60 protein-coding genes, 2 tRNA genes and 1 pseudogene (2 of these 63 running past the window's edge) are annotated in these 55,783 nt (G+C 46.4%); 31 read left to right on the forward strand and 32 right to left on the reverse strand.

Going from position 1 to position 55,783, the window contains the following annotated elements:
- From JFQ59_RS05635 to JFQ59_RS05665, 7 genes are all read right to left on the reverse strand, one after another.
- Positions 1–240: the 5' portion of a 50S ribosomal protein L30e gene (locus JFQ59_RS05635; RefSeq protein WP_202319444.1), read on the reverse strand. Its footprint begins 24 nt before the window's first position; the window shows 240 of its 264 coding nt (coding positions 1–240); the start codon lies at positions 238–240; its stop codon lies beyond the left edge, outside the window.
- Positions 237–1,385 carry a DNA-directed RNA polymerase subunit A'' gene (gene rpoA2, locus JFQ59_RS05640; protein ID WP_202319445.1) on the reverse strand — a complete coding sequence of 383 codons (1,149 nt, stop codon included), beginning with the start codon at positions 1,383–1,385 and terminating at the stop codon, positions 237–239. The genes JFQ59_RS05635 and rpoA2 overlap by 4 nt, the downstream gene beginning before the upstream one ends.
- Positions 1,382–3,985, reverse strand: a complete 2,604-nt coding sequence (locus JFQ59_RS05645) for a DNA-directed RNA polymerase subunit A' (protein WP_202319446.1) — start codon at positions 3,983–3,985, stop codon at positions 1,382–1,384. The genes rpoA2 and JFQ59_RS05645 overlap by 4 nt, the downstream gene beginning before the upstream one ends.
- Positions 3,986–3,995: 10 nt before the next feature.
- Positions 3,996–5,810, reverse strand: a complete 1,815-nt coding sequence (gene rpoB, locus JFQ59_RS05650) for a DNA-directed RNA polymerase subunit B (protein WP_202319447.1) — start codon at positions 5,808–5,810, stop codon at positions 3,996–3,998.
- Between the two features lies 1 nt (position 5,811).
- The gene (locus JFQ59_RS05655; protein WP_202319448.1) at positions 5,812–7,350 is read right to left on the reverse strand and encodes a DNA-directed RNA polymerase subunit B''; all 1,539 of its coding nucleotides are present in this window, start codon (positions 7,348–7,350) and stop codon (positions 5,812–5,814) included.
- A gap of 36 nt (positions 7,351–7,386) precedes the next feature.
- Positions 7,387–7,617 carry a DNA-directed RNA polymerase subunit H gene (locus tag JFQ59_RS05660; protein WP_202319449.1) on the reverse strand — a complete coding sequence of 77 codons (231 nt, stop codon included), beginning with the start codon at positions 7,615–7,617 and terminating at the stop codon, positions 7,387–7,389.
- A 23-nt stretch (positions 7,618–7,640) separates the two neighbouring features.
- Positions 7,641–7,714 (reverse strand) — tRNA-Lys (locus JFQ59_RS05665).
- Positions 7,715–7,880: 166 nt separating this feature from the next.
- Between JFQ59_RS05665 and JFQ59_RS05670 the strand changes: the two genes are divergently transcribed.
- From JFQ59_RS05670 to JFQ59_RS05680, 3 genes are all read left to right on the forward strand, one after another.
- Positions 7,881–8,858, forward strand: coding sequence for an ATP-binding cassette domain-containing protein (locus JFQ59_RS05670; protein WP_202319532.1), 978 nt, complete (start codon positions 7,881–7,883; stop codon positions 8,856–8,858).
- Positions 8,855–9,610 (forward strand): ABC transporter permease, encoded by a 756-nt coding sequence (locus JFQ59_RS05675; RefSeq protein ID WP_202319450.1) that lies wholly within the window; start codon positions 8,855–8,857, stop codon positions 9,608–9,610. Before JFQ59_RS05670 ends, JFQ59_RS05675 begins: the two co-directional genes overlap by 4 nt.
- 42 nt (positions 9,611–9,652) lie before the next feature.
- Positions 9,653–9,725, forward strand: a tRNA-Thr gene (locus JFQ59_RS05680).
- Between the two features lie 88 nt (positions 9,726–9,813).
- Here the strand turns inward: JFQ59_RS05680 and JFQ59_RS05685 are convergent.
- Together JFQ59_RS05685 and JFQ59_RS05690 are read right to left on the reverse strand one after the other, a co-directional pair.
- Positions 9,814–10,194, reverse strand: coding sequence for a helix-turn-helix domain-containing protein (locus tag JFQ59_RS05685; protein WP_202319451.1), 381 nt, complete (start codon positions 10,192–10,194; stop codon positions 9,814–9,816).
- Positions 10,195–10,309: 115 nt separating this feature from the next.
- A complete protein-coding gene (locus JFQ59_RS05690; RefSeq protein ID WP_202319452.1) occupies positions 10,310–10,915 on the reverse strand; it encodes a helix-turn-helix domain-containing protein in 606 nt (201 codons plus the stop codon).
- A gap of 51 nt (positions 10,916–10,966) precedes the next feature.
- On the opposite strand from JFQ59_RS05690, the gene cooS reads away from it, so the two are divergent.
- Positions 10,967–12,835, forward strand: a complete 1,869-nt coding sequence (cooS, locus tag JFQ59_RS05695) for an anaerobic carbon-monoxide dehydrogenase catalytic subunit (RefSeq protein ID WP_202319453.1) — start codon at positions 10,967–10,969, stop codon at positions 12,833–12,835.
- Positions 12,836–12,846: 11 nt separating this feature from the next.
- Here cooS and JFQ59_RS05700 read toward each other — a convergent pair whose 3' ends face one another.
- Positions 12,847–12,984, reverse strand: coding sequence for a hypothetical protein (locus JFQ59_RS05700; RefSeq protein ID WP_202319454.1), 138 nt, complete (start codon positions 12,982–12,984; stop codon positions 12,847–12,849).
- Between the two features lie 317 nt (positions 12,985–13,301).
- Between JFQ59_RS05700 and JFQ59_RS12785 the strand changes: the two are divergent.
- Positions 13,302–13,466 (forward strand): annotated as a pseudogene (locus tag JFQ59_RS12785) (HepT-like ribonuclease domain-containing protein); the annotation flags it as partial.
- On the opposite strand, the gene JFQ59_RS05710 reads toward JFQ59_RS12785, so the two are convergent.
- Positions 13,460–13,831: a hypothetical protein gene (locus JFQ59_RS05710; RefSeq protein ID WP_202319455.1), complete on the reverse strand. Its 372-nt coding sequence runs from the start codon at positions 13,829–13,831 to the stop codon at positions 13,460–13,462. The pseudogene JFQ59_RS12785 and the gene JFQ59_RS05710 sit on opposite strands and share 7 nt — an antisense overlap.
- Positions 13,832–14,331: 500 nt before the next feature.
- On the opposite strand from JFQ59_RS05710, the gene JFQ59_RS05715 reads away from it, so the two are divergent.
- Positions 14,332–15,222: an MBL fold metallo-hydrolase gene (locus JFQ59_RS05715; protein ID WP_202319456.1), complete on the forward strand. Its 891-nt coding sequence runs from the start codon at positions 14,332–14,334 to the stop codon at positions 15,220–15,222.
- Positions 15,209–16,210, forward strand: coding sequence for a (Fe-S)-binding protein (locus tag JFQ59_RS05720; protein ID WP_202319457.1), 1,002 nt, complete (start codon positions 15,209–15,211; stop codon positions 16,208–16,210). Before JFQ59_RS05715 ends, JFQ59_RS05720 begins: the two co-directional genes overlap by 14 nt.
- 105 nt (positions 16,211–16,315) lie before the next feature.
- On the opposite strand, the gene JFQ59_RS05725 is transcribed toward JFQ59_RS05720, so the two are convergent.
- Both JFQ59_RS05725 and JFQ59_RS05730 read right to left on the reverse strand, forming a co-directional pair.
- Positions 16,316–17,728, reverse strand: a complete 1,413-nt coding sequence (locus JFQ59_RS05725; protein ID WP_202319458.1) for a 4-hydroxyphenylacetate 3-hydroxylase N-terminal domain-containing protein — start codon at positions 17,726–17,728, stop codon at positions 16,316–16,318.
- 130 nt (positions 17,729–17,858) lie between these two features.
- Entirely contained in the window at positions 17,859–18,866 is a 1,008-nt protein-coding gene (locus JFQ59_RS05730) for an adenosylhomocysteinase (RefSeq protein WP_202319459.1), read from the reverse strand.
- A 119-nt stretch (positions 18,867–18,985) separates the two neighbouring features.
- Between JFQ59_RS05730 and JFQ59_RS05735 the strand changes: the two genes are divergently transcribed.
- From JFQ59_RS05735 to JFQ59_RS05760, 6 genes are all read left to right on the forward strand, one after another.
- Positions 18,986–20,494, forward strand: a complete 1,509-nt coding sequence (locus JFQ59_RS05735; RefSeq protein ID WP_230972327.1) for an ABC transporter ATP-binding protein — start codon at positions 18,986–18,988, stop codon at positions 20,492–20,494.
- Complete coding sequence (locus JFQ59_RS05740; protein ID WP_202319460.1) at positions 20,491–21,498, forward strand: ABC transporter permease; 1,008 nt, start codon at positions 20,491–20,493, stop codon at positions 21,496–21,498. Before JFQ59_RS05735 ends, JFQ59_RS05740 begins: the two co-directional genes overlap by 4 nt.
- Positions 21,495–22,442, forward strand: a complete 948-nt coding sequence (locus JFQ59_RS05745) for an ABC transporter permease (RefSeq protein WP_202319461.1) — start codon at positions 21,495–21,497, stop codon at positions 22,440–22,442. Before JFQ59_RS05740 ends, JFQ59_RS05745 begins: the two co-directional genes overlap by 4 nt.
- A gap of 31 nt (positions 22,443–22,473) precedes the next feature.
- Entirely contained in the window at positions 22,474–23,604 is a 1,131-nt protein-coding gene (locus JFQ59_RS05750; RefSeq protein WP_230972328.1) for a BMP family ABC transporter substrate-binding protein, read from the forward strand.
- A 71-nt stretch (positions 23,605–23,675) separates the two neighbouring features.
- Complete coding sequence (locus tag JFQ59_RS05755) at positions 23,676–24,509, forward strand: DMT family transporter (RefSeq protein ID WP_202319462.1); 834 nt, start codon at positions 23,676–23,678, stop codon at positions 24,507–24,509.
- A gap of 37 nt (positions 24,510–24,546) precedes the next feature.
- Positions 24,547–24,717 carry a hypothetical protein gene (locus JFQ59_RS05760; protein WP_202319463.1) on the forward strand — a complete coding sequence of 57 codons (171 nt, stop codon included), beginning with the start codon at positions 24,547–24,549 and terminating at the stop codon, positions 24,715–24,717.
- A gap of 5 nt (positions 24,718–24,722) precedes the next feature.
- On the opposite strand, the gene JFQ59_RS05765 is transcribed toward JFQ59_RS05760, so the two are convergent.
- Together JFQ59_RS05765 and fen are read right to left on the reverse strand one after the other, a co-directional pair.
- The gene (locus JFQ59_RS05765; protein ID WP_202319464.1) at positions 24,723–25,232 is read right to left on the reverse strand and encodes a MogA/MoaB family molybdenum cofactor biosynthesis protein; all 510 of its coding nucleotides are present in this window, start codon (positions 25,230–25,232) and stop codon (positions 24,723–24,725) included.
- Between the two features lies 1 nt (position 25,233).
- A complete protein-coding gene (gene fen, locus JFQ59_RS05770; protein WP_202319465.1) occupies positions 25,234–26,244 on the reverse strand; it encodes a flap endonuclease-1 in 1,011 nt (336 codons plus the stop codon).
- Positions 26,245–26,296: 52 nt separating this feature from the next.
- Here fen and JFQ59_RS05775 point away from each other — a divergent pair, with 52 nt between their 5' ends.
- Positions 26,297–27,550 carry a bifunctional L-myo-inositol-1-phosphate cytidylyltransferase/CDP-L-myo-inositol myo-inositolphosphotransferase gene (locus tag JFQ59_RS05775; RefSeq protein ID WP_202319466.1) on the forward strand — a complete coding sequence of 418 codons (1,254 nt, stop codon included), beginning with the start codon at positions 26,297–26,299 and terminating at the stop codon, positions 27,548–27,550.
- Here JFQ59_RS05775 and JFQ59_RS05780 read toward each other — a convergent pair.
- A complete protein-coding gene (locus tag JFQ59_RS05780; RefSeq protein ID WP_202319467.1) occupies positions 27,547–29,169 on the reverse strand; it encodes an AMP-binding protein in 1,623 nt (540 codons plus the stop codon). The genes JFQ59_RS05775 and JFQ59_RS05780 overlap by 4 nt on opposite strands.
- Positions 29,170–29,283: 114 nt before the next feature.
- Between JFQ59_RS05780 and JFQ59_RS05785 the strand changes: the two genes are divergently transcribed.
- On the forward strand, positions 29,284–29,682 hold the full coding sequence (locus tag JFQ59_RS05785) for a hypothetical protein (RefSeq protein ID WP_202319468.1): 399 nt from the start codon (positions 29,284–29,286) through the stop codon (positions 29,680–29,682).
- On the opposite strand, the gene JFQ59_RS05790 is transcribed toward JFQ59_RS05785, so the two are convergent.
- The 3 genes from JFQ59_RS05790 to JFQ59_RS05800 form a co-directional block, all read right to left on the reverse strand.
- Positions 29,661–30,542 carry a tetratricopeptide repeat protein gene (locus tag JFQ59_RS05790; RefSeq protein ID WP_202319469.1) on the reverse strand — a complete coding sequence of 294 codons (882 nt, stop codon included), beginning with the start codon at positions 30,540–30,542 and terminating at the stop codon, positions 29,661–29,663. The two genes, JFQ59_RS05785 and JFQ59_RS05790, sit on opposite strands and share 22 nt — an antisense overlap.
- Positions 30,543–30,583: 41 nt before the next feature.
- Complete coding sequence (locus JFQ59_RS05795; protein ID WP_202319470.1) at positions 30,584–31,729, reverse strand: acyl-CoA dehydrogenase family protein; 1,146 nt, start codon at positions 31,727–31,729, stop codon at positions 30,584–30,586.
- A gap of 71 nt (positions 31,730–31,800) precedes the next feature.
- A complete protein-coding gene (locus tag JFQ59_RS05800; protein ID WP_202319471.1) occupies positions 31,801–33,297 on the reverse strand; it encodes a Na+/H+ antiporter in 1,497 nt (498 codons plus the stop codon).
- Between the two features lie 112 nt (positions 33,298–33,409).
- On the opposite strand from JFQ59_RS05800, the gene JFQ59_RS05805 reads away from it, so the two are divergent.
- The 4 genes from JFQ59_RS05805 to JFQ59_RS05820 are packed head-to-tail and all read left to right on the forward strand — an operon-like array spanning position 33,410 to position 37,031.
- On the forward strand, positions 33,410–33,982 hold the full coding sequence (locus JFQ59_RS05805; protein WP_202319472.1) for a CBS domain-containing protein: 573 nt from the start codon (positions 33,410–33,412) through the stop codon (positions 33,980–33,982).
- Positions 33,983–33,994: 12 nt separating this feature from the next.
- On the forward strand, positions 33,995–34,873 hold the full coding sequence (locus JFQ59_RS05810; RefSeq protein WP_230972329.1) for a CBS domain-containing protein: 879 nt from the start codon (positions 33,995–33,997) through the stop codon (positions 34,871–34,873).
- Positions 34,870–36,015: an RNA ligase gene (locus JFQ59_RS05815; protein ID WP_202319473.1), complete on the forward strand. Its 1,146-nt coding sequence runs from the start codon at positions 34,870–34,872 to the stop codon at positions 36,013–36,015. The genes JFQ59_RS05810 and JFQ59_RS05815 overlap by 4 nt, the downstream gene beginning before the upstream one ends.
- A 5-nt stretch (positions 36,016–36,020) precedes the next feature.
- On the forward strand, positions 36,021–37,031 hold the full coding sequence (locus JFQ59_RS05820) for a DUF1464 family protein (RefSeq protein ID WP_202319474.1): 1,011 nt from the start codon (positions 36,021–36,023) through the stop codon (positions 37,029–37,031).
- A gap of 208 nt (positions 37,032–37,239) precedes the next feature.
- Here the strand turns inward: JFQ59_RS05820 and JFQ59_RS05825 are convergent, their stop codons facing one another.
- From JFQ59_RS05825 to JFQ59_RS05850, 6 genes are all read right to left on the reverse strand, one after another.
- Positions 37,240–38,022: a glutaredoxin domain-containing protein gene (locus JFQ59_RS05825; protein WP_202319475.1), complete on the reverse strand. Its 783-nt coding sequence runs from the start codon at positions 38,020–38,022 to the stop codon at positions 37,240–37,242.
- Positions 38,019–38,231: a hypothetical protein gene (locus JFQ59_RS05830; RefSeq protein ID WP_202319476.1), complete on the reverse strand. Its 213-nt coding sequence runs from the start codon at positions 38,229–38,231 to the stop codon at positions 38,019–38,021. The genes JFQ59_RS05825 and JFQ59_RS05830 overlap by 4 nt, the downstream gene beginning before the upstream one ends.
- Positions 38,228–38,629, reverse strand: coding sequence for a hypothetical protein (locus tag JFQ59_RS05835; protein WP_202319477.1), 402 nt, complete (start codon positions 38,627–38,629; stop codon positions 38,228–38,230). The genes JFQ59_RS05830 and JFQ59_RS05835 overlap by 4 nt, the downstream gene beginning before the upstream one ends.
- Positions 38,630–38,651: 22 nt before the next feature.
- The gene (locus JFQ59_RS05840) at positions 38,652–39,347 is read right to left on the reverse strand and encodes a hypothetical protein (protein ID WP_202319478.1); all 696 of its coding nucleotides are present in this window, start codon (positions 39,345–39,347) and stop codon (positions 38,652–38,654) included.
- Positions 39,348–39,480: 133 nt separating this feature from the next.
- Positions 39,481–40,047: a hypothetical protein gene (locus tag JFQ59_RS05845; protein ID WP_202319479.1), complete on the reverse strand. Its 567-nt coding sequence runs from the start codon at positions 40,045–40,047 to the stop codon at positions 39,481–39,483.
- Between the two features lie 39 nt (positions 40,048–40,086).
- Positions 40,087–41,100 carry a zinc dependent phospholipase C family protein gene (locus tag JFQ59_RS05850; protein ID WP_202319480.1) on the reverse strand — a complete coding sequence of 338 codons (1,014 nt, stop codon included), beginning with the start codon at positions 41,098–41,100 and terminating at the stop codon, positions 40,087–40,089.
- A 191-nt stretch (positions 41,101–41,291) separates the two neighbouring features.
- On the opposite strand from JFQ59_RS05850, the gene JFQ59_RS05855 reads away from it, so the two are divergent.
- The gene (locus JFQ59_RS05855; protein ID WP_202319481.1) at positions 41,292–42,020 is read left to right on the forward strand and encodes a helix-turn-helix transcriptional regulator; all 729 of its coding nucleotides are present in this window, start codon (positions 41,292–41,294) and stop codon (positions 42,018–42,020) included.
- Here JFQ59_RS05855 and JFQ59_RS05860 read toward each other — a convergent pair.
- Entirely contained in the window at positions 41,995–43,404 is a 1,410-nt protein-coding gene (locus JFQ59_RS05860) for an NAD(P)H-hydrate dehydratase (protein ID WP_202319482.1), read from the reverse strand. The two genes, JFQ59_RS05855 and JFQ59_RS05860, sit on opposite strands and share 26 nt — an antisense overlap.
- A gap of 49 nt (positions 43,405–43,453) precedes the next feature.
- On the opposite strand from JFQ59_RS05860, the gene JFQ59_RS05865 reads away from it, so the two are divergent.
- The 4 genes from JFQ59_RS05865 to mdh are packed head-to-tail and all read left to right on the forward strand — an operon-like array spanning position 43,454 to position 46,971.
- Positions 43,454–44,719, forward strand: a complete 1,266-nt coding sequence (locus JFQ59_RS05865; RefSeq protein ID WP_202319483.1) for a serine hydroxymethyltransferase — start codon at positions 43,454–43,456, stop codon at positions 44,717–44,719.
- On the forward strand, positions 44,716–45,669 hold the full coding sequence (locus tag JFQ59_RS05870; protein ID WP_202319484.1) for an NOL1/NOP2/sun family putative RNA methylase: 954 nt from the start codon (positions 44,716–44,718) through the stop codon (positions 45,667–45,669). Before JFQ59_RS05865 ends, JFQ59_RS05870 begins: the two co-directional genes overlap by 4 nt.
- Before the next feature lie 41 nt (positions 45,670–45,710).
- Positions 45,711–46,055 (forward strand): methyltransferase RsmF C-terminal domain-like protein, encoded by a 345-nt coding sequence (locus JFQ59_RS05875; protein ID WP_230972330.1) that lies wholly within the window; start codon positions 45,711–45,713, stop codon positions 46,053–46,055.
- Between the two features lie 31 nt (positions 46,056–46,086).
- Positions 46,087–46,971, forward strand: coding sequence for a malate dehydrogenase (gene mdh / locus JFQ59_RS05880; RefSeq protein WP_202319485.1), 885 nt, complete (start codon positions 46,087–46,089; stop codon positions 46,969–46,971).
- A gap of 6 nt (positions 46,972–46,977) precedes the next feature.
- Here the strand turns inward: mdh and JFQ59_RS05885 are convergent, their stop codons facing one another.
- The 6 genes from JFQ59_RS05885 to udg form a co-directional block, all read right to left on the reverse strand.
- A complete protein-coding gene (locus JFQ59_RS05885; RefSeq protein WP_202319486.1) occupies positions 46,978–47,319 on the reverse strand; it encodes a hypothetical protein in 342 nt (113 codons plus the stop codon).
- 144 nt (positions 47,320–47,463) lie between these two features.
- Positions 47,464–48,165 (reverse strand): UPF0280 family protein, encoded by a 702-nt coding sequence (locus tag JFQ59_RS05890; protein ID WP_202319487.1) that lies wholly within the window; start codon positions 48,163–48,165, stop codon positions 47,464–47,466.
- Between the two features lies 1 nt (position 48,166).
- Positions 48,167–49,105 (reverse strand): NAD(P)/FAD-dependent oxidoreductase, encoded by a 939-nt coding sequence (locus JFQ59_RS05895; protein ID WP_202319488.1) that lies wholly within the window; start codon positions 49,103–49,105, stop codon positions 48,167–48,169.
- Positions 49,102–50,340, reverse strand: coding sequence for an isocitrate dehydrogenase (NADP(+)) (icd, locus tag JFQ59_RS05900; RefSeq protein WP_202319489.1), 1,239 nt, complete (start codon positions 50,338–50,340; stop codon positions 49,102–49,104). The genes JFQ59_RS05895 and icd overlap by 4 nt, the downstream gene beginning before the upstream one ends.
- 62 nt (positions 50,341–50,402) lie before the next feature.
- Positions 50,403–51,281 carry a nucleoside recognition domain-containing protein gene (locus JFQ59_RS05905; RefSeq protein WP_202319490.1) on the reverse strand — a complete coding sequence of 293 codons (879 nt, stop codon included), beginning with the start codon at positions 51,279–51,281 and terminating at the stop codon, positions 50,403–50,405.
- On the reverse strand, positions 51,278–51,877 hold the full coding sequence (gene udg, locus JFQ59_RS05910) for a type-4 uracil-DNA glycosylase (protein ID WP_202319491.1): 600 nt from the start codon (positions 51,875–51,877) through the stop codon (positions 51,278–51,280). Before udg ends, JFQ59_RS05905 begins: the two co-directional genes overlap by 4 nt.
- A 135-nt stretch (positions 51,878–52,012) precedes the next feature.
- On the opposite strand from udg, the gene JFQ59_RS05915 reads away from it, so the two are divergent.
- The 7 genes from JFQ59_RS05915 to JFQ59_RS05945 all read left to right on the forward strand — a co-directional run.
- Positions 52,013–52,225, forward strand: a complete 213-nt coding sequence (locus JFQ59_RS05915; RefSeq protein ID WP_202319492.1) for a TIGR00304 family membrane protein — start codon at positions 52,013–52,015, stop codon at positions 52,223–52,225.
- 1 nt (position 52,226) lies between these two features.
- The gene (locus JFQ59_RS05920) at positions 52,227–52,511 is read left to right on the forward strand and encodes a TIGR00304 family membrane protein (protein WP_202319493.1); all 285 of its coding nucleotides are present in this window, start codon (positions 52,227–52,229) and stop codon (positions 52,509–52,511) included.
- Positions 52,512–52,582: 71 nt separating this feature from the next.
- Complete coding sequence (acs, locus tag JFQ59_RS05925) at positions 52,583–54,553, forward strand: acetate--CoA ligase (RefSeq protein WP_202319494.1); 1,971 nt, start codon at positions 52,583–52,585, stop codon at positions 54,551–54,553.
- A gap of 71 nt (positions 54,554–54,624) precedes the next feature.
- On the forward strand, positions 54,625–54,963 hold the full coding sequence (gene tatA, locus JFQ59_RS05930) for a twin-arginine translocase TatA/TatE family subunit (protein WP_230972331.1): 339 nt from the start codon (positions 54,625–54,627) through the stop codon (positions 54,961–54,963).
- 31 nt (positions 54,964–54,994) lie between these two features.
- Positions 54,995–55,510 (forward strand): 2-oxoacid:acceptor oxidoreductase family protein, encoded by a 516-nt coding sequence (locus JFQ59_RS05935; protein WP_202319495.1) that lies wholly within the window; start codon positions 54,995–54,997, stop codon positions 55,508–55,510.
- On the forward strand, positions 55,501–55,740 hold the full coding sequence (locus tag JFQ59_RS05940) for a 4Fe-4S binding protein (protein WP_202319496.1): 240 nt from the start codon (positions 55,501–55,503) through the stop codon (positions 55,738–55,740). The genes JFQ59_RS05935 and JFQ59_RS05940 overlap by 10 nt, the downstream gene beginning before the upstream one ends.
- On the forward strand, positions 55,737–55,783 hold the 5' end (the start) of the coding sequence (locus JFQ59_RS05945) for a pyruvate ferredoxin oxidoreductase (protein ID WP_330999851.1). The gene runs 1,036 nt beyond the window's last position; the window shows 47 of its 1,083 coding nt (coding positions 1–47); its start codon is at positions 55,737–55,739; the stop codon falls past the right edge of the window. Before JFQ59_RS05940 ends, JFQ59_RS05945 begins: the two co-directional genes overlap by 4 nt.

Genomic DNA, 55,783 nt, shown 5'->3' on the forward strand with positions numbered 1-55,783 from the left:
CATCGCTGCAACGCTGAACGGTTTACCACAGAATGCTCCAAGCTCCATGTTGTTCCCCTCGTAGACCATTACCTTCACATCATAGCTCTTTATGGCCTCAAGAACGTCTTCAGGGCAGTTTGATGCTACAATCACTGCCTTTGCCTCACCCATCTTCAACGCTTTCAGTGTGCTTTTACTACCCAAGCGATACCCGCCGGTTTTCAATACGGCCCTTATCAAAGATTCCACATCCGTCATTTTCTACCCCCCAGCTTTAACACAAGCTCTACATCACCTGTACCGAGTTTTATAGGCTGACCAACAATTATATTCTCCGTAATACCCCTCAAATAATCAACCTCACCCTTCACCGCAGCATCCAGCAGATTGTTTACCGTCATCTCGAATGCCGCTCTGGCCAGTATGCTCTGCTTTTCTCCCGCAACACCATGCCTTCCTATCTGCCTCAGCTCCCCATCTGCGGTCATAACATCAGCCACGAGCATTATGTGCCTCGCATCCACCTCCAAACCCTGTTCTTCCAGAGTGTCCAGAGCCTCCTTGATTATAGCATTCCTTGCTGCTTCAATCCCAAGTACCTCGTATATCTCGTATATGTTATTTGTGGTGGTCCTTGCGAAGTCGACCCCCTTTATTTTCATCATCTTCTTCAGGTTTGAACCTTCCGTATAGAGCACATACTCGTTGTCCTCTTTTCTGATGATGACCCTCTTTATCTCCTTCAGTCCCATGACGACGGTATCCTTGAGCTTGTCAAAGGCAACCATTAACGCCTTGTAGCTCGGTTCTGTGATCTGAATAATGAAATTACCGCTCTCATCTTCCTCCACCTCGATCTTCAGAGCCTTTGATATCTTGTTCTTCAGGTCATCCATAGACAGTCCTTTTCTCTCCAGAGCTTTCGAGTCCGGTTTCACTATTATCCTCAGTCTCCTGATGTCCACCTCGATGTCCGCAACATCCCTAACGTAAGTTGCCTCAATCCTGTTGGCCACTTCTCTGGCCTTTTCTCTGTCTTTTGCATACTCTGGCAGCAGTCTTATGGTCATCATCGGTGTTGACGGATTCTTTCGGACATCAAGGATTTCAATAAGCCTTGGCAGACCGAGTGTAACGTTGATTTCTGCAACACCAGCATAGTGGAACGTTCTCATTGTCATCTGCGTACCTGGTTCTCCTATGGATTGAGCAGCAACTATACCGGCAGCCTCACCCGGCTCCATCAGATTTGCGAGATAAGCCTTAAAGCATTTCTCCACCACCTTCTTGGCGTTGGTTTTATTCAATTTATTTCTTTTAAGCTCAGCTTTAATTTCCTCTTTTATAGCAGGAGGAAAAGGATACTCGTTAATTATCGAATCATAATCTACTTCTTTTTTCATTTCTTCACCTCCCCCACGACCTCACGGATGATTCTCCTGACATCAACAGCTTTGCCCCTGAAGCTCCTCATTGGATCTGTTCCATCCTCTCCATATCTGAACTGAACCAGAGCTCCTGAAGTCTGCTCCCTTACAGTCCCATCATACTCAACTTTTAGATCCTGAAGGGCGTTGATCATCCTTCTCTGCAGATAGCCAGACTGAGAGGTTCTGACAGCTGTATCAACAAGTCCTTCCCTGCCTCCAGCAGCATGGAAGAAAAACTCAACCGGACTCAGACCTTTCTTGTAACTGCTCCTGACAAAACCTCTTGCCTCCGCCCCCAGATCCCCGGGTTTGAAGTGACTGAGAGTTCTGTTTGTGTAGGTGTACCCTCTGCTTATTCTCTCTCCTCTAACAGACTGCTGACCGATACAGGCAGCCATCTGGGTCAGGTTAAGCATCGAACCTCTAGCACCACTTACAGCCATGATAACGGCCGCATTATCCATACCGAGATGTCTCTGAGCTATTTTACCTGCCCTATCTCTGGCTCTTCCAAGCACCTGCATTATCCTCATTTCCAGTGTCTCTTCGATACTTCTGCCGGGCATTGGCTCAAGATTGCCATCTCTGTACGCCTTTATCAGCCTGTTCACCTCGTTCTCTGCTTCTTTCAAAACCTCGTCAATCTGCATGGCAGCTTCTTTCGGTATATCCTCATCATCGATCCCAACCGTGAAACCAAGCTTGCTTATTATCCTTATTGCAAGCTGTGTCATATTATCTATGAACTTCTTTGCCTCGTCCTTTCCGTATTTCCTAGCGATTTCATCGATAATAATGCCTTTAAACGCACCTACAGCTTTTTCATCTATAGTACCCTTCAGAAGTTTACCCTTCTCGATTATCACGTAGGCATCGTACTCACAATTCTCCCTCTTACACTCCTCACAGCCCTGACATATCTCAGCTTTGAACTCAAGCGTGAGATCCGGTAGTATGAAGCTGAAAATCTCCTTACCTGTGTATTCATCCTTTACAGGAATTTCGGATATCTCCACTGCCCTGAGCAGCTCCATTGCTTCTTCCCGGCTGAACTTTTTCTCACCTCTTGTCAGAAGATACAATCCGCTGATATGGTCATGGATGCCGCCGATAATCGGTCCACCGAATCTGGGAGAAAGAATGTGTTCCTGAACCGCCATCAAAATCTTCGCTTCTGCCTGAGCCTCAAGGCTCTGAGGGACGTGCAGGTTCATCTCGTCACCGTCAAAATCAGCATTGTATGGAGGGCATACAGCCGGATTCAGGCGGAATGTCTTGTAGGGTAGGACTCTCACGTAGTGAGCCATTATACTCATCCTGTGGAGTGATGGTTGCCTGTTGAACAGAACGATGTCACCATCCATGAGTTGCCTCTCGACGATCCATCCCGGCTCGAGTTTTTCAGCAAGCTCTTCTTTATTGCTCTCTATCACCCTTATCCTCCTTCCATCAGGTCTTACTATGTAGTTCGCCTTCGGATGTTCACTTCTGAGAACAAACTCCCGTGCTATTTCGATATTGCTGGGAGTTACAAATAGAGGAACCGTGACCTCCTCAGCAATCTCCTTTGGTACTCCAACCTCATTTATACTCAGACATGGATCTGGGCTGATTACAGTTCTGGCGGAGAAATTGACCCTCTTACCGGAAAGTGAACCTCTGAAACGTCCTTCCTTTCCTTTCAAACGCTGAGCAAGAGTTTTCAGCGGTCTTCCGCTACGATGTCTTGCAGGCGGTATCCCGCTTACCTCGTTGTCAAGATACGTTGTAACATGATACTGCAGAAGTTCCCATAAATCCTCGAGAATCTGCTGAGGTGCACCGGCTTCCTTGTTCTCCATAAATCTCTGATTTATCCTGATTATGTCCACCAGTTTGTGGGTAAGATCATCTTCACTTCTCTGCCCGGTTTCCAGAATGATTGACGGTCTGACAGTTACAGGTGGAACAAGCAAAACTGTCAGAACGAACCACTCTGGACGTGAAGCCTTTGGATTCAGCCCGAACGCAGGTAAATCATCATCCGGAATCTTCTCAAGCCGCTCCCTCACGTCCTTAGGCGTAAGCCTGTGATCCTCCTCGTAGAAAAATGTTGGCTTGTCAAATTTAATTTCGAACTGCTCAGCCCCGCAGTGAGGACACTTTTTCGCAGCTTTGGTTAACCGGAAGACCTCTTTGATTATATCCTCATAACTCTGGTTTAGCTCCTTCCTTCTCTCAATCTCACTTATGAACTTGTCTCTCCTGCTGTCTTTAAGCAGAATTCTGCCACATTCTCTGCAGGTACCGCTGAGGAGTCTTGCTATCATCTTTGCATATCCGACATGAATTACAGGGGCAGCAAGCTCGACATGACCAAAATGCCCCGGACACTCTCCCGCCTTTCCACCACAGGTCTTGCACCTCAAACCGGGGTCTATAACCCCAAGTCTTGTGTCCATAAGTCCTCCGTCAATTGGAAAACCATCATCATCATACGTTTCAGGAGTGATGATCTTTACAACACTCATTCTCCTTATTTCCTGCGGGGAGAGAACCTCAAACTTTAAAGCAGCTACTCTTTTTGGGATCATTATATCACCTCTATGCTTTATCTCCGAGAACTATTCTGGGAGCAATCATCATTGACTTCAGCTCATCCAGAAGAAGTTTGAATGCATAGCTCATTTCAACTCGGTGGATGTTGCTATCGTCGTCACATACATAGCAGTAAGCGGTGTGCCTTCTGTAGTCATAAGTTGCGATATGGCCACAGTTTCCACAAACCCATACGTCAACCTTGTCTGATTCCTCCAAAAGCCTGTCCTTAAGGAGTAATGCAGCACCGTGTCCTATCAAAACGTCTCTTTCCATCTCTCCGAACCTCAAACCACCCTTTCTCGCTCTTCCCTCTGTCGGCTGTCTCGTAAGAACCTGCACAGGACCGCGGCTGCGAGCGTGGATTTTGCTTGAAACCATGTGGTACAGCTTCTGATAGTAGATGACACCCACGAATATATCAACTACATATCTCCTGCCCGTTATTCCATCGTACATGACCTCCTTACCCGTGTGGCTGAATCCGTATTTTTTAAGGGTTGCTCTCAAATCTTCCTCCCGTTCACCATGGAACAGGGTCCCATCAACCCTTCTACCTTCAAGGCATCCGACTTTACCGCCAATCATGTCCAGAACGTGACCGACGGTCATTCTAGACGGTATGGCATGTGGATTGATTATCATATCCGGAACGATCCCGGATTCGGTAAATGGCATATCCTCTTCAGGCACAATCAGACCCACAACACCTTTCTGTCCGTGTCTGGAGGCAAATTTATCCCCCAATTCGGGAATCCTGTAATCCCTTACCCTGACCTTAGCGAGCTTTGAACCGCCCTCAGATTGCATGAGAAAAACAGCATCGACAATGCCTTTTTCGTTGCTCCTCATTGTTATCGACGTTTCTCTCCTCTTCTGCGGAGAGATCCCAAGTTCCGTAGGCTCTTCAAGGAATCTGGGTGGAGATGTTTTACCGATTAGCACATCATCCGGTCCTACTTCAGTTTCCGGAAATACCAGACCATCTTCGTCAAGATGAGAATATGCATCAGCCCCCCTGAATCCCGAAACGTCCGCTCCTGGAATTTCGAATTTGTCTTCCTGACCACCGGGGTACCTCATCTCCTCCGATTCGTACGTTCTGTAAAAGAACGATCTACCGAGCCCCCTCTCAATACTCCCCTTGTTCATTATGAGAGCATCCTCGATGTTGTATCCCTCATAGCTCAAAACAGCCACAACGAAGTTCTGGCCTGCAGGTCTCTCATCAAATTTAATCTCCCTTTGGGTGTCTGTTGTAACAAGCGGGACCTGGGGATGCTGGAGCAGATGTCCTCTTGTGTCAGTTCTCCACGCTAGGTTTGAATACGGTATTCCGAGGCTCTGTTTTATCATCGCAGCCCCCATTGTATTTCTCGGTGATGCATTGTGCTCGGCATAAGGAATGCTTCCCGTACAGATCCCCACAATTAGGGATGGGTCGAGTTCAAGGTGTGTGTGCTCCGGAGTTAGCTCATGCTCGTAAACAGCAACGTAGGCATTTTCCTCTTCCTCAGCATCGAGAAACTCAATAAGTCCCTGTTTCACCAGATCATCTATTGTCAGCTCACCATTCCTTATTTTCTCAATATGTTCTGGAGTTACAAGAGGTTTTCCATCTTTAACAATAATCAGAGGTCTCCTCGCCCTCCCAGGGTCTGTATTTATCCTGACCTCATTCGAATCGGAGTAATAAACGACATTAACCTGATTTGAAATTTTTCCCTTCCTCCTCATTTCACGGATTTTCTCAGCCAGTTCTTCTCCATTATCGTGAAATCCTATTAGGGCCCCATTTACATAAACTCTGCATTTCCTCACACTACTCACCCCTTATCGGAACAACACCGAGTTTGAACAGCGTTCTCTTAATATCCTCCTCATCCGTTCCCACGCTTACCTCAGCATATTCTGCAAAATTTTTGACAAGACCACAGTTTGGACCTTCCGGCGTTTCGCTGGGACATATTCTGCCCCACTGTGTGGGATGCAGGTCTCTTGCCTCAAAGTGCGGCTGAGAGCGCGAAAGAGGAGATACAACCCTTCTGAGATGGGACAAAACAGATATGTAATTGTGCCTGTCGATAAGCTGAGACACTCCCGTTCTACCACCAACCCAGTTACCGGTAGCCATCGGATGCATTATTCTGTCGGTGAGTACATCGCTCCTTACCGCAGTTGACATCTTCAACGGTCTACCCCTTATTTTCGCCCTTTCGAGCTGGTATTTCACGTCTTTAATCAATCTTAAAAAGGCCACGCGGAAAATTTCCTCCATAAGATCTCCGGCAAGCTTCAGCCTCTTGTTGGCATAGTGATCCTTATCGTCCTCTCTTTTCAAGCCAAGATAAAGCTCAAAGACTGCCTCAGCCATTCTTGCGAGGAAGAATGCTTTTGCTTTTCTGGAATCCCTGTCAGTTCCCAGATGTGGCAGGAAGTACTGGTCGATAACTTGCTCGGCCCTCTGGTTTCTGTACTCCCTGCTCTGTCCGGGTGCAACTCTGCGGCCTATGTATTCAATGGCCTCCTCATAACTCCCAACGTCAGAATCTTCAACATTCTGAAGCATATACTTCATAATCTCCGGGTTCGTGCTTACCATCTCTACTATTTCCTGGTCTGTCTCCACACCAAGCGCCCTCATCAAAGTCACAAACTTTATGGGTTTTGGAAGCTGAGGGAACGTGACCTCAAGAATGTTGTTCCTGCCCCTTTCTACCACTATCAAAGCTCGATAACCAGCTCTCTGGGAGAAACACTTGGCCAGCTCGGTCATTTCACCATATTTCTCCTCTCTTTCAAGCAAAATCTTGTTCGGAGACAAATCCTCAAGTGTTACAAGTGCCCTTTCGGTTCCGTTTATTATAAAATACCCTCCCGAATCATACGGGTCCTCCCCCGCTATGCAGAGTTTCTCTTCATAGTCCAGTGTATGGGGGTTGTCAACTTTTCTTGCCTTTTCCAGTACCGAATCTATGAAAACAGGGTTCAGATTGCATATCTTCGACTTGACCATTACTGGAAGCATTCCTATCTGCACTATTTCGGTTTCAAGGGCCTTGCCTTCGTCGTAAACTGTAGTTTCAAGGTATATTGGGGCTGCATAACTGAGATTCCTTAACCTGGCATCTGCTGGCAGAAGCGGCATTACCGTACCTTCGGCCTCCTTAATCATCGGAGTTCCGACCCTTATCCTGCCAAGCTCAACGTACGTATCGGGTATGTCGAGTTCGATGATTCCCTGTTCATCGATTACTTTCTGCAAACCTTCATCCACGAATCTGTTAAACGAATCTATCTGATGTTTGACGAGTCTTTCATGAGTGAAGTACGCTCTCGCCAAAACACGAGTGTCGAGCATGTATTCTCACCTTTTGTTTATTTTCACAAATTTTCTTCATACAACCAATCTGTAAAAAACACTCTCACCTGCAGTTAAACTTTTCCGTGTGATCTTTACTATGTCTCCTACCTTCGCACCAATCTCCTTGACTATCGGGTCATCTGCCTTTATCTTTGGAAGCTGCTCTTTACGGACTCCCAGTACCTTTAGCAATTCCTCAGCCTCCTCCTCACTCAGAATTTCATGTTTTGGAACGAGCATGTGATCCTGCAATTTGAACTTCATAGCTATCCTCCTGAGTTTAGATACGGGCTCGACGGGATTTGAACCCGCGACCGACGGGTTAAAAGCCCGTCGCTCTGCCTGGCTGAGCTACGAGCCCTCACGTTATGAAAGGGTGGAGGATTTAAATCTTTTTCGTGGTTCGCAAATAAGTGGCAACCTCCTCCTTTACTCAACAAGCACCACTGTTTCGGAAATCAGATATATCATTTGGAAAACAGAAGAAGTCTGAAGCGTACAATAAGCATTGAGTCGGGGTGGTGCTCCTGTATGCGATCGAGGTGGAGAATCTTGTCAAAAAGTTTGGAGAGTTTGAAGCAGTCAGAGGTATTTCATTCAGAGTAAAAAAGGGCGAAATATTCGCTTTTTTAGGCCCCAACGGAGCGGGCAAAACCACAACCGTGCACATCCTGACCACGCTTCTAAAGCCAACAGATGGGATGGTCAGAGTTGCCGGTCTGGATGTAGTCAGGGATCCAAAAGAAGTTAGAAAAAGAATAGGTATTGTTTTTCAGGACCCTAGCATTGACAGAGATCTGACCGCCTACGAAAACATGATTGTGCATGGTGGTGTTTACGGGCTAAAAGGGAGAGCGCTGAAAGATAAAATTAAGATGCTCCTTGAGTTTGTCGAACTCTGGGATTTCAGGGACAAGCTTGTTAAGCACTTCAGCGGAGGAATGCAAAGAAGGCTGGAAATCGCACGCTCCCTGCTGCATGAACCGGAAATTCTCTTTCTAGATGAGCCCACACTTGGTCTTGATCCCCAAACAAGAGCCCATGTTTGGGAATACATTAAAGTGATGAGGAAGGAGAGCGGAATGACCATATTTCTAACAACTCACTACATGGAAGAGGCAGAAATGCTTGCGGATCGGATTGCCATAATCGATCAGGGAAAGATAATAGCAGAAGGAAGTGTGGATGAACTCAAGAGACTTGTCGGGAGTGACGTGGTTTACCTGAAAGTCAGGGGCAGGGTGGACTGTATTGAGGAAGCTGAGTTTGTCAGATCGTGCAGGGTACTTCCTGACGGGAGGATCAGTATTGACGTGGATAATGCTGCTGAAGCCATACCCCGAATTTTTGAGATTGCCGGGGAAAGGAAGATTACGATTCTCGAAATCACCTATCACAGACCCACCCTAAACGATGTTTTTCTCCATCTGACCGGTAGGGAGATAAGAGATGAGGGTGGAGAATTTTTCAAAAAGGCAATGGTCAGGGCGAGGATGAGAAGATGAGGGCCCTCTTTGTTATGATTTACCGACAGCTCAGGAGATTTACACGGGCAAAATCAAGAGTCGCAGGTATGATCATAAACCCGCTTGTTTGGTTCATTTTCTTTGGTGTTGGATGGAGTGGCGTTTTCAGAGATACGAGGATGTTTGGGGGGGTTGATTATCTCACATATCTTGCTCCAGGAATTTTCGCAATGACGGTATTCAACCAGAGCTTCATAAGCGGAATAAGTGTGATATGGGACAGGGAGTTCGGATTTCTGAAGGAAGTTCTTGTGGCTCCGGCATCCAGAAAGGAAACAATAGCCGGAAGAATTATCGGAGACTCCGTTGTTGCAACATTGCAGGGTTTCGTAATTCTGATTTTGACCATTTTTCTTGCAAAGATAAGGCTGGCGGGGGTTTTACCGGCACTGTTCATCGGATTTCTATTATCAATCGCATTTTCAAGTTTCGGAGTTAGTGTAGCAACAAGAATGAGAAGCATGGAGGGTTTTCAGATGATCATGGCCGTTCTGATGCTTCCACTGATATTTTTAAGCGGTGCGATATATCCGATAAGCGCAATGCCATGGTGGATGAAATTCATGGCATATATCAATCCCCTGACCTATGCAGTGGACGGTGCGAGAGTCTTTCTAACAGGAGTTAGAGGTATATTTCCCGTTATACACGACGTTATTCTTATTGCGCTCATATCCTCAGCTCTACTTGGTGTGGCCATGCTGCTTTTTGAAAGGAGCACCATAGAGTGAGCAAAAAATTAATTAACTCACTCAAATTAGAAGGACCATAGCGCCGCCGTGGCTCAGCTGGCAGAGCGGGTGACTTGTAATCACCAGGTCGCGGGTTCAAATCCCGCCGGCGGCTTGGTTTGCTCAAAATTTCACACACCTTCCGACCGGAAATGTTGCTGAATGGCTGTCTTTAATTTTAACTGAGGATATCTCCGCCAGTGTCAGTGGACAAGGGCAAGTGAAACTATCTGATCTTTTTCCAGCTCCTCGAGTTCATCTATCATTTTTTCGAACGATTTTAGCCATTCCTCGACAGACCTTCTTGCTATTCTCTTAAACTCTTCAAAATTCGTCGGAAAATAGAGATACTTGTATCCACCACCTTTCAAAATTCTGTATTCCCTCTTTACAAGTCCTTTATCCATCAGATTTCTCAAAGACTTATAAACCGTGCTCTCATCCTTGCCGAGCTCTTCGGCCAAGGTTTCCACATCGTAACCGGGATTTTTTAAAAGAAGCAGATAAATATCCATATCAAGACAGGAGATATCAAGAGCACATTTTAGAACACACTTCAAATCTGGACTGCATGTCATACTCATTTTTTACCACCCTGTTAAAGAATGAGGATTTTTGATTTATTAATTCTTCCCCCAAAAAGTCGAAGAGACGTAAAAATAGTAATAATAGTGACAAAATGCGTTTCAAAAGGTGATCTCACTTTTCCTTAAAGTACTTTTCCAGCACCTTTTTTTGTCCTCTCCTTAAAATTTCTGAAAGGGTGGATGGCGCAATGCTGAAGTACTCTGCAAGCTCCTCCAGTTTTACTTTTTTGGGGAAGTCGAAATACCCCCTCTCCAGAGCCACCTTCAGAATTTCCTCTTCTCTGTATGTAATCTCGCTCTTGTCGTTAGGTTTGCCCTTGTAGATAATATCGAAGGTTACCTCCGCTTCTTCAAGCTTTGAAAGCAGGCTTAAAAATGACTCATCGTCGCACACGATGTTCCAGACAAGTGTGCTATCTTTGATCTCGACATTGGTGATAATGCACCCAGATTCAAGAATGGGGTAGGATACAAAGCATGTGTGTTCCCTTATGAGAACTTTTGCTTCCTTTGCAGAGAGTGAAACACCCTCACAGTATGAGGGAAGATTGGAGAGAACATTTTGAACGTTTTCCGCCTTAACCCTGAGCAATCCCTTAACATTTGAATCGATTTTCGAAAGCCCCTCAACCCTCATCACCGCATTCTCCATGATTTCATTCAAAGCTCCAAGAGCACAGTTCTCTGGTAGAGTCGTTCTTATCTGTACTTCGAGCATACCGAAACTTTTAGGGGTTAGACACATATATCTTCCGAAAAATCTGTACATATGAAAATCGAAGGAAATGTTAGCTACCACGAGAGTGTAAACAGAATGTACGAGAAAGTTAAGCAGGACGGAGTGACCAACATAATTGACCGATTTAATGCACAGGAGAAGGGAAGATGCCCGTTTTGTGAGAAAGGTTTGAGCTGTCAGCTCTGCAGCATGGGTCCGTGCAGAATTGGGAAGGATAAGCCAACAGGGGCATGTGGAATTGATGCCGCAGGTATGGTTGTTAGAAACTTCACCCACAAGAACATGCTTGGAACCGAAGCTTACACGTATCATGCTATTGAGGCTGCCAGGACTTTGAAGGCAACGGCTGAGGGAAAAACCCCCTTCGAGATAAAGGATGCAGAAAAGCTGAGGTGGTTTGCCCAGCAGCTCGGAATTGAGGGGGAAGACGTCAAAGAGCTTGCAATTAAGGTTGCGGACTTCGTAATTGCCGATCTGAGCTCGATAGGGAGAAGTAAACTTGTTGAGGTTTTCGCTCCAGAGAAGAGGAAGGAAGTGTGGGAGAAGCTCGGAATATTCCCGAATGGTGTGTTCCAGGAGTTGCTGATCATGGGCTCGTCTGCGATGACCAACGTCGATACCAACTACGTCTCCCTCGCCAAAAAGAGTATGGCGATGAGCATAGCAACATGCATGGCGGCCCAGCTTGCCCTGGAGACGATACAGGACATCCTGTTCGGCACGCCCATGCCCCATGAGAGCTATGCGGATCTCGGAATTCTCGACCCGGAGTACGTCAACATTGCCGTTGACGGACACGAGCCCTTTGTTGGAATAGCTCTGATAAAACTGGCTGAAAAGGATGAGATTCAGGAGAGGGCGAGGGCCGCAGGGGCAAAGGGACTGAAGATAATAGGTTTCATCGAAACTGGGCAGGAGATCCTTCAGCGTGTTGACAGCCCTGTGTTTGCAGGAATCGTTGGAAACTGGATTGTGCAGGAGTATGCTCTGGCTACAGGCTGTGTGGATGTTTTTGCTGCAGACATGAACTGTGCCCTTCCATCACTGCCTGAATATCAGCGCTACGGTGTTAAGATCGTGCCCGTAAGCAGGCTCGTCAGAATGAGAGGCATAGACGAGGGGCTGGATTACGAACCGGAGAAGGTGGAAGAGATAGCGATGAGGCTTATCGACATGGCGATCGAGAACTTCAAGCAGAGGGACAGGAGCAAGGCGGTGAAGGTGGAGGAGAAAAAGAAAATAGTTGTCGGCTTCTCCACTGAGGCGATACTCAAAGCTCTTGGTGGAGATCTAAACGTCCTGCTCGATGCAATAAAGAAGGGAGATGTGAAGGGTGTTGTGGCCCTCGTGAGCTGCACAACTCTCAAGAACGGCCCGTACGACAGCAACACTGTAACGATAGCCAAAGAGCTGATCAAGAGAGACATACTGGTTCTTTCAATGGGCTGCGGTAATGCAGCACTGCAGGTAGCCGGCCTGACTTCGATGGAGGCTGTTGACATGGCGGGCGAGAAGCTCAGAGCTGTGTGCAAGGCACTGAACATCCCACCCGTGCTGAGCTTTGGAACGTGCACGGACACGGGAAGGGTGGCCTATCTGGTCAGGGTTATAGCCGATGCACTGGGTGTTGACATCCCGCAACTGCCGGTGGCTGTGACAGCGCCCGAGTACATGGAACAGAAGGCCACAATAGATGCAGTGTTTGCGGTGGCGTATGGCCTCGTCACCCATGTATCCCCTGCACCTCCAATCACAGGGAGCGAAGATGCCGTGAAACTGTACACCGAGGACGTGGAGAAGCTAACGGGCGGAAAGGTCGTGGTTGAGGACGACCCCGTGAAAGCTGCAGACATCCTTGAGAAGGTAATTCTCGAAAAGAGGGCGGCTCTGGGCATTTAATTCTTTATTTTTTAAAAATTGTTAAAAAGTTGCGTTTTCACAACTTCCACGATCCCGATGTGTTCTGAAAGTCTCTTCAGGAATTCCCGTGCCGGAACGATACCTTCGGGGGCGTACACACCCGTCTTGTCGATCCTCTCGGCGATCATCAGCGCTCAAAGTGTGCTGCTGGCAGTGCTGTTGCTTTAACTGCCGAGGGTTCTGCGATACATAGAGGGGAGCTCTTTTCTCTCACCTGCGTTGAAATTGGAAAAAATATAAATTTGCTTGAATTTGTATCATTGAGGCTCGAACTCTAAGATGTCTCAGGTAGAAAAGTGGACTGGTGAAATTCGAAACCATGATTCTCTGAAAAGAGACGGTAGGCTATTTCTTGATGATATCTTCGAGAGTATTGAAAAAATAGAAAGAATATGTACCGAACGTTGATGAAGAGAAATTCTATGAGGATACCTTTGTTCAGGATGCGGTGTTGGGAAGGCTGGAATTAATAGTTGAGGCTGCGAAAAACGTTCCAACCGAATTCAGGATCAGACATTCAGACGTACCCTGGAGACAAATCGCCAGCATGAGAGACGTTCTGATTCGCTTATTTTGGCGTAAATCTCAGAAGAGTTTGGGAAGTCATTGAGGAAGATTTACCAGAACGCACAAGAATCCTACAACTAATCCAATAATTACAGACAAGCTCTTAAGTAATGCCACATTTTCAAGTTCCTGTGGTAATCCAAGTAGTGCAATAAAGGATGCTGCGAACACCAAAACAAAACCAACAAGTACCAGAATCCCTGCCTCCTTAAGAGAGAGTGTCGTCTTACCCTTATACCTCACACCTAGCATAAGTCCGTATCCAGCAGTTAAGATATAACTTAGACCCATTGTAGAAATAGTAGTTGCAGCGTTAATATTGTAACTCATCACCAAAAAAATTGAGTACAAATAGTTTAGGGTACCACCAGCCGCAACTATGAGTAAGGCCTTCTCAAGAGCTTTCATTCGACCTATCACTCCATTACTACTGGACTTCCCATTATTAGCACTGCTGCAACTATTGGGGCACCTATTCCGCATGTCGCTGCCGCAGCGGCTAAAGTTGCTGTGATTACTATACCCTCGTAAGCTGCAGCAGTAGCCGTGATCGGTATGGACTCATGATGTTCGTAGTACAACTCAAAGGCCAAGTTTAGTTGTTGAAACGCTGGCATCACCGCCAAACCAACCATAGCCAGACAGAGCCCAACAGCAAGCCACTCATCACTTCCTCACTCCAGTCTTTAACCTCGTGCATCTCTAACCACCATGCTTACCACTCACAATCTGCATGCTATGCCCATTTAAGTCTTACGATATACAATCTCTATCAAAAAATTATGGTTAAGTTGAACATTGAAACTGTTAAGTACAGGCACATAATAATCATGACTCCGAGTTTCCTGACCATCAAAACACTGCACAGTAACCAAAAGAATTTAAAAAATAATAATTTTATTTCAGCTATGGAGGAAGTTCTGCCAGGAGTCTATCTTGTAGATACCCTGAAATACGTTGAAAGTGGCGTCATCTCTGCATACGTGGTTAACTTCGAAAAGGCAGCCATAATTGACCCGGGCACTGCCAAGGGTGCTCGGATAATACTGGATGAGATCAACCCGGAGTGGGCAGTGGAGTACATCTGTCCCACCCACATCCACATAGACCACGGTGGTGGTGCTGCAACTCTGGCAAAGGCCTTGGATGCGAAAGTGATCGTGCATCCAAAAGGTGCTAGACATATTATCAACCCGGAAAAATTGTGGAAAGCATCCAAAGCTGTTCTTGGTGAGGTTGCAGAGATCTACGGTAGACCGGAGCCCTTGGAGAGGGAAAAGGTGATTGCTGTTGAAGATGGCGAAGAGTTGGACCTTGGTGGAGAGGTCATTAAAATCCTCCACGCTCCGGGGCATGCTCCACACATGCTGGTTTACTACCTAAAGAAATTGAAGGCCCTCTTCCCGGCAGATGCTGTCGGAATGTACTTCGACGGTGTTGTTTTCCCACTAAGTCCACCAATATTCGATGCAAATGCAGCGTTAAACACACTGGAAAGACTTAAAAAGCTGAAAATAGACTATGTTGCCTTCACGCACTACGGTGTGGTTGAGGGAAAATGGCCTGTTGAAAAAGCATACGAAAAAATTACGCAGTGGATGGAACTTGCAAGAGAAACTATTTCTCAGGGAGGAGATGTTGAAGACTACGTAAGCAGGCTAAGAAAAGAAGACGAAGACGTGGAAAGACTCTTCCAGATTCTCTCGAAAAAACCAATAGCTATAAGCTTCATCTATACCTCTGCCAATGGAATGCTGGATGCAGCAAAGAGGGAGGTGGAATCAGATGAACAAACTTAAATTTGATCCTGACCTCTGTTTGAACTGCGACACATACAATTGCCTGACCAGATGCATAAACCTGAACTACGACTTCGATTCAGCAAAGGAGGAGAGGACTAAGATTGCTAAGGGAGAGCTCAGCAGGCTGCTGGAGGAGTGTTACACCTGCTACGGGTGTGAGGAGTACTGCCCCCACAACAACCATCCCTTCTACCGAATTGTCGAACTGCAGGAGCAGTATGGCGTCAAAAAACTCGGCGATGCTACCCTGAAAGCCCTGATAGAGAGGTACGACGTTAGCGGGGAATTCATACCTAAGAAGGTCGGCGGAAAATTCGTGCACATCTGTCTGTTTCCCGAAGCAAAGGAGATCGTTCAGAGCAAACTTTTTGACGGTTACGAGATCATCAGGGGGAGGCACGTTTTCTGCAATATGCTCTACCTGCACTACGGGCTTGTGTCTGTGATACTGGAAAGAGCTGAAAGAACCATATCCAATCTGGAAAAACTGGGGGCTGAGGAGATAGTCATGTACCACGATGAATGCTACGCCTTCTACGAGTCCTTTGCAAAGGCCTACGGTATCGACGTGCCTTTTAACTACATCCATTACTTTGACCATCTGTATCGAAGACTGGAAGAAATGAATGCCAGAGAGCTTGGAATAAAGGTGGCATATCAGCGCAACTGCTCCAACAGACTGATCCCGGAAACTGACAGGACACTGGACAAAATTTTTGAACTTATCGGCGTTGAGAGGGTTGACAGAGAGTACGACAGAGAAGGGGCGATGTGCTGCGGTGCAGCCTTTATACTGGCAGGAAAATCTGAGCTTGCTGAAGAACTCCAGAGGAAGAACATTCAGGACATGGTGAATTCGGGGGCAACGCATGTTGTTTTCAACTGCCCGATGTGCTACACCACCCTTGCGGATAAGGTGAGGGCCAAAGGGCTTGAACCGCTGATGGTTGTGGACCTCTGCAGGATGGCAATTGGAGAGGTGTAGACATCTCTCACTTTTTAAGAGAATGACTCCATCTGTCCACCCAAGTTTCACAAGATCTCCAAAAAAAAAAACACGGTAAAATCTCTTCCTGAATTGGTTCGGGATTCAGAGGTTCAAACACTCTCTTACAGCCTCCTCTTTATCCTTTATGTCCATGATAAACCTTAGTGTGATGAGAGCTGCTGCCGGAGAGCCACCACCATGGATAGCCCCTACAAGATGTGATGATGTTGCCCAGAACTCGATGAACTTCACGAGCTTCATTCTCTGTTCGACCGTAAATTTTTCACTCGCGGAAAGGTATTTTCCAACTTTATCTCCGATCTCCCCTTTCATGTCAAACTCTGATGGTGATGTCCCTATTATACCTCCAGATATGTCAATCAGGTTTACAAGCGATTTTGTAAACCCTTCAACACCTATTATCTTCCCGGCATTGGCCATTAGCTGATTCGGATGCCAGATGTCATATGCATTGTAACCTTTGACTGCTGCTCCTGCTGCTATTCCAAAAGCTGCCTCGCTTACAGCCACCATTTCGGCTATCCTCTGCTGTAAAACCGCAACCCCTTCAAGACCGTTCGCCTTAAGCATCAGACTGGCTGCCCCTGCCATCGAATCTATGAATCCTGCCTTGCATGCAGCACCGACACATCTGTGGGAGGATGCAAAGTAGTTAAGAACATCTCTTGTGGCCCTTAGATCTTCGAAAATGAATACCCTCTCCCACGGAATGAATACATTGTCGAATATAACCATGCAGGTTGTCCTGTCACCGTACCTGATGTTTCCCGGTTCGAACTCCCCGCCTTCCCTCTGCTTTGCCTGCACTCCCGTGTTCTGTATCACATACTTTATTCCTTCATCCTCGGGTGTTGCCGCAAAAACAATTGCAAACTCCTCCTCACCCTGTTTGAATGTTTGAGTGGGGAGTACAAAGTTAATGTCTGCCGCAAAGGCACCACTTTGTGCAATTTTAGCTCCACTGACAACAATCCCATCTTCTCTTTTCTCAACTACATGCATGAACTTTTCTCTTTGTTCGGCTGGTCTTTTACTCCTGTCTCCTTTGACATCAGTGAGAGCTGCAGTGCAGGCATAGTCCTTCTTCTGAATCTCCTTCAGCAACTTCAGGAATCTCTTGTGGTAATCTGTCCCCTCCCTTTCATCCAGCGCTTTCGTCGCAGGGTAGATTGCGTTAATGGCATCACAGCCCGTACAGCGATAGTTGCAGGTGGCGAGTTTTTTACTGAGCTCTCTCTGGTAATCATACCTCGCTATCAAATCCTCTGGAGTTTTATTAACGCAGTTCAGCCTGTTCACCTTCTCTCCAACTAGTTCTGAATAAGGTGAGTACTCCTCTCTGAGTTTTGCAAGCTCGAAGGTGTAGGCAAAGGCATTAACGGTTGGCCTTATATTCGGATGGTCAACGAAGTTCTCAACCTTTTTCCCAAGAACGTATATCTCCCTCTCATACCCCCTCAAACGCTCAATGTAGTCTTCCCCCGATATCAGCATCCAATCACCTCGTTTAATTCTGATAATCAGGGATCTTTAAAAGAATTGCTATTTTTAAATCATAAAAATAGGTATGTTTGAAATTTTGCGTTCATCCAGGCTTTTCATCTACCAGTTTTGTGGTGTGAAGTCAAACGCTTGTGAGCTCTCTCAGCACAGCCTCCTCAATATAGCCCGGTAGAGGTATAACCCCATTAAATTCCTCCCTTTTGAGGTGGTTGAGTGCCAGTATGGCCGCTGCAAATGTGCGATCCATCACCTCCATCGGCGTACCATTTCCGATTGCAAGATTCGCTGCATATCCGCTTGCTGCTATGTAGTACCTTTTACCTGCGAACTCATAGGCTGTGATGTCTCCATACTCTGCCACAACCTTTCCGGCCGGAGAAATCTCCCTCTCCGCCCCGAGATTCATGAGGATCGCACCATCTCTGATCGCCCTCAGCTCTTCTTCGCCGATACACTTGGGTGAACCGGTGCAGGTTACGATTATATCCGCATCCAGGTCTTCCGAAACCTCATACCCCCCGTACAGTGCCTCAATCCTTCTTCTGGCAGAACTATCCCACACACTGACCTCACACCCAACAGACCTCAGCAGCTCAGCACATCCCTCCCCAACTCTCCCGTATCCTATTATCTTAACTTTTTTGCCCGGAAGAAATACATTCAACCTCATCAGGGCATCTAAGAGTCCGAAGGCCGTTCCGTATCGGTTCTCACCGATGCCCTTCAATGTTGACGAGTCGAGAGAAATTCCCTTTACCTCCACTTTCAGCCTTTTGAGATAATCTTCCCCGGTCTTTGTGAGTTCCACGACATTCACTTTTGTTTTCCCGGCTTTTTCTGCAACTCTGGATAGAACGGCAGCACAATCCAGAAAGAACTTGGCCTTCACAGCCTCTCTCTTTCTTACGATCTTAACACCTCTCTCCTCAAGCCACCTCACAGCATCGGGCTTGGTTGACTGCTCGTCGAGCTTTGCTGGGAGAACGTTCGTGTATGTTGAGAGCTCGTATATTAAGCAGGCACTTTTGTATTCAAGAGGGATGCAGATGGCGACCTCTTCAACTTCAATTTCCCTTGCAAATTTTTTAATGAGCTTCATCCTATCGTAATACCATCCAAGTCCTATCACGCAGATTTCTCCTGTTTGAAATTATATATTTATTTTTTGAGAGTTCATGCGGGATTGAAAGACTTTAAAAATTCAGAGGTCGGGCTGGGTTTAAGACTGTTCAACTGAGGTGGTAGCAGTTGGAAACACTGCTTGAAATGAAGAACATAGTAAAAAGATTCGGAGATGTCACAGCCAATGATCATGTGAACCTCAGAGTGAAAAAAGGAGAGATACACGGTCTTTTGGGTGAAAATGGGGCGGGCAAGACCACGCTGATGAATATCCTTTTTGGACTTTATCGGCCGGATGAAGGGGAGATGATTTTTGAAGGTCGCCGAGTGGAGTTCAGGAGTCCCAGAGACGCAATCTCTGCTGGAATTGGGATGGTGCACCAGCATTTCATGCTCGTCCCCAGGATGACTGTCCTCCACAACCTGATTCTGGGCTATAAAACTCCTTCTGACCCTCTAATCGACGAGAAGTGGGTGGAGAGAAGGGTTGAAAGGTTGTCGGGAAAATACGGTATCAGCATTCCGCTCTATGAGAGGATAATGGACCTCAGTGTGGGGGAAGAGCAGAGGGTTGAGATTCTGAAAGCCCTGTTCAGAGACGTTAAACTCCTCATCCTCGACGAGCCCACAGCGGTTTTAACCCCGCCCGAAGTCCAGAGTCTGTTTTCGGCTTTGAGATCCATGACTGAAGAAGGTTTAACTGTCATATTCATCACACACAAGCTTAAAGAGGCGTTAACCATAACCGATCGGATAACTGTACTCAGAAAAGGCAAAAACGTAGGAACGGTTGAAACCGCAAAAACCAATGAAAGAGAGCTGGCAAAAATGATGGTTGGCAGAGAGGTCGTTATGAAAGTGGAAAAGCCATCTGTTGAGATTGGCGATGTGGTTCTCAAAGTTCAGAATCTGTGGGTAAGGGACGATCGTGGACTTTTCGCCGTCAGAGGTGTGAGTTTCACAATCAGAGAGGGCGAAATTTTGGGCATTGCTGGTGTTTCTGGCAACGGTCAGAGGGAGCTTGAAGAGGCAATAGCGGGTATCAGGAAAGTGCACAGAGGAAGTATTTTTCTTTACAATAGAGAAATAACCAGCTCGTCCGACAGATCTCAAATCGCATACATACCTGAGGACAGGATTGGTGTTGGCCTAGCCCCCTCACTCACGGTAATGGAAAATTTAATGCTGAAGGACTTCAAAAAGTACCGCCGAGGTTTCTCTCTGAATTTTGATGAAATGGAAAGGGTGGCTGAGAGGCTGATTGAAGAATTCTCCGTGAAAACCCCTTCGGTGCACGTGCCTGCAAGCACGCTTTCTGGTGGAAATATTCAGAGGCTAATCTTGGCCAGAGAGTTCTCCAGAAAACCGAAGGTAATAATTGCGTCTCAGCCCACAAGAGGTCTGGATATAGCCGGGATTGAGTACGTAAGAACCAGACTTATTGAAAGTGCCAGAAATGGCTGCGCAATCCTTTTAATTTCCGAGGATCTTGACGAAATATTCCAGCTGAGCGATAGAATAGCCGTAATGTATGAGGGTGAGATAAAGAAGATATTTTCGAGAAATGAGGCAAGATATGAAACCGTGGGATATCTGATGGCTGGAGGAGCAGAGACCGGGGAGGTTGCTGCATGAAACTGAAGTACCTCAGCCCAGTGGTGTCGATAACAGCCTCGCTTGTTCTTGTAGGCATCATGCTGGCCCTAATCGGCATAAATCCCATCCAGGCCTACAGCGTAATGGTGATGAAATCATTCGGGTCAAAGTTTGGCCTGGCAGAACTCTGCGTGAAGACCACTCCCATAATTCTAACCGGCCTTGCAGTTGCAATACCACTCAGAGCCGGATTATGGAACATAGGAGCGGAGGGGCAGCTTTACATGGGAGCCTTTGCCGCCAGCATTGTGGCGCTTAAGCTTCAGGTCCCAGCTCCTTTAATGCTGCCAACCATGTTTCTGGCCTCCGCCATCATGGGTGCTGCTTGGGCTGCCATACCGGGCTTTCTCAAAGCGAGGTTTGACCTAAATGAGATCATATCCACACTCCTGCTCAACTACGTTGCAATTTACTGGGTTGAGTATTTAGTTTATGGACCGCTGAGAGGTAAGGAAGTATACAACTTCCCCTATTCGGACCTGTTTGTTGACTCTGCTCTCCTTCCAAGGTTTTTTGGAACCCGCTTTCATCTGGGAGTGTTCATCGCCATCCTCATCGCGATTGTGATCTACTATATCATCACAAAAACGGATTTCGGTTTTGCCATCAAAGTAGTCGGAGCGAACCCAAAAGCTGCAGATTACGCTGGGATAAGCAGACAAAGAACAATACTCTACGCCATGATGCTTGGCGGAGCAATTGCCGGAATAGCCGGAATGATTGAGGTTAGCGGGATACATCTCAGGCTGAGACCCGGAATATCCACTGGATACGGATATGCAGGAATTCCCGTTGCCCTGCTTGCAGGAGGCAATCCTCTGCTTGTAATGCTATCTGCATCGCTGTTTGGATTTCTGTATGTCGGTGGCTCCGCCCTGCAGACGACCTACTCAATCCCGGTTTCGATAGTTTACGTCTTTCAGGCACTCATAGTTCTCTTCATCATTGGTGGAGACTCACTGGCCAGAAGGAGGGATGTATGATGGAGCCTCTAATAGCTGGCAGCAGCTTTATTGCATCCCTGATTGCATCTTCGATAAGAGCAGGAACACCATTGCTCTATGCAACGATAGGTGAAACTATAACAGAAAGAAGTGGTGTCCTCAATCTGGGTCTCGAGGGAGTCATGATCGTTGGGGCCTTCACCGGTTTTGCTGTGAGCCTCATAACCGGAAATCCATGGCTGGGAGTTCTGTTTGCAGGTATTGCGGGTATGATGATGGCAGCCATTCACGCCTTCTTTGCCGTAACGTTGAAAGCTGATCAGTCCGTTACGGGTTTGATGCTCGTTCTGCTTGGTCTGGGAATTACGGGGTTCTTTGGCAGAAACTTCATAGGTCAGGTTGCCACCTACATTGAACCTGTCAGGATTCCCTATCTCTCCACCCTGCCCTTTGTCGGTGAGGCCTTTTTCAGCCACGACCCTCTCGCCTATCTCGCAATTCTCCTGACTTTTCTCTCCTGGTTCTTCCTCTTCAGAACCAGATACGGTCTCGAAATAATAGCATCGGGCGAGAATCCGGAGGCTGCAGACACACTTGGCATAAACGTAGACAGAGTCAGATTCTTCTCCACGCTTGCTGGTGGATTCCTTACAGGTATTGCAGGAGCGTACCTCAGTCTCGCCTACGCCAAGCTCTGGACCGAAGGGATGACTGCCGGGAGAGGGTGGATCTGTCTGGCCCTTGTCATATTCAGCGGGTGGATGCCTCAGAGGGCAATATTCGGGGCTTATCTTTTCGGTGGACTGGATGTACTGTCCTTCAAGCTTCAGGCAGTGGGCTTTGGTCTGTCCTACCACCTGCTGAAGATGATCCCATACGTCGTAACGATAGCAGTACTGCTCTTTAGCGTGGCAAGGAAAAGGGGGGCCTTTGGAGCGCCTGCATCTCTTGGAATACCGTACATAAGAGGAAGCAAACAGTAAAATTTATCTCTAATTTCAGACCTCTGAAAGTATGAAGTTGAAATGGGTACTGGTGATAATGGCTATTCTTGTAGCAGGATTTTTTGCTGGATGTGCACAACAGGCAGAAAAACCGCAGACAACGACTACGGCAGTACCAACTACCACAGCAGAGAAAAAGGAGATCAAGGCCGCCTTCGTTTACGTAAGTCCAATAGGAGATGCCGGGTGGACCTATGCACACGATCAGGGAAGGAAGTTTATAGAAAAGAAGTTCGGAATCAAAACTGCCTACGCCGAAAATGTTCCAGAGACCGATGCTGAGAGAGTGATCAGGGAGTTTGCAGATGAGGGATACAACGTCATCTTCACAACGTCATTCGGGTACATGGATGCGACGATTGCAGTGGCAAAGGACTACCCCAACGTAGTATTCATGCACTGCAGCGGATACAAGACAGCCAAAAACGTGGGTACATACTTCGGCAGAATGTATCAGGCCCGTTATCTCACTGGCATTGTTGCCGGAGCCATGACCAAGACCAACAAGATTGGTTATGTTGCAGCCCATCCCATACCGGAGGTAATCAGAGGAATCAACGCCTTTGCACTCGGTGTCAAGAAGGTTAACCCCAATGCCAAGGTATATGTTGTGTGGACCGGCACCTGGTACGACCCTGCGAAGGAAAAGGAGGCTGCACTGAGCCTTATAAGCGAGGGATGTGATGTCATCGCCCAGCATCAGGACTCCCCAGCACCGCAGGAGGCTGCGGAGGAGAACGGAGTTTACTCCATCGGTTACCACAGCGACATGTCCAAATTCGCCCCGCACGCTCACCTAACTGCTGCCGTATGGAACTGGAGCATAATATACTCATACGTGATTGAGCAGGTCATGCAGGGCAAGTGGAAAAGCGAACAGATATGGTGGGGAATAGACAAGGGCGTTGTGGGACTTGCCCCGTTTAACGATGCCGTTCCGGAAAACGTCAGAAAAATGGTGGAGGAAGAGAAGGCGAAGTACCTGAACCACAAAGTTCCAGATCAGTACCCCTTTGTGGGCCCAATCTACGACCAGCAGGGCAAGCTCGTTAAAGCTGATGGAGAAGTCATGACTGACGATGAGCTGCTGTCCATGAACTTCTTTGTTGATAACGTTGTTGGGAATATCCCCTCCCAGTAATTCCAATTTTTTGATTTCAGGCAAAAATTTGCTACAGTAAAACAGATTAATCCAACTGAGATAACCGGAACATGATAAAATGGGCTGTCCTCTCATTAACAATTGTGTTCTGGGGACTTGCATTTACGGCGATAAAGTATGCGGTATATTTTATCAGCCCCGTAGACGTTGCGGTTTTGAGATTTGCAATCGCAGATGTTCTGTTCGCCATATCAATACTGAACGGAAGAAGAATAGAACTCAAAGATGTGCCTCTCGTTTTCGTTCTCGGACTTTTCGGTGTGACGATCTACCATGTCTGCCTGAATGTGGGTGAGGTGTACATTTCATCAGGAGTTGCGAGTTTGATCATAGCTCTCGCCCCCATCTTTGTCCTTTTCCTTTCGTGGAAGTTTCTTAATGAAAGAATCAACCTATGGAAAATCGGCGGGACAGTCCTGGCTTTTTCAGGTGTGGCGTTGATTTCCGAACCATCATACGCAAACATCATTGGGATACTTCTCGTTCTCATCAGTGCTGTTGCAGCGTCGATTTACACAACCCTCGGAAAAAAGCTAATGGAAAAGTACGATGCAATAACCCTCACCAGCAATGCAATGGTTCTGGGCTCCATCCCACTCCTCCTTTTCGTCCCATCCTCCATATTTGAGATAGCTAATTCATTTAAGTCGGAGTTGATCCTCTCAATAATTTTCCTCGGTCTCTTCCCCACATACTTCGGCTATCTGGGCTGGTACTACTTCCTTTCAAAAGAAGAGGCTTCTAAAGCTTCAATCTTCCTTCTTGCAATACCTCTGGTTTCTCTGATAGCGGGCTACATCCTTCTGGGCGAAGTTCTCACGCTCAGAACACTTGCGGGATCATTCGCAGTAATAGCCGGAATATATCTGGTGCTGAGGGGTTGATGGAAAAGGATAAATCACCTTGGAAAGAGCAAACTGCATGACGAAACTGGAGAACATCTACTGTGCGAGATGTGGTTCGGAATTTGATTTGAATGTGAGGAGAACTACTGGATATTCGGGTCCGCTGCACATTCCGAATCTTTACTGCCCCTTCTGCGGGACAAGGAGACTGATGAAAAAGAAGGGCATTTTCTTCGAAAAGCCGTAGAGACGTTAGCTGAGACCCCTAGCATGGCTTAATATGTGATCCAGACTGTTCTTTATCATGTTCAGTCCCAGTCTGACAGCTTTTTTAGAGCCGGGAAGACAAAAAACAACTCTGTCCGCTATCAGACCCGCTGTGGCTCTTGAGAGTATTGCAGCCAGACCAACCTCGTTGAAGCTCAGCATCCTGAAAATCTCCCCAAATCCATCAATTTTTTTCGTGAAAAGAGGTTCAACAGCCTCAATTGTAACGTCCGACGGATTCAAACCAGTTCCACCTGTCAAAATGCAGACGTCTGCCCTGCTAATCGCACTCAGAACGGTTTTTCTTATTTCCACAATATCATCAGGGATCAGGCAGTAATCCACAGCCTTATCGCCGAAGGTTTCATAGATCAGCTTTCCCGATCCGTCATCTTCGGGAATGTTTTCCAGTCCCTCCAGCCGACCGTACTTCCTGTATCTCGATGTCGAGACCGTAACTATCACAAGTGAATAGTCAATCTTTCTCTCATGCATCTCAGAACCACCTTTCCAATGTCTCCTGGGTAGATTTCAGACCTTTCATCTTTTCCAGAGCTTTTTCAACTCTTTCTCTGCTGAAGTCGTGTTCCTCGCATAGAAATTCCACTGCCTTTTCAAAATCTGGCTCGTGGAACTCAATCCTGTAGTCATCGGTAACTGGTGGATTCAGGAAAAAATCTCTGATATCTTCAACAAACTCTATTTCAACTTTCAGAGCTTTCAAAGCCTTGAATACATCGCCGTAGGTTTTGATATAGTTAAGAGCCTTTTTAACCCCCACACCCCTGACCCCCTCATTGTAATCAGTGCCGACAAGGATGGCTATGTCAACGAGCTGTTCCCTTGTTATCCCCAGTCTTTTCAGATTCTCGGTTAGCGATATGATTTCTGGCTTTACGTCGATGTAAACGTTCTTGCCCGGAAGCTTTCTTTTGCCAGTAATCGCCAGATTTCTCGCCAGCTTTGGACTTCCAAAAAGAAGTGAGTCGTAGTCCTGACTGCCAGTAAAATGAACATCGCCCTTTGCAGCCATGTACGCTGCCTGAGCCTCACCCTCAGAGGGTGCATCAACAAACGGTATGCCCATGTAACCGAGAAGCTCTTTGGAAGAACCTATGATGTACTCATCCACCCTGCCTGCCGCCTGAGCATATTTCCTTGCATCTTTCTCTCCTGCCTGAACGGCTGCCATCCACTTTTCCTCGGCTTCCTCTCTTCTTCTCTTTCTCTCCTCAATCTCTGCTTTTTTGAACTCAGGCGGCTCACCATCAAAAACGAAAACAGGTCTGATACCAACATCCACCATGTTTGATACCCTGTACAGTATTCCAGAAAGGTGGGATGTAATTCTACCCTGTGAATCCTTAAGGGGGGTTCCGTCCGGTTGTCTGATGATGGATATAAACTGGTAGAGTGTGTTGAACGCATCAATAGCAATTTTTCTGCCTGAAAAATGCTCGAGTTCAACTTCCTCCCTTTCGAAGAGGTCGCCAATATCAGCACCCATAAAAAATCATGTGAAGGAATTCTTAAAAATCTTTGCAGTTAATGAACTGGCGATGAAGGCGGTCATACTTGCCGCTGGATTGGGCACAAGGCTTGGTGGAGTTCCAAAGCCACTGGTCAAGGTTGGCGGGCAGGAAATACTACTGAGAACGATGAAACTCCTTTCACCATACGTTTCAGAGTTCGTAATCGTATCAAGCGTATACGCAGAGAGAATTAATGAATTTCTCAGAGATAAGGGATTCAAATACACCATCGTAAAAAACGAGAGCCCGGAGAGGGGGAACGGCTATTCGCTTTTAATTTCAAAGGATTTCGTGGATCGTGACTTCATTCTCGTGATGGGAGATCATATTTACAGCAGAGAGTTTATAGAGGAGGCAGTAAAAGGAAGGGGACTGATCGCTGACAGAAGCCCGAGATTCGTTGAGATCAAAGAGGCAACAAAAGTTAAGGTTGATGGTGGCAGGATTGAGGACATAGGAAAAGAACTGGAGACGTTTGATTGCGTTGACACGGGGTTCTTCATCCTAGACACAAGCATATTCAACGTTGCGGATGAACTGAAGGAGTTGAATGAAATTCCGCTCAGTGAAGTTGTGAAGAGGGCAAGATTGCCCGTTTCGTACGTTGATGGAAGGCTGTGGATGGATGTGGATACCAAAGAGGACGTGAGAAAGGCAAACAGGCTGCTGATCAAAACTGCCGTTAAGGGTGAAGGGGATGGTTTCATTTCCAGACACCTAAACCGGAAGATATCAACAGAGATATCCGCAATGGTCGTCAACAGGCTTAATCCCTCCCATATGACGGTGATATCCTTTCTGACAGGCATAATCTCCTCTCTATTCCTGTTCTTCAACGTCCCGTTAGCAGGATTCATGTACCAGTTCTCTTCAGTTCTCGATGGATGTGACGGTGAAATCGCCAGAGCCTCAATGAGGACGTCGAAAAAAGGTGGTTACGCCGACTCGATCCTCGACAGATTCGTCGACTTCCTGTTTCTGGCAATATTGGCAATCCTATATCCCGAAAATCTGCAGATAGGACTGTTTGCCATATTTGGAAGTATTATGGTAAGTTACTCCACCGAGAAGTACAAGGCAGAGTATGGGGAGAGTATATACAGAAAAATTAAAAAAATGAGGTACTTGCCAGGAAAAAGGGATGAAAGGATTTTTCTAATAATGATTTTCTGCCTTCTGGCATATTTCGGAAAATTCTGGATCCAACTGATGTTCTGGTCTATAGCAGTTCTGAGCATCTTGAGGGTTCTGGCCACACTTTTAATTGTTGTAAAAAGCTAACTCTTCATCTCCTTTTCCCTTAAAATCCTCCTTAACAGCTTTCCTGAGGCTGTTCTGGGCAGCTCATCAACAAACTCCACTTCTCTTACCCTTTTGTATCCCGATATTCTCTCCCTTACCCACTCTATGATGGACTGTTCGTCAATCTTTCCCCTGTACTCCGGTTTAAGAACGATAAAAGCCTTTGGTATCTCTCCCGCCTCTTCATCTGGCTTGCCTATCACAGCAACATCCATTACTGCCTCATGTTTCATCAGCAAAGCCTCAAGCTCGAATGGAGCGATTGTGTACCCCTTGTACTTTATAACTTCCTTCACCCTGTCCTGAAAGTGCAGAAAACCCTCATCATCGATAAAACCGATATCCCCTGTCCTGAAGAACTTTTTCCCATTAGCATCGTACCACCAGCATTCTTCATTCTCCTTCTCCCTTTTCCAGTACCCTCTAAACACATTTGGTCCTCTTATCACTATTTCACCACTCTCCCCAACACCAAGTTCCCTTCCGTCCTCAAGAGATATTATTTTCAGCTCAACATCCGAAAGCGGGATGCCCTGAGTTGTGCTTTTGTCCAGCCTGAGAGCAGGATTTGTTGTCGTCATCGGACTGGCTTCTGTCATTCCCCATATTTGATTGTGTTTGAGCCTCGGATTGTTGCACTTCTCCGCAGCAACCTTTAGAAGCCTCTCCACCAGTGCCGGTGCTACAGGCCATGCTCCGGTTGCAAATGTCTTCAGATAGCTCCAGTCATATGTTCTGTTGCTGTTTTCGATAGTATTGACAAGCACGTTAAGAGCCGGTGGAACCGCCCAGGAAAACGTCCCCCTGTACTTTTCGATGTTCTCCGCCATGAGCTCAGGATTGAACATTCCCATTACGACGTATTCATTTCCTACAGTCACCATCAGATTGACGAGTCCGAACTCAGCAGAATGGAACATGGGCATGCAGCCAACAATTGTGTCCATGTGCGATAAGCCTGCCGCAACTGCGAGCTGCAGAGCGTTGGCCGTCAGATTGAAGTGAGTTAGCATTACTCCCTTCGGAAATCCTGTGGTTCCCCCAGTGTATGGCAGGAGCGCTACATCCTCCTCAGGATTTACCTTTACATTCTCAAAATCATCGCTGCCCTCATCCATCAGCTCCGAAAGGTTGTTTTCCTCACCACCAACGACAAAAATCCTTTCAATTCTCGTCTTATCAATTACCTGCCTGAAGTTCTCGTAAAGCATTTTGTGCACAACAAGTGTCGTGGCCTCACTGTCGTTGAGTATGTGTTCAAGCTCGAAAGGCTTGTACATTGGATTTACCGGAACGGGTGTGGCTGCAGTTCTCCACAGGGCGTAAACGGTCATAATGTAATCAATGGAATTGGGTATGCAGACCGCCACATGTTCACCTTTTTTAACACCTCTCCTTGAGAATCCTCCTGCAAGCCTTTTCGTAGTCTCCGCAATTTCAACAAAGCTCATTTTCTCGGGGAACTCCGACGGAAACTTCGGCTCTGCAGAAATTATGGCAATTTTCTCACCATACCTATTTGCTGCGCTGTCTATCCTGTCCGCAAGAGAAATTTTCGGGTAATAAAGGCTTGGAAAACCAATTTTGTATCTGAGCATATTAAAAAATAATTGTAAAAATTAATAAGGTTTTTGTAGAGATTGATTGACAACCCAGTACTGAGAGTCAAACAGGCTAAAAACTTATATTTTTCTTAATCCAAAAATAAAGCTGTGAAAGTCAAGGATGCGCCAAAATCTGCAACATCCATCATTGTAAGATCCGCCTCCAACGCAAGAATTTCCCAGTCAAAGATGCCGATGCTTGAGCTTATGCGGCGGATTTTCAGAAAGGAAGAGGTAGCTTTAAAGGCTGTTAAATTTCTCACGCTGGTTGAGGAAAGACAGAAAAGCGGAAAGCCCCTGAAAGTCGAGGAATGGGAGGAAGTTATGGAGGAGCTTGGAATGGTCCGCTCCTCTTTCTATTCAATGAGAAACAAACTCATCGGTGCAGGAATGATATCGATACGCAATGGTGAGTACCATCTTTCAGGAGCATTCAGCAAGGATCTGGTTGATATGGCAAGATGGTGGTGGGTTGTGGTTCTCGGCTACGATCCGGAAAGTCTCTGACTTTCCATCTTCTTAATTCTCCGCTCTATCTCCTCCGCCAGCAGTCTGTCATTCATTGCAAGGTTGTATGCTTCCCTTAGTTTATCCACATCTCCTGTTTCCTCTCCCCACTCCATCAGCATTCTAGAAATTTTCCTCTCAATGCCAGGATACGAAGCGCTCAAAGTCGAATAGATGAAGTAGGCCTTTTCATAGTTGCCCATGGATTCATATATCTCAGCCATAGCAAGCCTTGCCTCAACGGTATCTTTCAACCTTAACGATTCTTCAATTTTCTTTAAACCGGCCTCGGGATTGCTCATCGCCAGTGCTCTGCCCCATTCAAGAAGGACGCTGCTCTTTGCATCAACAACAGCATCTATTCCGGGTAACAGGTCTAGAATTCTAATCGCCCTTCTGTAATCCCCGTCTTCCGAAACTTCCAGGGCAAAGAAAAGCACCTTCCTGATGTATCCCCTGAATCCGAAGTCCTGAAACTCCATAACAAGCTTTGCCGCATCCTCATACTTTCCCTCGACCAGGCGCCTTTCAATTGCTTCCTTTAGCAATAAAAACATGTTCTGGAGAAGTTTTCTTTCATTACATCCCCTCAACTCTCTGAGGGCTGTCAGAAAGATTGCAAAGCATTTGGCCTCATCCTCACCATCAAGATATCTGGACAGTCTTTCGGCAACCTTCGCCACGATATACACGGCAGCAGGAGCGTCACGAAGTAGAATGAGGTACTTACCAACCTTATCAGGATTTTCAAAGATTCTTTTAACGGAATGCATAACTATAGGATCGCTGCTAAGGGCCTTCAGTATCTTCACATCATCTTCATCGATAAAATTGGCAATACTCTCAATGAACTTTTCCATGCGGTTTTTTGGTTAAATATAAATAAAAGCTTTTTTCTTCATCAAAACCGAAGTTTTCCCGAAAGCATTCTTGCGATAATAAGCCTCTGAATCTCGCTTGTTCCTTCGTATATAGTCCCCACTCTGGCATCCCTGTAGTACCTTTCTATGTCGTACTCCTTGCTGTAGCCGTAGCCACCGAATATCTGCAAAGCTTCGTAGGTCACTCTTACAGCGGTCTCACTTGCAAAGAGCTTCGCTGCAGAACTAAAAGCAGGATCGGCCTTACCACTATCTATCATCCATGCAGCTCTGTATACGAGAAGTCTTGCAGCCTCTATGTCCTTCCACATGTCTGCAAGCTTGAACTGAATTGCCTGATGCTCGATCAGAGGTTTTCCGAACGCTTTTCGCTGTTTGGCATATTCCAGTGCCCTTTCGTACGCTCCAACAGCCATTCCGAGCTGTACCGCACCCACAAAAACTCTGCTCTCATTAAAGAACCTCATTAGCTGGTAGAAACCAAAATTCTCATTCCCTATAAGGTTGTTTTCAGGAACGAAAAGGTCTTTCAGGTATATCTCAGCAGTATCGTGGCAGTTCAGTCCCATTTTCTTTATTCTTCTGGCCTCATAACCGTCCCGGTCCGTTTCAACAAGAAACGCAGATATTCCTCTGTAGCCTGCGCTCATGTCTGTTTTGGCCAGAACAACAACCCAGTCCGAGATGCTTCCATTGGTGATGAACGTCTTTGTCCCATTTAGCTTCCAGCCGCCTTCCACTCTTTCCGCCCTCGTTTTTATGGCCTGAACATCGCTTCCAGCATCAGGCTCCGTGATTGCAATCGCTGATGGAGTCTTGCCTTTAACAACGAGTGGCAGGTAATTCTCTTTCTGTTCTTCCGTTCCGAAGTACCTCACCATCGGACAGCCGAGAGAAGCGGTAAGAACTGCCGAACCTATGCTGCTGTCTGCCCTTGTGAATTCCTCAGCGATTATAGCGCAGCCCAAATAGTCCATCTCCGAACCACCGTACTCCTCAGGGATGTCCGCTCCAACGTAGCCCAGTTTGGCAGCTTTCCTGAAAATATCCCACGGATATTCCCCCTTCTCATCATATTCCTTTCCGTAAGGCCTGATTTCTTTTTCCGCAAACTCCCTTACGGCATCTCGAAGAATTCTGTGTTCCTCATCAAACTCAAAGTTCATGATTTTCTTTTCTCTTAACTAAATTTAAAATTTACCACTTTGTGGAATGCAATATAAAATAGAATTACACTCTAACTCTCGTCAAGTCCTGCAATCTCTTCATCAATTTCCCTAAGAACCTCATCCACCACATCAGGCGATACGACGCCCCTTGAGCTGGCCTCCCTCAACGCACTCTTTTTCGCATTCAGAACGTATTTTCTCGCCCTTTTAACAATATCTGAGCCGCTTTCCAGTTTTAGCGTCTCCTGAAGTTCCGCCCTTGCTCCTGCAATCTCTCTGTCAAGATCCCCCATAAGTCTCTCAGCCACAGGTTCAACAACCTTGCCCTCCTCAACCGCCCTTTTCAGCTCATATCTCGCACTTTTTGCAGCTATGTACCTCGCAATTGCCCTCTCAAGCTCTGTTTTCTTCACATCCCTGAATCTCTTTCTGACGAAAATTTCAAGAGTCAGACCCTGCACAGTAAGCGAAAAAATGACGACGCCAAAAGTTATGGTGGAAACCTGGACATTTCCAAAGCTGAGGGCCAGCGCAACCGGAATGACGCCTCTTAATCCACCCCAAAAAACGGTATGCTTCCACAGGCTGGGAAACCTGAGCCACGTCATCACCGGATAAACAACGGCCGCCCTTGCAAGCAGAACGGCAAGTATGGCAACCAGAATCGCTTTCCAGGAATAAAAAATGTTTAAGTGAGTGTTGATACCTATCAGAATGAATACAACCGAATTCACGAGAAAAACAACAACACTCCAAAAATCCATCAAAACTATCCTGGTGGAAGGAGACATGGAAAAAATCCTTCCGTAATTTCCAACAATAAGACCTGCAGAGACGGCAGCTATCACTCCAGAAACATGGAAATTTTCCGCCACAAGAAAACTCGAATAGGCAAGTACTATTGTGATAGCTATCTCAACCATGTGGTCGTCTATTCCGGAAAGAATTCTGTATGCGAGATATCCGAGAACAGCACCAACAATCACACCCCCCGCACAAACCAGAATGAAGTCAACAACACCCGAAAAAAGGTTGAAGCTTCCGCTCTTAAGCATTTCATACATTATGGCAAAAACCACAACCGCTGCACCGTCATTCAGTACACTCTCACCCTCTATTATCGCAGACAGCCTTTTTGGAGCTGAAATCGACTTAAATGTGGCCAAAACCGAAACAGGATCTGTAGGAGACACTATCGCACCGAGAAGAAGAGCAAGTTCAAGAGGGAATCCGCAGAAGTAATGTAAGGCGTAACCGACTACCAGGGTTGATACCACAACTCCAAAAAAGGCCATGGTTGAAACTGGCTTAAGGTTCTCCCTCAACTCATGGAGGTCCATATTTAAGGCGGCCTCAAAAAGGAGGGGTGGAAGAATAACAGTAAAAACCAGTTCTCTTGTAAGTGGAATCTCCGGAAGTAATCCAGAAATGCCTACAAAGAAACCAGCAACTACAAGAGCAATTGTGTAGGGAAATTTTGTAAACTTTACAGCCACTGCAACGACAACAGCAATCATTAAAAGCTCCACAAACTCCACAACAATTTCATTCAGATCCACAAACATGTTTACTATCTCTGATTTAAAAAGTTAAGCCGTGACATTCAGTTCTGAAATTGCAGACAATATCAAAAAAGCTTTTAAAACACTCGAAGAAGTTGTGTTTGAGGTGGGCACAATGCAGTCAGACATTCCAGTAAAAGAAGTGATGACAACAGTTGTCTGTACCGTCAAAATGACGGATAGCGTTCATAATCTGGCCAAAAAACTCGTAGAATACGGTGTTGGCAGCGCTGTTGTTCTCGATAATGGACTTCCTGTTGGAATTGTGACAGAAAAAGATCTCATTTCAAAAATAGTTGCGAGAAATAAAGTACCGAGCGAAGTTATTGTAGAGGAGGTTATGTCACAGCCGGTAATCACAATCAATCCGAATACAAGTCTTAGAGAAGCGGCCAGAATTATGATGAAAAGAGGTATAAGGAGACTGCCTGTTGTAAATAACTCCGGCGAACTTATCGGGATAATAACAGACAACGACATACTCAGCGTCTCTCTGGATCTTGGTGAGTTCGCCTCCCTCATAACCCAGGACGCAATAGGCTACTCTTCCCAGGTCGTTGAAGGTCCTGTTATCGAAGAAGAAGAGGATACTGGTGGTATCTGCGATAAATGCGGGAAGTACACCGATAAACTCTACAGCTACAACGGGCTCAGGTTGTGTGAAGATTGTGCCGATGCCGAGAAATAGGGGTGATCCGTTTTGAAAAACAAAAAACCTGGAAGTGTAATGGATATTGCCACAAAAGAAGTTTTCACTCTCCCTCCGACCTCAACCATAATGAATGCGCTGAAAACCATGATTAGGGAGAACTTCAGGAGGATTCCCATTGCAGATGCGGGCACGAAAAGACTCGAGGGGATCATATCCGCAACAGACTTTGTGAACTTGTTTGGAGGGGGAAGTAAATTTGGAATTGTAAGCGGAAAGTATGGCGGTAATCTTGCCGCCGCTGTTAACAGCGAGGTTGAAAAGATTATGGAATCAAAGGTTGTTACAGTAGACTACACCGCATCATTTGAGGATGCGGTCGAAATTATGTTTGAGAAAAAGGTTGGTGGATGTCCCATCATAAATGAAGACGAAAAAGTCGTAGGGATTATTACGGAAAGAGACGTGCTGAACTATCTTGGTCGCAATGGAGATCTGGATGGAATTGCATCGGAATATATGACGAACAGCGTTGTAACTCTCAAACCCAGAGAGTCCATAGAGAAGGCGATGAGGACCATGATAGAAAAGAAGCTCAGAAGACTGCCAATTATAGATGACGGCATTCTCGTTGGGCTGATAACTGTAAGGGAAATTCTCAGATACTTCGGTACTGGAGAGGCTTTCAGAATGCTCACGAGTGGAAATATAAAGGAGGCAATAGAAAAGCCAATTTCAACAATCCTCACCAATGACGATATACTCGTTTACAAGGATATTCTGACCTTTCCAAAGGATACAAGTATTTCACAGCTCGTTAGAGCGATGATTGATAAGGGATATGGCGCCGCTCTCATAGTCGAGTCAGGAAAGCTGGAAGGAATCATAACAGAGAGAGATTTAATCAAGTTCCTATATACAAAATCATGAATTTTATCGCAAAGGCTCTCAACCTATCCTCTTCTGCAGCCGCAAGACTCGAAGAAAGGAACATCCTCAGAAAAGCTTTCATAAAGCATCCCTTTTTTTCGGACATTGTCGAAGCTTTCAGGCTTGATAAAAAATTCGGACACTATGAAGACGGCACAGTTATTGTAAAGGCACAGGATGGGTTGAGAGTTTTCAGGGGATTTCCGAAAATAAAGCGCATTCTGACGATCAATCCTGCCCTCAAAAGGCACTTTGGCAGCAGAAAAATTGCGCTGGAAGAGAAAATGAACGGATACAACGTCAGAATTGTTAGAATTGGCGAGAACATCTACGCTATTACCAGACGTGGGTTGTTCTGTCCATATACAACCGAGAAGGCAAGAGAAGCTTTCACCCATGATTTTTTTGACGACTATCCGGATCACATGCTCTGCTGCGAGGCTGTTGGGATCGCTTCTCCCTACGTTCCAAACGAGGTTTACGGCATTGAGGGACTCGATTTTTTCCTTTTTGACGTGAGACACTCCAGTACAAATGAACCCGTTGAAATTTCAGAAAAGATTGAAATCGCAAAAAGATACAAACTAAAATTGGCCAAGATACTCAAGTTTTCGACCCCGGATGACTTTGAAAGTATAAAAAAGGTCGTTGGCCAGCTCGATAAAAATGGAAGAGAGGGAATCGTTTTCAAGGATGTGAAAATGGAGCTTCAGCCGCTAAAGTATACGACAAGTTACGCAAATGCCTCCGATCTCAGATATGCTTTCAGATTCTTTGGTGAATACTCAAGAGATTTTATGCTTGCGAGGATAGTTAGAGAGGCTTTTCAGAGCTTTGAGTTCGGAGATGACAAGGAAGAGTTCGATGCCCGATGCCTGAAAATAGGAAAAGCGATTTTAGAGCCCATGGTTGAAAGCATAAAGAGATGCAGTCAGGGTGAATCGATATATGAAGAGAGCGATCTGATATTCTCCAGCCAGGAGGTTATCGAGCTTTTCAAAATGCACCTGAGATTCCTTGGCATTGACTTTAAGGCTGATGTGAGCAGAGAGGATGGCGGGTACAGGGTAAAGTTAAAAAGGGTTATGAGGAGTACAACTGATAAGATAAATGGAATACTGGAAGGCCGAACCTGGAAGTAGATAGAATGATAACCGCAGGAATTGATCCCGGAACCGGGTCGTATGATGTGGTAGCTCTGGAAGATAGAAGGGTAACCTACAGGGCCACAATACCAACCAGGGTTGTTAGAGAAAGACCGGATGAGCTGATAGCAGCACTTGAGGATTCGGGGGCTGAAGTTATTGCAGGACTCTCAGGCTACGGTTTACCGGTAAAGAAGTTCTCTGAGCTGGACGAGGTTGATGTTTTCCTTATGACACTGAATTTTGACAGAAAAAAGGCAATAGGTCTGAGAAGTCTTGTTGAAATGGTCAGAAAAAAAGATGTACCATTGTACACCGTGCCTGCTGTGATACATCTACCAACTGTCCCATCGTGGAGAAAGATGAACAAGATAGACCTTGGCACTGCAGACAAGCTGTGTTCAGCCGTTTTAGCCGTTGCCAAGATCTCAGAGGATGAAGAAATCACAAGGTTGAATTTCGTACTCGCTGAGGTGGGTGAGGGGTTCAATGCATTTATAGCCATTAAGAACGGCAGAATAGTGGATGGAATGGGGGGGACAACATCCTTTCCCGGATACACATCCATTGGTGCCCTTGACGCTGAGCTTGCCTACCTCATCGGAGAGTTCCCCAAGTCCATGATCTTCAGCGGTGGTGTGAAGAGCTACGCAAAGGAATGGGGTCTCAACGATTCAGAAACACTGGACGTTCTGGCAGAGTACGTGATGAAGGGCTTGAGATCAATGGAAGTATCGGTAAATCCGGATTTCTACGTTCTTTCAGGAAAGCTGGCAGGTGATTTGCTCAGAAGAATACGGGACAGAAGCGGAAAGGATGTAATGCTGCTGAGAGGGTTTGGGAGAGGAAAACAATCCGCTCAGGGGGCAGCGGTCATTGCAAATGCCATTGCGGGTGGGGAGTTCAGGGAGATTGTGGACTACATGCGAATTTTAGAGGCGAAAGGAACGGTGCTGGACTACATAACCTCCGACATCATGGAGTATCTCAGAAGGGGGATGGAGAGGTTTTGATTAAACCTTTTACCAATATACCATGGAGGTGCGTAAGCCCAGACTGTGGTTGTCACAAAACAGGAGCAAACAACTTCGGTATTGGTGATTTTCAAACCATTACGAGTTTTTTTTTGGCTAATCTGTTCCCCCAAACTAATCATCTGGTGTAATGTCCATCATGATTGCATCGTCACTAGTATCACAACACTCCTCAGCATCACCGGCACTACTCCACTTTCTGCATGCACCACTCACCGAATCCTTCCCTGACGTTCTTCTCCCCAACAAAGACCGTGGTGTTCAGTTCATTGATGGAAACGATGGTGGGGACGAACACGACGCCGTACCTCTGCATAACTTCCACGCAGTCGGCAGTCATATTGCTGACGTTGCAGTAAGTGATGTTGCACATCTCAACCAGTGATTTTACTTTGCTACAGTGCGGACAATGCGGAGAGAAGAAGTAGTAAACGCCTTGTAGCATGCTTTCGTTTTCGTGCAGGAGGTCGTAGATAGCGGACCTGTTTATCTCCGCATCGTTGATGCTGATGCTGACGTATCTGGCAACCACAATCGTCGAGTTCCGCTGCACCACCGCAATTTTCTCAGGAAGGGTGTGGTTGAGTTGTATCACAAAGCTGAGGTCTCCGGAATTTGCTATCAGCTTTCCGTCATCAGCTTTGAGGCTCATGGAGTCAAGGTTGTTGAGCACAGCAACAAAGGGGTCGATCGTATCGAAGTCGTCTTTGCTTGCGGCAAGCTTGAACATCCTACCTTCACTCACGATGGTCTTGGTCCCGTTGTCTATTAGAACTGCAGTCCCGTTCTCGATCTTCAGAACCCTGTCCGGCTTCACGTAGGTTACTTCGGCTCTGTAACTCTTATTACCCACAATGTAGATCACGTCAGCTTTGAAGGAGTTTATTTTGTTCCAGTAGTCGTCCACTTGGGGCTGCGCTACACACCCCGCCACGGCTGCGATGAGAAAGAGTATCACAACGCGCCTCATCTTGCCACCACACTGAGGGCAGCCGTGTAGATTATGAAGCCTGCAATGTATATAGCCGCAAGGTCGCGTTTCTCCAGTCTGCCCTCCGCCAGAACAACATCTAAGGACAACAGAGCAGAAGCTATGGTCGTTTTCCAGACTGTTCGGTAGGAAATGAAGATGCAGAACGCCGCAATCGTCGTTAAAAGGTGTGCTACGAACCTCTTCACACTTCCACACCCCTGTAGATTCTGAAGACGTCGTAGAGGACGAGGAGCAGGGAGATGGCTATTCCGGCGTAGAAGATCCGCGAAGACCAGGTTTCGATGAAGGCACTCGCAATCATTGCCACCATCAGGACTATCGCACCAATTCCGGTGTAGAACAGGGTGCTTGCAGGTCTCGACTTCCTCTCGATTACAGTTTTGGTCAGAATTGTGGCAAACGCTGTTATCCACCACATGACAAAAGATCTCAGTCCGATAGTTGTCAGAGCGTCTTTCGTGTTCTGTTTTAGTGGAAAATTGTTAATCGAGATAAAGCACATTGCTGAAATTACCAGGGAAATGAATGCTACTATTCCAAGCGTTTTTGTGACGGGATGTATATCCTTTCTGAAAATTGCCATGTTCTCACCAGATGGGGAAAATTCAACATAGGTGTGCAGCTTTGCATGCAGCATTAGCGCCTTGATCGCAAGCCCGATCTATGCCATACTCACATATGATCGTGCAGGTGATTTCGCAGATTCCTGCTGCGATGGGATTCTCTATTAGAGCTACGCATATCTCTCCACAAGTTTCTGCACATGCTATGATGCCTCCTGCCGCTGTAGAGCATAATTTTGAGACTACTGCCTTGCAGATCGAACACTTGTCTGGCAACCAACCAGAGGTATGGACAAATTTCTTTGTCGAATATATCTCCCCACCAGTAGCGTAATATATTCTGACGACCTGTCCGTCCAAAATGCCAATCACCGTTGCTTCCCCATATCTGTTCTTGATGTACACCAGCAGACCATTTTTCTTACCTTTCAGTGGAACTTTGACGATTTCAGTCGTCACACCCCTGTGACTGACAACCTGCACGATGGCCTTGCTGTAAACCGGTTTCAGGTTCAGATCGCTGAGATGCTCTCTCAGCATTAAAGAATCCTTGCCGTTGAACACCTGTACGGCTTTAAGGTAGGCGATGGAACCTCGCACGATCGAACTCTTCACGTCGTTCGGAATTGTAACCACACCCGAACAGCTCGGGCAGGAGTTGTTTTCTTCAGCCGCCACCGGCATCACAGCACTCCCGACTAAGACCAGAACTAACATTAAGCTCACCAGTCTTTTCATACCATCACCTCATCAACACTGTGGCTATTTAGCACCATACCACAATGCGCAACATTAAGAGTGGTTGGACTGTAGACGACATCCGTCGATATGCAAACTTTCCTGCCCTTCATCTACCAAAGGCTGGACAATCTTAAACGACCATGCACGCAACGGTGTAGTTGTTCCACCCCTCCTTCAAGGTAACCTTGTCCAGATGACCGTTGAGCCAGAAACCCCAGACGTAGCCCGTATGCATCGGCAAAGTCAGGCCAGACCACTTCGCCCAGATCTCGAACTTTAGGCTGACTCTGTCTGCATCTCCGGACATGTAAGCGTACACTTCAGTAGGCTCGTAGTACGATTTGACCTCTGCCGTACTCGGTTTGACGACATCGAGCTTGCTGAAGATCGGAACTCTGTGCGAATAGTAACCCATCACCGTTGTTCGATTTTTTGTTACGATCTTGAGCATCTTTCCGTGCTCGGTCTCCACAATCTCCATAACTTTCGTCCCATTCACCGCAAGGTTTTCCATAACATCGTGGATGGTTCCATCTTCCTTAAGCACTACCGGGACGTAAACCGTCACAGCTTTACTGCAGTTCACAGGCTCGACTGTAACGCGATACTCGACGATGTTGACCTGAGCTTGGCTGAGAACGATGATGGCGGCAAAGATAACAGCGGCAATAGCAACAATCCGGAAATTGGGCAGCATCCGATTCACCACCTATTAATAAAAATTTTAAGAAGCTTATCATTTTTCCATTTTCCCCCCTACCTTCTCAGCCAGTGCGTTCGCATACAATTTACTGAGTTCATCACCGCTTATCTTTACTTCGAACCAGACTGTGTATACTCCCGTCTTTTTGTCGAACTTGCCATGCGGAACCAGAACACCATCTTTTATCAACTCACGTCCTACCTCCTTCTTTATTTCCACGATTTGGCGATCGATCTTGGCGATTTTTTCCATTTTTTCCATCGAAGATTTTGCCATTCGCAGATTCGTGAGATAATTGTACGACGCATCTATCGACGCTTGCCACCATTTTTCGTAATCCCCAAAAGTGGCCTTAGCTGCAAGATATTTATCCCAGCTAAAAGACATCTGCTCTGCTACAATTTCTGCCATCAACTCTGTAAACTCCCGGTTTATCTGGTCCTCCGTCGGAATCGGGAAATCACCACCGTATCGCTTTTTGTATTCCTGTACAACCGATTTTATGAAGGACGAGTACACTTTAAACTCCCACGGCCAAGGTGCAGCTCCATTTTTCTCGTAGTAAGTAATGCAATCTATGTTGTACTCCACAAACAGGTGCTGAGGAAGGTTGCTCGGTTCAACACCCTTGTATTCAAGATAGGACTTCCCGTGAGGATATGCCGGAGTTACCCATGATGGCTTCCATCCGTGGATGTAGTAATCAGACACGTGATGTGTCAACCACCCTGCCGTATAGGCTATTTCTTGATCCGTCGAAGCCCTTTGCCACACGAAACGGTTGAATCTCTCGTCATAGTGGAAGAGTTGAGCCAGTTTGCTCCATCCCTGCGGTACTGTTACCCCGTCTTTGCCTACGAATATGTCCGGCACAACAGCACCGTTTATGGAGTCGATTTTGTAAAGATATACCTGCCGTGGAAGTCCGCTTCTATCAGCCAGTTTCTTTACGATGCTGTAATGCGTCGGTCCACCCCAAGCGATTACCGGACCAAACATACTCCCGACTAAGACCAGAACTAACATTAAGCTCATCAGTCTTTTCATACCATCACCTCATCAACACTGTGACACGCTTAAACACGTGATATTTAAACTTTTCTACAATTAAATAAAAACTTAAACTTAATTTATTTTTTAAGTAAGTAGCTTAAAAATTCTTGAAAAGTTAAATAGCAAGCTTAAATTTATATAACAGAGCAAAAAAGCTTTAAGTTGGTGCATGCTACTTGCACTCAATGTTGCCGCCAAGGAAGCGTGAGATCCTGCATATTTTATCAAAAGCTCCACTGACGAACTCTGAAATTTCGAAAGTGGTTGGTATAACCCCAGCAGCGGTTTCGGATCACATGAGAAAGCTTGTTGGTGATGGACTGGTTGAGAAAACCGGTAAAAAGTTCACCCTGACCCCCAAGGGTCTGATCACTCTCCACACTTCAGAAATTATTGAAAGTACGCTATCTGCGATCGAAAAAGATAGAGAATTCTGGGAGGAGCACGATCTGACGGCAATTCCATCGCACCTTCTCTTGAGGCTCGGAGAACTCGGGAACTATGAGGTGATAAAAAGTGGAGAAAACGAAATTCTGAAACACAAGGAAAGGTTTACCGAAGTCGTGAGAAAATCGAAGTGGATCAGGGCAGTTTTCGGCTTTTTTCTCCCCGACTACCCGCCCCTCCTCACCAGAGTATCTCAACATACGGACATATCGGTCGTTGTCAGCAGAGACGTTGCAGTGAAGCTGGAAGACCATCAGGATATTTTGAAAAGTTTCAAAGGAAGGCTGTTCGTTTGCGATAACATTAAGCTCGTCTGCATAGCGGGCAGCGAGGGACTGTGTCTGGGCTTGTTTCTGAAAAATGGCCAGTACGATGTTCGAAGGGGAATAATCAGCCACGATAGCAGTGCTGCGTGGTGGGGAAGAGACCTCCACGCTCATTTCATTCGATACTCATACACCTTTTGAAAGCCTGTGGTAAGGCCGTAATCACATCCGTTGCTGTAAAGTTGTACGCCTTTTCATCGAAACAGATGTCCCCTGCCAAACCTGTGACGAAAGCTGCCGAGCATGCAGCGTGAAAGGCATCGTCATTACAGAGTGTTGCCCCGCAAACTCCCGCTAGGACGTCCCCACTGCCACCAACCGTCATCCCCGCATTCCCGCTTCTGTTTATCTTGATCCTCTTCCCATCAGTAATGTAATCCTCCCGACCTTTAAGAAGAATCACACATCCAGTTTGCCTTGCCCTCCTCATCAATGACTCTTCGTCCATTTCTTCACCAAAGACCTTTCGAAATTCGCCCCTGTGTGGTGTCAAAATACAATCACAGTCCTCTGGAATCTCCCTGACTATCCCCTGAGCATCGAGAACGGCTTTTTTACAGGTCTTCAACAGCTCTTCGACAAAATCCGGGAATTCATCATTCTCACCTATGCCCATCCCCATTACCACCACATCATGCTTTAAAGCCAGTTTTTCAACTTCTTCAAGGTTTTTCATGGTTATAGCATCTCCTTTCAACCCCCTAACTATCAGATTCGGGCTGTATGATGCTACTATTGACTTTATGGATTCCGGTACAGCAGTTGTAACTATATCCGCTCCTGAATTGTAAGCTGCCAGACTTGCAAGTACAGGAGCACCCGTGTATTCACCTCCGCCGATAACCAGAACCCTGCCATGTTCCCCCTTATGAGCATCATCCTTCCTGAAATAGGAGTGCGCAACATCACCGGGACCGCACAGCCTTTCGAACGATGCCGGAATACCAATATCTTTAACAACAATTTCCCCACATACTTCTTTCGCTTTGAGCAAACCGGGTTTAGCCTTATGAAACGTTACTGTTAGATCGGCCCTGACAACTTCCCTGTACTCTCCAGTGTCCGGGTTTAACCCTGTGGGGACATCAACCGCAACTACGAATGACTCTCCTTTATTTATCATGTCTACTGCAGTAGCGTAGGGTTCCCTCAGCTTCCCACGTACACCCGTACCAAGCATCGCATCAATAACAATATCTGCATCTATCTTATCTGGACAGCCCTGAAAAATTTGCATCCCTGCTTTCTGACATATTTCAAAGTTTTTTTTGGCTATCTCAGTCTTCGGTTCAGTCATCAGATAAATTTCAACATCAAAACCCTTCAAATGCCTTGCAGCGACGAAACCATCGCCTCCATTGTTTCCTCCACCTGTAAAAATAAAAACCTTCCCGTATTCAAATCGACGAACGATCTCCTCAGCAAGACCTTTTCCAGCATTTTCCATCAGAACGAGTCTGCTTAAGCCGTAATACTCGCAGTTTGTATCAAGAATCTGCATATCTCTCGAAGAGATAGTCTCCATGAGTCTACCTTCGCGGAAGCCTTAAATATTTTTGTCGATAGCTGAGGTCATGAACCCCTCAAGAGTTTTCGATATCATTGAGAAACACACGAAAATGATGGAGGACTCTATCCCGCTGATAGCAAGTGAGAACATCACCTCACCGCTCGTAAGGAGGTGTTATGTTTCCGATCTGGGCCACAGGTATGCTGAGGGGAAGGTTGGAGAAAGATTCTACGAGGGTTGCAGCTACATAGACGAAATAGAGCAGATGGCCATTGACCTGACCAGAAAAATTTTTGAAGTCGAACACGCAAACGTTCAGCCGATTTCCGGTGTTGTTGCCAACATCGCAGCGTTTTTTGCGCTCACGAGTGCCGGAGATACTATCATGAGTCTTTCTGTTCCCTGTGGTGGACATATCAGCCATGATACCGTTTCTGCCGCTGGGCTCAGGGGGTTGAGAGTGGTACACTATCCCTTTAACAACGAGGAAATGACCATCGATCTGGACAGAACCGCCGTGATAGCAAGAGAGATCGAGCCAAAACTATTTATCCTTGGTTCAAGTCTCATTCTCTTCAGGCAGCCGGTCAGTGAAATACGGAAAATTGCTGATGAAATCGGGGCGTACGTTATGTATGATGCGAGCCATGTTCTGGGACTGATTGCGGGAAAGTCGTTCCAGAATCCAATCAAGGAGGGTGCAGATGTTATGACCGGTTCAACCCACAAAACGTTTTTTGGACCGCAGAGGGCCATAATAGCGAGCAAAGAGGGTTTGGCAGAAGACATAGACAGAGCAGTTTTTCCAGGTGTTGTCAGCAATCACCATCTCAACACCCTTGCGGGTTACGTCATTGCGGCCATGGAGATGCTTGAGTTTGGGGAAAGATACGCAAAGCAGGTTGTTAAAAACGCCAAAACGCTGGCAGAAGAGCTGTACAATCTTGGATACAGAGTTTTAGGTGAGAACAAAGGATTTACCGAAACACATCAGGTTGCTGTCGACGTGAAAGAACACGGTGGTGGGGAGAGAGTGGCCAAAAAGCTCGAAGCTGTTGGGATAATCCTGAACAAAAATCTGCTGCCATGGGACTCGATTGAAGACACCGAAGATCCTTCAGGAATCAGAATAGGTGTTCAGGAAGTGACAAGGCTTGGAATGAAGGAAGAAGATATGAGAATTCTTGCCAATTTCATCGATGCGGCAATTAGAGAGAAGAAAAGCGCTGCGACAATCAGAGAGGAGATAAAAGAGTTTAAAAAGAATTTCAGGACTGTTAAATACTCCTTCGATGAATTTGATGCATACAGGTTTCCAGAACTGAAATGAGAGTGTGGATAGACCCTGGATCCGGTCCTGAAAAGCTGAGAGAGCAATTAAGAGCGCTGAACAGCGAGCTATATGAGAGATTGATGATGATCGACCCCAGCGACGAATTCATACAGTACATGCTGAAACCACTGAGGAGCAGTGTGAGAGTAAACACACTTAAGGCAGATGCTGAAGTTGTGAAAGAGAACATGAAAGAGGTAATCACTGGGGATGTGCCGTGGTGCCGGGAGGGATTTTTTGTCAGTATAGACGACTTTTCTGCCGTTCCAGAACATCAACTCGGGATAATCTTCTCACAGGAAGCCTCTTCAATGATTCCGCCCGTTGTCATGAGTCCCGAGCCGGGTATGGACGTTCTGGACATCGCAGCATCCCCGGGAGCAAAAACTACGCAAATAGCCCAGTACATGGAAAACAAGGGATGCATTGTTGCCAACGACGTTAAGTACCAGAGAATAAACATTCTGATATCAAATCTGCAGAAATGCGGGGTCTTGATAGCCAAGGTTACGGAAAAGGACGGAAGATACTTCGGGAGGTTCAGAAACAGGTTCGATGCCGTACTTGTCGACGCACCATGCAGCAACATGGGGATGATAAGAAAAAACTACAAAAACATCAGATTGTGGAGGTTAAAGGACTGCTATAGCCTCTCAAAACTTCAGAAAGAACTTCTTCTCGCTGCTTATCGATCAGTTAAACCTGGAGGTGTTGTGGTCTACTCAACCTGTACACTTGAGCCGATAGAGAATGAGGAGGTTGTACACTACCTTTTGAAAAACACCGACGCCGAGATAGAGAACATAAAAATACCCGCACAGAGAACCAGACCTTTTCTGAGGTTTGATGGTAAGGAGTATCTGGAGGAGGTGAGAAGGTGTCTGAGAATTCATCCGCAGGACAACGACACGGAGGGGTTTTTTGTAGCGAAATTGAGGAAACCGTAAGGTCTCTTCTTAAAAAACAGTTTGACGCTGAAATTAACGGCTTGAGATTTAGAATTGGAGGCAAAAACAGAATTTACGCCTACAGAGAGTGCGAATTTGATGAAATTGCGGTACACAGCGGCATGTATTTCGGTACGCTTGAAAGAGATGGTTTGAGACTGTCACTGGACGGGAGCTTCATCGTGGGCAGCAGCGCTAAAAAGAATGTGGTTGAGCTGGATGATACCAGCGCATTTAAATGGCTCACAGGAAGAGATGTCGAGGCAGAAGTTACCGGTTACTGCATTCTGAAGTGGAAAGAACGGGGATACATCCTCGGATGCGGAAAAGGGAACGGAAAACTCATCAGAAACTTCGTCCCCAAGGACAGAAGGATAAAGAAGTGAAACCTTTTAAATACGACAACGATTTTTGTTTATGAAACTTGGATTTGTTGGAGCAGGTAGAGTTGGCAGCACATCAGCGTTCACCTGTCTTCTGAACATGGATGTTGAGGAGATTGCTCTTGTCGATATAGCCGAAGACCTTGCAGTTGGAGAAGCAATGGATCTGTCACATGCCGCAGCGGGAATAGACAAGTATCCCAAAATTGTTGGCGGTAGCGACTACGCTCTGCTGAAGGGCAGTGAAATAATCGTCGTAACTGCTGGACTTGCAAGAAAGCCCGGGATGACAAGGCTGGACCTCGCAACCAAGAACGCTGCAATTATTAAAGACATCGCAAATAAGATCGTTCAGACATCACCCGAGAGCAAGATTCTCGTTGTGACGAACCCCATGGACATTATGACCTACATCATGTGGAAGGAGAGTGGGAAGCCAAGAAATGAAGTTTTTGGTATGGGCAACCAGCTCGATTCTCAGAGGCTCAAGGACAGACTCCACGCAGCGGGCGTCAGGAACATAAAAAGGGCCTGGATAATCGGAGAGCACGGAGACAGCATGTTCGTGGCCAAAAGTCTCGCCGATTTTGACGGAGATGTCAACTGGGAGGAGGTTGAGAAAGATACAAGGTTTGTAGCAGCGGAAGTAATAAAGAGGAAAGGGGCAACGATCTTCGGGCCTGCAGTAGCGATATACAGAATGGTGAGAGCGGTTGTGGAGGATACCGGTGAGATTCTGCCGACCAGCTTCGTGCTCCAGGGAGAATACGGACTGGAGAATGTTGCTGTTGGTGTGCCTGTGAAACTCGGAAAACATGGTGCAGAGTTTGTTGACATGGGTTTAACAGATGAAGAAATTGAAAACCTGAAAAAGTCAGCATCGATTCTCAGAGAAAGGCTCACCGAGCTCGGTTATTAACTATTTTTAAAACAAAAAGTTGCCCAGCATCTTCCAGATGAACTTTTCCATACCTGTCCCGGAAACAATTTTACCTGCAACAAGTACCAATTTCTGAATCAAACCCCCATCTACAAGCATTCTTTGAGATTCTACCATCTCAGCCTTTAAAGATGGATTGGCGTTTATTTCTTCAAAAATTTTGATCGTCAGTTTTAGGGCCCAGCTCAGGAGCACGTTAAAACCTTCTGATATTTTTGCTGTATCCACGTTGGCCACAGCGATAACGTTGTCTGCCGCTTTACCGGCCATTGCACTACTCTGAAGGAACATGTTCAGCGCAGCCGAAAACTTGGCCTCCGGAATCATGGGCATCACCTCATTATTACTATTCTCATCTATTACATAATGTATCGCTCATCGTATATAACTGTTCCCCATTACAACAACAATTATTATAATTAACAACAACAATGTAAGCTCTAAGCAGTGAGTCCACAGTAAGTCCCGAAACTAACCTTTGGTGATGAGGTCTTCACTGCTTCTGGCGGTTACGATCTCCGGCAAATCCCCGGCAAGGGCCATAATTTCATCTTTAATAACTATTATACCCTCTACATGATCCGAATGCTTTGAATAAAACCTGGAAACCACATTCTCAAGTTCTTCCCTGCCAAAATCTCCTATTTCATTGCCCAGTGCCGTGGCAAGAGCGTCTGCCACACTCGGATTCTCTGCTATAACTGTTGCAGCATCGGCATATCCAAAACTGACAGAATGCCCGATCTTCCCGCTGGATGTGCAAACTGCAAGATACTCAACCGGTGGTATTTTTAGAGCAAATTCAGATGGATAGATTCCCACAACAAGTTCCCTGTCTGAATGAATTACTATATCTCCTCCATTATCAACAACTGCAATCTTGGCTCCTGCTTCGATCATTTTTTCAACCGCATATCCTGCAATTGTCCCTGCAACTGCAGCCATCGGTCCAACACCCGCAATCTTCGCAGCAGTGCACATTCTTGATACTATCTCCCCACCATGGCAGTCTATCGGTTCGTAGCTTGTAAGGAACTCCGGATTGAGAGCTATATACTCCTCAATCTCACTTCTGGCCTCAAGAATTGCCTTTACCGCTATCTTATAGCAGTCTTCACTATCCGTAAGAATTGTCACGATCGTTTCCTTGTAGCGAAAACTGAATCTCTTCATATTACAAACCTATCAGCTTTATAAAGTCGGCTACCGTGTGATGGACAGTTCTCCTGTTTTCTCTCGCTATTATCCTGGGGAGAAGTCTGATTGCTGTAAGATAACTTCCCCTGAGCAGTGCATCAACGAAACTCTGCTCCATCTCAACCCAGTCGAGATCCCTGAGGATTCTCTCCTCGTACTCTGAAAGACTTTCTTCGTTCAAGCAGTCGTAGAGAATCTTTGCCGATGCCAGAGCGGGGACATTCCCCTCCCCGGCACCGCTGACGCAACCTATCGCCTCGCCAACTCCAACGACGTTAGCGCTTATGAAAGGCCTGCATTTTGACGGTTGAAGCATTCTGATTTTTGCTGAACACTGGCAAATACTGTCTTCTTTTGCAAAACCAAATTTCTCCCTGAGTCTTCCTATAAATTCAGGTATCCTTTCTTTTTCGACATTTCCAGCACCGATATGCCATCTGCCGTCCCCAAGTGGAAACGCCCACGCATAACCAGTTTTTTCCATCCAGATGTAGATGTTCTCCTCCGCATCATGCTTTTCAATGCACTGAAACGTGGGGAGTACCCTGTCGTTCTCCACCGGAGGCAGGAAGGCCCTTGAAACACCCGTCGCATCAACAATCACTTCCGGTTTGCCCTCAACACTCATCTCCACCCACAGGTCAGACAGAAGTTTTTTCTTGTCGAAGATAACGATATCTCTGTTTTTCATCCACAGCCCATTGGCCACAACGTAATCCGGCTTTAACAGAACATATTCATCTAAATCCAGATCAATTTCAGAGTAAAACCTTTTTGCCTCGCTGTAAACTGTTCCCCAGGCACATCTGCAGTCAGGCTCCCTTCTTCTGTCGTAAATTTTCACATCAAATCCGTTTTTTGATAAAAGATGGTAAAGATAACTTCCGGCGATCCCGGCACCGAAAATCTGAATCATAGCGAGTGGAGGTTTTCAACCACCGCTTCTGCAAACTCTCTCGTTCCAACCTTCGTGCCCCCCATGTGGCGGTGTATGTCATAAGTAACAATTCCGCTGCTTATGGTCATCTCAACTGCCTTCTTTATCATCTCGCTTGCATCCTTCCAGCCTATGTACTCAAACATCAGTGCTCCCGTGAGAATTTCGGCGGTGGGATTCACCTTGTTCTGTCCGGCATATTTAGGTGCCGAGCCATGAACAGGTTCGAAAACACCGATGCCATCTCCGATATTGGATCCGGGAGCAATTCCAAGCCCACCTATGAGCGCTGCGGCTGCATCGCTGAGGTAGTCACCGTTCAGGTTCGGCAGGGCAATAACGTCGTATTCGTCCGTTCTCGTGAGAATTTGCTGGAACATGTTGTCTGCAATTCTATCCTTCACAACAATCTTTCCTTCAGGCTGCTCTCCACCATATTCATCCCACAGCTCGCTTTCGGTTATGCAGTACTCGCCAAATTCCTCCCTGGCAACCTCATACCCCCAGTCTCTGAACGCTCCCTCCGTGTACTTCATTATGTTTCCCTTATGCACAAGGGTAACACTCTTTCGATTGTTTTCAATCGCATATCTTATTGCCATTCTTACCAGCCTTTTTGTGGCGAATTCACTTATCGGTTTTATCCCAATGCCGGAATCCTCGCGAATATTAACTCCGAACTCTGAATTAATGAACCTGATTATCTTCAGCGCCTCCTCACTCCCTTTTGGCCACTCTATTCCTGCATAAACATCCTCAGTGTTTTCCCTGAATATAATGAAGTTGACCTTTTCCGGATGCTTGATCGGACTCGGGACTCCTTTGAGATAGTACACCGGCCTTACGTTTGCATAGAGGTCAAGAATCTGTCTGATCGTAACGTTCAGACTTCTGTAACCACCTCCAACAGGAGTCGTGAGCGGGCCTTTGAGAGCAACCCTGTATTCTCTGATGGCATTAAGAGTATCTTCCGGCAGATGGTTACCGTAAATCTTGTAAGCATCTTCTCCAGCGTAAATCTGAAACCAGACAACCTCCTTTCCAATTTTATCTGCCGCCGCATCAAGAACCTTTAACGCCGCAGGAACAACGTCTTTCCCTGTACCATCACCCTCAAAGTACGGAATAATGGGATTGTCCGGCACAATGAGCCTTCCGTTTTCGTATCTGATTTTCTCCCCGTTCTCTGGAGGTTTGACCTTTTCATACTGCATGATCGCAAGGTATCGTGAGTTTATAAAATTCTTCCGCTACGCCTCATCATACAATCTACCACTTACATCCGCAGCAGAAGCAGTATAAAAAGCACGTCCAGTATCAGGGTCGCAGCAGAGTTAAACAGCACGATTTTAACGCCGAATCTGCCGAATAGTGAAACATGCATTGGCAGTGAGTGTTTAACGGCCCTAGCCGAGAAGCTGATGACATTACCAAGTATCAGACCAATAACCGCCCATCTCCAGTTCAACCCCGCATCCATGAACCCTGCAGCAAGTACAACAGCGGATCTTACGTTGAAAAACTCCACCCCTGCTATGGCAAGAACTCTGGGGCTTATGGGCAAAAATGATAGTAAACTGACAATTTTATCGAAGACCCCTCCCTGACTCGCCAGAACAACAGCAAAGTACGTTACAGCCATTATCAGGGCAATTCTGAAGATGTTCTGGTGCGGTGAGATCGGCTTGAAATCAACTTCAGCATCCATTCTGCCATTTTTCCACTTTCTGGATAGCAACAAACCCACCATCGACTTGATAAACGCCACACCAAATCTCGTGAGGGTGTACACAACACCTGCAAAACCCAGGACGGGTATAACAAACGGAACGAAGAAGGTATACAGATGGCTGAACACACTGGGGAAAGAATTCAAGAAGGATATCGCAATAATCTCCTTCTCATCCAACTTTTTTTCCCTCCAGGCCTGAGAGAGGACAGAGTAACTGGCAGTTGGACTTACGAAGCAGACGGCAAAGCTTACTGCAGCAATCTCACTTAAACCCAGCCGTCCCAGACGCGGTCTTATCAACTGCGAGAGCCTTTCAAGATATCCCCTTTTTATTGAATACGAAACCGCATAAATCGCAACCGCAACAACAGGCAGAGTTCTGGCAAGAAAAAACGTGGTTGAGCGTAACGCTTCTTCTATCATAGATAGTCAAAAAGAGTTGGCTGCTTTTTTTCCAGCAACTTACCCACCACTCTGAAATTTTCCTCATACTCCTTTTTTAGCTGTGGCCTGTAGAGAACCGCTGCAGGGTGATATATCGGAACTATCTTGACCTTGCCTCCCCATGCTTCTGCCTCAAAAACCTTCCCCTTTACCTTGGAGATTGAAGTAAATTCAAGCCCAAAGAGATTGAAAATGTAGTTTGCTGCGAATCTGCCCAGACAGACTATTATTTTTGGCCTTATCACTTCAAGCTGTCTTTCAAGATATCTGCCACAGGCTTCAACCTCTTCTGGTGCCGGATCCCTGTTGTTCGGAGGTCTGCATTTCAGGACGTTGCAGATGAAGACGTCGTTCCTTGTAAGACCAATTTTAGAGAGCATTTCGTTCAGGAGTTTTCCGGCATTTCCAACAAATGGCTCCCCCTTCAGGTCTTCTTCCCTTCCCGGCGCTTCTCCAACAAACACGACTTCCGCCTTCTCACTTCCGGAACCGGGAACGTAGTTTGTCTTCACCCTGTAAAGATCGCACCTCCTGCAGGTTCTGATTTCCTCAGCAATCTGCTCCAGGTTTTCCATCGAATCTTAGTGCGGAGTCAAATTAAAATAATTTGCTGCTGAATGTAAATGTCGTTGAACACTGCATGAAGTCAGGTGGGAGAAAAATTTACCGTTCCGGTAATCTTTATCTTCAATAGCGGTTCAGTTGTAACCATGAATCCATTCAAAATATTTGCGGGACTGACGATTGTCATGCTCGGAGTTTCTTTGCTGGCCCTGAGCTCGGCAGATCACAATGCAGAATATGGGGGGGTTGTTATAATCGGCCCATTTCCGATTGTTTTCTCGTCCAGCCCTGATATCGCAACGTTCATGATTTTGCTTGCAATTTTTCTGGTAATCCTGCCGTTAATCTGGAGGTGGTAGCATGATTAAGCTGCTCGCCGTAACCATTATACTGCTGGGTCTTTACCTTATCGTATCCGGGTTAAAAGAAAGAATTGAATTTGAAGATGTTAAAGAAGAATACGAAGCGGAGGAATTCGACGATAAAGAACGGAGAACCAAAAGAGAGGTTAAAGGTGGCGGAGTTATACTGATCGGCCCAATTCCGATAGTTTTTGGTGACAGCAAATACGCCACCCTTTCTTTAATTCTCGCCATTATCCTGATGGTGATATCAATCCTATTCATTCTTTTAATTGGCACCTGATTCGAATTTTCATTCAAAATCGGTGAAAGGTTTTAATCTTTAAGTGGAAAACTCTATCTTAGGTGTAAAATATGCCAGATCTTGAGGCTTTACTCAAAGAGGAGAGAGTTTTCCATCCTCCCAAGGAGCTTGTAGAGAACTCGAACATCAAGCGATTCATGGACAGACTCGGGATCAAGGATGAGGATGAGCTCAGAAAGAGAGCTCTTGAGGATCCCGAGTGGTTCTGGAGTGAGATGGCGAAGGAAGTGGGTATAGAGTGGTTCGAAGAACCGAAAAAGGTTCTCGAATGGGATCCACCCTATGCAAAGTGGTTTGTTGGTGCGAAGTACAACATCGTTCACGATGCTCTGGACAAGCAGGCGAGGTTGAGAAAGAACAAGGTTGCATACATATGGGAAGGTGAGGATGGAAGTGTCAGGAAGATTACATACGGTGAGCTGTACTGGGAGGTAAACAGACTTGCCAACGCCCTGAAAGAGCTCGGAGTAAAGAAGGGGGACCGGGTTGCAATATATATGCCAATGATCCCCGAGCTGCCCATCGCAATGCTCGCTAGTGCCAAGATAGGTGCGATCCACACAGATGTCTTCTCCGGATTCAGCCCGATGGCGCTGCAGGACAGGGTTAACGATGCAGAAGCAAAAGTTCTGATAACGGCTGACGGTTTTTACAGACGGGGCAGTATCATTCATCTTAAAGAGGATGCAGATGAGGCCATAGAAGCGGCAAAAAGTGTGGAAAGCGTGATTGTGGTCAGGAGAATTGGACTCGACGTTCCTATGCAGGATGGCAGAGACCACTGGTATGACGACATCGTAAGAGGTCAGCCAAGAGAATGCAAGACAGAGCAGATGGACGCAAATGATGCACTTTTCATCCTGTACACATCGGGAACAACGGGGAGGCCAAAGGGTGTCATCCACGCCCATGCGGGCTACGCCGTGGGTGTTTCTGCTACACTGAAGTTCGTGTTTGATATAAAGGAGGATGACGTCTACTGGTGTACCGCAGACATAGGGTGGATTACGGGGCACAGCTACATAGTTTATGCACCGCTCATTCTTGGTGCCACATCGGTAATATACTGCGGAGCTCCTGACTACCCCAAACCGGACAGATGGTGGGAGATGATCGAAAAATATGGTGTAACCGTGTTCTACACTGCCCCAACAGCTATAAGGACGTTCATGCGCCTCGGCGAGGAGTGGGTGGAGAGACACGACCTTAGCAGTTTACGCCTGCTTGGCAGCGTTGGTGAACCAATAAATCCAGAGGCATGGTTCTGGTACTACAAGTACATCGGAAAGGAAAGATGTCCGATCATGGACACATGGTGGCAGACGGAGACAGGGCATTTCATAATTACTCCACTGCCAACAACACCGCTCAAGCCCGGATCGGCCACAAAGCCATTTCCGGGGATAGATGTGGATGTGTTCGACGAAGAGGGCAATTCCCTCAGCAAAAAGAACATTGGTGGTTATCTTGTCATAAAAAGGCCCTGGCCGGGAATTCTGATAGGTCTGTGGAAAAATCCTGATAGATACATTAAAACATACTGGGAGAAGTTCAGGGATGTGTACCTTGCCGGGGATGCAGCGAGAGTTGATGAGGACGGCTATTTCTGGATTCAGGGCAGGCTTGATGACGTGCTCAACGTTTCGGGACACAGAATAGGTAACAGCGAGGTTGAATCCGCTTTAGTCAGTCATCCGGCTGTGAGTGAGGCTGCTGTTGTGGGGAGGCCGCATGAGGTTAAGGGTGAGGCGATAGTTGCCTTTGTCGTGCTCAGAAAAGGTTACAGGCCTTCTGAAGAACTGAAAGAAGGACTCAGAGAGCACGTTGCCAGGGAGATAGGAAAAATCGCCAGGCCGGATGAGATCTACTTTGTCCCGGATCTGCCGAAAACCAGAAGTGGAAAGATAATGAGGAGACTCGTCAGAGCGAAAATTACAAAAGACCGTATCGGCGATACCTCCACCCTAATGAATCCTGAAGCGCTTGTGCTTGTTGAGAAGGCTCTGGAGGGTGAAGGTTAATTTTTTAAATTTTTCATGCTCCGGGAGGGAAATTAAGAAATCTTTAAATTTTGCCCTCCACAGTATATCTGATGAACGTCGTGTATATGCAACTATTGCCCGGAGGGCAAGAGTGGCTTCTCATACTACTGCTGATATTTGTGCTATTCGGGGCAAGTAAACTGCCAGAAGTCGCCAGAAGTCTTGGTAAAAGTATGGGAGAATTCAAGAAAGCACAGAGAGAGGCAGAACTTGAACTCAGGCAGTTTGAAAGAGAACTTATAGAGGGCAGATACACCCAGAGTGAAAAAAGAAGGAAACTTGAAAAGATCGCAAGAGATCTCGGTATAGACCCTGAAGGAAAAAGCGATGAAGAACTCCTGGACGAGATAAACAAGGCGTTACCAAAAACCGAGAAAGCAGAACCATAATTTTTATATTCGGCCATATTTTTCTCCCATCATGCTAAAAGAGGTCACAATATTTAGCAGAGGGGGACAGGGAGGTGTTACGGCTGCGAGGATTCTAGCAACTGCTGCAATGCTTGAAGGGTACTACAGCCAAGCTATGCCGCAGTTCGGTCCTGAGAGAAGGGGAGCTGTCGTCAAGGCGTATCTGCGAATTTCGGACTTTCCCATAAGACGGAGGTCTCCTGTTGAGAGTCCGGACACCATCGCTATCTTCGACAGAAAAATTGATGTCCCAGACGAGGCCAAAATTTTTGTAATAAACTCCCCCGATCCTCCCGAAGTCTCTGGAAAAGTCTACTATCTTAATGCCTCCCGGATAGCTGAAAAGTACGGGTTGATTAACGCAGGCTGGACGATCGTCAGCCCTGTCATGTGCGGTGCAATGGCAAAAGCTCTGGAGATCGGCATTCATGCCCTAAAAGAAGCGATAATAATGGAGATAGGTGATAAAGCTGAAAAAAGCACTGAAGCTGCCGAAGAAGCATACAGGGTGGTTCGATGGACCTGAGCCCGTTGATAGCCAAACCCACCTACGGCTCTGCGGGAGAAACAGGCAGATGGAGAAATTACAGACCGGTCATCAACACTGAACTCTGCATAAAATGCGGTGAGTGTATGATGTACTGTCCAGAGGGTGTCATTTCGAAAAATTTGATTATAAATTACACCTACTGCAAGGGGTGTGGAGTTTGCAGGGAAGTTTGCATTCAGAAGGCAATAGTAATGATGCCGGAGTGAAAAAACTGCTCACAAGTAACGAAGCGATTGCCGAAGCGGTGAG

Origin of the sequence: Archaeoglobus neptunius (genome assembly GCF_016757965.1) — an archaeon.
GTDB lineage: Archaea > Halobacteriota > Archaeoglobi > Archaeoglobales > Archaeoglobaceae > Archaeoglobus > Archaeoglobus neptunius.

Coding starts and splice junctions, on each gene's coding strand:
- JFQ59_RS05675 (WP_202319450.1), top strand. CDS start 8,855: ATGAGGGCCCTCTTTGTTATGATTTACCGACAGCTCAGGAGATTTACA.
- JFQ59_RS05660 (WP_202319449.1), bottom strand. CDS start 7,617: ATGAAGTTCAAATTGCAGGATCACATGCTCGTTCCAAAACATGAAATT.
- JFQ59_RS05700 (WP_202319454.1), bottom strand. CDS start 12,984: ATGATCGCCGAGAGGATCGACAAGACGGGTGTGTACGCCCCCGAAGGT.
- JFQ59_RS05805 (WP_202319472.1), top strand. CDS start 33,410: ATGCAGTCAGACATTCCAGTAAAAGAAGTGATGACAACAGTTGTCTGT.
- icd (WP_202319489.1), bottom strand. CDS start 50,340: ATGCAGTATGAAAAGGTCAAACCTCCAGAGAACGGGGAGAAAATCAGA.
- JFQ59_RS05855 (WP_202319481.1), top strand. CDS start 41,292: ATGTTGCCGCCAAGGAAGCGTGAGATCCTGCATATTTTATCAAAAGCT.
- JFQ59_RS05795 (WP_202319470.1), bottom strand. CDS start 31,729: ATGAACTTTGAGTTTGATGAGGAACACAGAATTCTTCGAGATGCCGTA.
- JFQ59_RS05765 (WP_202319464.1), bottom strand. CDS start 25,232: ATGCATGAGAGAAAGATTGACTATTCACTTGTGATAGTTACGGTCTCG.
- JFQ59_RS05800 (WP_202319471.1), bottom strand. CDS start 33,297: ATGTTTGTGGATCTGAATGAAATTGTTGTGGAGTTTGTGGAGCTTTTA.
- JFQ59_RS05815 (WP_202319473.1), top strand. CDS start 34,870: ATGAATTTTATCGCAAAGGCTCTCAACCTATCCTCTTCTGCAGCCGCA.
- JFQ59_RS05820 (WP_202319474.1), top strand. CDS start 36,021: ATGATAACCGCAGGAATTGATCCCGGAACCGGGTCGTATGATGTGGTA.
- JFQ59_RS05710 (WP_202319455.1), bottom strand. CDS start 13,831: ATGAAAGCTCTTGAGAAGGCCTTACTCATAGTTGCGGCTGGTGGTACC.
- JFQ59_RS05935 (WP_202319495.1), top strand. CDS start 54,995: ATGCTAAAAGAGGTCACAATATTTAGCAGAGGGGGACAGGGAGGTGTT.
- JFQ59_RS05750 (WP_230972328.1), top strand. CDS start 22,474: ATGAAGTTGAAATGGGTACTGGTGATAATGGCTATTCTTGTAGCAGGA.
- JFQ59_RS05790 (WP_202319469.1), bottom strand. CDS start 30,542: ATGGAAAAGTTCATTGAGAGTATTGCCAATTTTATCGATGAAGATGAT.
- JFQ59_RS05655 (WP_202319448.1), bottom strand. CDS start 7,350: ATGCTCGACACTCGTGTTTTGGCGAGAGCGTACTTCACTCATGAAAGA.
- JFQ59_RS05920 (WP_202319493.1), top strand. CDS start 52,227: ATGATTAAGCTGCTCGCCGTAACCATTATACTGCTGGGTCTTTACCTT.
- JFQ59_RS05885 (WP_202319486.1), bottom strand. CDS start 47,319: ATGATTCCGGAGGCCAAGTTTTCGGCTGCGCTGAACATGTTCCTTCAG.
- mdh (WP_202319485.1), top strand. CDS start 46,087: ATGAAACTTGGATTTGTTGGAGCAGGTAGAGTTGGCAGCACATCAGCG.
- JFQ59_RS05835 (WP_202319477.1), bottom strand. CDS start 38,629: ATGGCAATTTTCAGAAAGGATATACATCCCGTCACAAAAACGCTTGGA.
- JFQ59_RS05775 (WP_202319466.1), top strand. CDS start 26,297: ATGAAGGCGGTCATACTTGCCGCTGGATTGGGCACAAGGCTTGGTGGA.
- JFQ59_RS05915 (WP_202319492.1), top strand. CDS start 52,013: ATGAATCCATTCAAAATATTTGCGGGACTGACGATTGTCATGCTCGGA.
- JFQ59_RS05850 (WP_202319480.1), bottom strand. CDS start 41,100: ATGAAAAGACTGATGAGCTTAATGTTAGTTCTGGTCTTAGTCGGGAGT.
- JFQ59_RS05645 (WP_202319446.1), bottom strand. CDS start 3,985: ATGATCCCAAAAAGAGTAGCTGCTTTAAAGTTTGAGGTTCTCTCCCCG.
- tatA (WP_230972331.1), top strand. CDS start 54,625: ATGAACGTCGTGTATATGCAACTATTGCCCGGAGGGCAAGAGTGGCTT.
- JFQ59_RS05740 (WP_202319460.1), top strand. CDS start 20,491: ATGAAACTGAAGTACCTCAGCCCAGTGGTGTCGATAACAGCCTCGCTT.
- JFQ59_RS05720 (WP_202319457.1), top strand. CDS start 15,209: ATGAACAAACTTAAATTTGATCCTGACCTCTGTTTGAACTGCGACACA.
- rpoA2 (WP_202319445.1), bottom strand. CDS start 1,385: ATGAAAAAAGAAGTAGATTATGATTCGATAATTAACGAGTATCCTTTT.
- JFQ59_RS05940 (WP_202319496.1), top strand. CDS start 55,501: ATGGACCTGAGCCCGTTGATAGCCAAACCCACCTACGGCTCTGCGGGA.
- cooS (WP_202319453.1), top strand. CDS start 10,967: ATGAAAATCGAAGGAAATGTTAGCTACCACGAGAGTGTAAACAGAATG.
- JFQ59_RS05845 (WP_202319479.1), bottom strand. CDS start 40,047: ATGCTGCCCAATTTCCGGATTGTTGCTATTGCCGCTGTTATCTTTGCC.
- JFQ59_RS05715 (WP_202319456.1), top strand. CDS start 14,332: ATGGAGGAAGTTCTGCCAGGAGTCTATCTTGTAGATACCCTGAAATAC.
- JFQ59_RS05895 (WP_202319488.1), bottom strand. CDS start 49,105: ATGATTCAGATTTTCGGTGCCGGGATCGCCGGAAGTTATCTTTACCAT.
- JFQ59_RS05860 (WP_202319482.1), bottom strand. CDS start 43,404: ATGGAGACTATCTCTTCGAGAGATATGCAGATTCTTGATACAAACTGC.
- fen (WP_202319465.1), bottom strand. CDS start 26,244: ATGGGTGCTGATATTGGCGACCTCTTCGAAAGGGAGGAAGTTGAACTC.
- JFQ59_RS05865 (WP_202319483.1), top strand. CDS start 43,454: ATGAACCCCTCAAGAGTTTTCGATATCATTGAGAAACACACGAAAATG.
- JFQ59_RS05725 (WP_202319458.1), bottom strand. CDS start 17,728: ATGCTGATATCGGGGGAAGACTACATTGAGCGTTTGAGGGGGTATGAG.
- JFQ59_RS05825 (WP_202319475.1), bottom strand. CDS start 38,022: ATGAGGCGCGTTGTGATACTCTTTCTCATCGCAGCCGTGGCGGGGTGT.
- JFQ59_RS05905 (WP_202319490.1), bottom strand. CDS start 51,281: ATGATAGAAGAAGCGTTACGCTCAACCACGTTTTTTCTTGCCAGAACT.
- JFQ59_RS05690 (WP_202319452.1), bottom strand. CDS start 10,915: ATGCTCGAAGTACAGATAAGAACGACTCTACCAGAGAACTGTGCTCTT.
- JFQ59_RS05870 (WP_202319484.1), top strand. CDS start 44,716: ATGAGAGTGTGGATAGACCCTGGATCCGGTCCTGAAAAGCTGAGAGAG.
- JFQ59_RS05890 (WP_202319487.1), bottom strand. CDS start 48,165: ATGAAGAGATTCAGTTTTCGCTACAAGGAAACGATCGTGACAATTCTT.
- acs (WP_202319494.1), top strand. CDS start 52,583: ATGCCAGATCTTGAGGCTTTACTCAAAGAGGAGAGAGTTTTCCATCCT.
- JFQ59_RS05745 (WP_202319461.1), top strand. CDS start 21,495: ATGATGGAGCCTCTAATAGCTGGCAGCAGCTTTATTGCATCCCTGATT.
- JFQ59_RS05685 (WP_202319451.1), bottom strand. CDS start 10,194: ATGAGTATGACATGCAGTCCAGATTTGAAGTGTGTTCTAAAATGTGCT.
- JFQ59_RS05755 (WP_202319462.1), top strand. CDS start 23,676: ATGATAAAATGGGCTGTCCTCTCATTAACAATTGTGTTCTGGGGACTT.
- JFQ59_RS05780 (WP_202319467.1), bottom strand. CDS start 29,169: ATGCTCAGATACAAAATTGGTTTTCCAAGCCTTTATTACCCGAAAATT.
- udg (WP_202319491.1), bottom strand. CDS start 51,877: ATGGAAAACCTGGAGCAGATTGCTGAGGAAATCAGAACCTGCAGGAGG.
- JFQ59_RS05840 (WP_202319478.1), bottom strand. CDS start 39,347: ATGAAAAGACTGGTGAGCTTAATGTTAGTTCTGGTCTTAGTCGGGAGT.
- JFQ59_RS05760 (WP_202319463.1), top strand. CDS start 24,547: ATGACGAAACTGGAGAACATCTACTGTGCGAGATGTGGTTCGGAATTT.